45 protein-coding genes and 1 pseudogene (1 of these 46 only partly in view) are annotated in these 57,671 nt (G+C 64.1%); 19 read left to right on the top strand and 27 right to left on the bottom strand.

Translation table 11 applies throughout. The annotated features are described in order from the left end of the window. Positions 1–598: 598 nt before the first annotated feature. The 7 genes from NJ69_RS17705 to NJ69_RS17735 all read left to right on the top strand — a co-directional run bounded on the left by NJ69_RS17705 (position 599) and on the right by NJ69_RS17735 (position 10,109). Positions 599–1,648 (top strand): hypothetical protein, encoded by a 1,050-nt coding sequence (locus tag NJ69_RS17705; RefSeq protein WP_039581695.1) that lies wholly within the window; start codon positions 599–601, stop codon positions 1,646–1,648. A 112-nt stretch (positions 1,649–1,760) separates the two neighbouring features. Then, positions 1,761–3,863 carry an iron-containing redox enzyme family protein gene (locus NJ69_RS17710; RefSeq protein WP_039581697.1) on the top strand — a complete coding sequence of 701 codons (2,103 nt, stop codon included), beginning with the start codon at positions 1,761–1,763 and terminating at the stop codon, positions 3,861–3,863. Then, on the top strand, positions 3,860–5,698 hold the full coding sequence (locus NJ69_RS17715) for a carbamoyltransferase family protein (protein ID WP_039581700.1): 1,839 nt from the start codon (positions 3,860–3,862) through the stop codon (positions 5,696–5,698). The genes NJ69_RS17710 and NJ69_RS17715 overlap by 4 nt, the downstream gene beginning before the upstream one ends. A gap of 142 nt (positions 5,699–5,840) precedes the next feature. Then, the gene (locus NJ69_RS17720) at positions 5,841–6,797 is read left to right on the top strand and encodes a TauD/TfdA family dioxygenase (RefSeq protein WP_039581702.1); all 957 of its coding nucleotides are present in this window, start codon (positions 5,841–5,843) and stop codon (positions 6,795–6,797) included. Positions 6,798–6,831: 34 nt separating this feature from the next. After that, positions 6,832–8,088, top strand: coding sequence for an ATP-grasp domain-containing protein (locus NJ69_RS17725; RefSeq protein ID WP_039581705.1), 1,257 nt, complete (start codon positions 6,832–6,834; stop codon positions 8,086–8,088). Next, positions 8,085–9,284 carry an ATP-grasp domain-containing protein gene (locus NJ69_RS17730; RefSeq protein ID WP_039581708.1) on the top strand — a complete coding sequence of 400 codons (1,200 nt, stop codon included), beginning with the start codon at positions 8,085–8,087 and terminating at the stop codon, positions 9,282–9,284. The genes NJ69_RS17725 and NJ69_RS17730 overlap by 4 nt, the downstream gene beginning before the upstream one ends. A gap of 198 nt (positions 9,285–9,482) precedes the next feature. After that, a complete protein-coding gene (locus NJ69_RS17735; RefSeq protein WP_039581711.1) occupies positions 9,483–10,109 on the top strand; it encodes a LysE family translocator in 627 nt (208 codons plus the stop codon). Positions 10,110–10,343: 234 nt separating this feature from the next. On the opposite strand, the gene NJ69_RS17740 is transcribed toward NJ69_RS17735, so the two are convergent. Further along, positions 10,344–11,084 (bottom strand): zeta toxin family protein, encoded by a 741-nt coding sequence (locus NJ69_RS17740; RefSeq protein WP_039581714.1) that lies wholly within the window; start codon positions 11,082–11,084, stop codon positions 10,344–10,346. Further along, a complete protein-coding gene (locus tag NJ69_RS17745; protein WP_240326927.1) occupies positions 11,071–11,373 on the bottom strand; it encodes a hypothetical protein in 303 nt (100 codons plus the stop codon). The genes NJ69_RS17740 and NJ69_RS17745 overlap by 14 nt, the downstream gene beginning before the upstream one ends. 207 nt (positions 11,374–11,580) lie before the next feature. Between NJ69_RS17745 and NJ69_RS17750 the strand changes: the two genes are divergently transcribed. Continuing rightward, the gene (locus NJ69_RS17750) at positions 11,581–13,068 is read left to right on the top strand and encodes a YifB family Mg chelatase-like AAA ATPase (RefSeq protein ID WP_039581719.1); all 1,488 of its coding nucleotides are present in this window, start codon (positions 11,581–11,583) and stop codon (positions 13,066–13,068) included. A 172-nt stretch (positions 13,069–13,240) separates the two neighbouring features. After that, on the top strand, positions 13,241–15,025 hold the full coding sequence (locus tag NJ69_RS17755) for a monovalent cation:proton antiporter-2 (CPA2) family protein (RefSeq protein WP_039581721.1): 1,785 nt from the start codon (positions 13,241–13,243) through the stop codon (positions 15,023–15,025). A gap of 44 nt (positions 15,026–15,069) precedes the next feature. Here NJ69_RS17755 and NJ69_RS17760 read toward each other — a convergent pair whose 3' ends face one another. The 8 genes from NJ69_RS17760 to NJ69_RS17795 all read right to left on the bottom strand — a co-directional run bounded on the left by NJ69_RS17760 (position 15,070) and on the right by NJ69_RS17795 (position 24,510). Then, entirely contained in the window at positions 15,070–16,059 is a 990-nt protein-coding gene (locus NJ69_RS17760) for a sulfate/molybdate ABC transporter ATP-binding protein (protein ID WP_039581723.1), read from the bottom strand. Between the two features lie 3 nt (positions 16,060–16,062). Beyond that, complete coding sequence (cysW, locus tag NJ69_RS17765) at positions 16,063–16,935, bottom strand: sulfate ABC transporter permease subunit CysW (RefSeq protein ID WP_029612536.1); 873 nt, start codon at positions 16,933–16,935, stop codon at positions 16,063–16,065. 13 nt (positions 16,936–16,948) lie between these two features. Next, positions 16,949–17,767 carry a sulfate ABC transporter permease subunit CysT gene (gene cysT / locus NJ69_RS17770; protein WP_039581727.1) on the bottom strand — a complete coding sequence of 273 codons (819 nt, stop codon included), beginning with the start codon at positions 17,765–17,767 and terminating at the stop codon, positions 16,949–16,951. Between the two features lie 101 nt (positions 17,768–17,868). After that, positions 17,869–18,876 carry a sulfate ABC transporter substrate-binding protein gene (locus NJ69_RS17775; RefSeq protein WP_039581729.1) on the bottom strand — a complete coding sequence of 336 codons (1,008 nt, stop codon included), beginning with the start codon at positions 18,874–18,876 and terminating at the stop codon, positions 17,869–17,871. 46 nt (positions 18,877–18,922) lie between these two features. Further along, positions 18,923–19,105: a sulfur starvation response protein OscA gene (oscA, locus tag NJ69_RS17780; RefSeq protein ID WP_029615266.1), complete on the bottom strand. Its 183-nt coding sequence runs from the start codon at positions 19,103–19,105 to the stop codon at positions 18,923–18,925. Between the two features lie 205 nt (positions 19,106–19,310). Next, positions 19,311–22,361 carry an efflux RND transporter permease subunit gene (locus NJ69_RS17785; protein ID WP_039581732.1) on the bottom strand — a complete coding sequence of 1,017 codons (3,051 nt, stop codon included), beginning with the start codon at positions 22,359–22,361 and terminating at the stop codon, positions 19,311–19,313. Then, positions 22,358–23,425 carry an efflux RND transporter periplasmic adaptor subunit gene (locus tag NJ69_RS17790; RefSeq protein WP_039581735.1) on the bottom strand — a complete coding sequence of 356 codons (1,068 nt, stop codon included), beginning with the start codon at positions 23,423–23,425 and terminating at the stop codon, positions 22,358–22,360. The genes NJ69_RS17785 and NJ69_RS17790 overlap by 4 nt, the downstream gene beginning before the upstream one ends. Next, the gene (locus NJ69_RS17795) at positions 23,422–24,510 is read right to left on the bottom strand and encodes an efflux RND transporter periplasmic adaptor subunit (RefSeq protein WP_039581737.1); all 1,089 of its coding nucleotides are present in this window, start codon (positions 24,508–24,510) and stop codon (positions 23,422–23,424) included. The genes NJ69_RS17790 and NJ69_RS17795 overlap by 4 nt, the downstream gene beginning before the upstream one ends. Positions 24,511–24,653: 143 nt before the next feature. On the opposite strand from NJ69_RS17795, the gene NJ69_RS17800 reads away from it, so the two are divergent. Further along, positions 24,654–25,814 carry an AAA family ATPase gene (locus NJ69_RS17800; protein WP_039581740.1) on the top strand — a complete coding sequence of 387 codons (1,161 nt, stop codon included), beginning with the start codon at positions 24,654–24,656 and terminating at the stop codon, positions 25,812–25,814. A 138-nt stretch (positions 25,815–25,952) separates the two neighbouring features. Here NJ69_RS17800 and NJ69_RS17805 read toward each other — a convergent pair whose 3' ends face one another. From NJ69_RS17805 to NJ69_RS17835, 7 genes are all read right to left on the bottom strand, one after another. Then, entirely contained in the window at positions 25,953–26,846 is an 894-nt protein-coding gene (locus NJ69_RS17805) for an ABC transporter permease subunit (RefSeq protein ID WP_029614921.1), read from the bottom strand. Beyond that, positions 26,843–27,763 (bottom strand): ABC transporter permease subunit, encoded by a 921-nt coding sequence (locus NJ69_RS17810; protein WP_029614920.1) that lies wholly within the window; start codon positions 27,761–27,763, stop codon positions 26,843–26,845. The genes NJ69_RS17805 and NJ69_RS17810 overlap by 4 nt, the downstream gene beginning before the upstream one ends. Further along, a complete protein-coding gene (gene potA / locus NJ69_RS17815; RefSeq protein ID WP_029614919.1) occupies positions 27,760–28,902 on the bottom strand; it encodes a polyamine ABC transporter ATP-binding protein in 1,143 nt (380 codons plus the stop codon). The genes NJ69_RS17810 and potA overlap by 4 nt, the downstream gene beginning before the upstream one ends. A gap of 69 nt (positions 28,903–28,971) precedes the next feature. After that, a complete protein-coding gene (locus NJ69_RS17820; protein WP_029614918.1) occupies positions 28,972–30,066 on the bottom strand; it encodes a polyamine ABC transporter substrate-binding protein in 1,095 nt (364 codons plus the stop codon). 161 nt (positions 30,067–30,227) lie between these two features. Continuing rightward, positions 30,228–31,325, bottom strand: coding sequence for a polyamine ABC transporter substrate-binding protein (locus NJ69_RS17825; protein WP_029614917.1), 1,098 nt, complete (start codon positions 31,323–31,325; stop codon positions 30,228–30,230). A 168-nt stretch (positions 31,326–31,493) separates the two neighbouring features. Next, on the bottom strand, positions 31,494–32,855 hold the full coding sequence (locus tag NJ69_RS17830; RefSeq protein WP_039581744.1) for an aspartate aminotransferase family protein: 1,362 nt from the start codon (positions 32,853–32,855) through the stop codon (positions 31,494–31,496). A 48-nt stretch (positions 32,856–32,903) separates the two neighbouring features. After that, a complete protein-coding gene (locus NJ69_RS17835; protein WP_039581747.1) occupies positions 32,904–34,262 on the bottom strand; it encodes a glutamine synthetase family protein in 1,359 nt (452 codons plus the stop codon). Positions 34,263–34,497: 235 nt separating this feature from the next. On the opposite strand from NJ69_RS17835, the gene NJ69_RS22680 reads away from it, so the two are divergent. Then, positions 34,498–34,713, top strand: coding sequence for a hypothetical protein (locus NJ69_RS22680; protein WP_155290546.1), 216 nt, complete (start codon positions 34,498–34,500; stop codon positions 34,711–34,713). A gap of 193 nt (positions 34,714–34,906) precedes the next feature. Then, complete coding sequence (locus NJ69_RS17840) at positions 34,907–36,283, top strand: glutamine synthetase family protein (protein WP_029614915.1); 1,377 nt, start codon at positions 34,907–34,909, stop codon at positions 36,281–36,283. 239 nt (positions 36,284–36,522) lie between these two features. Here the strand turns inward: NJ69_RS17840 and argA are convergent, their stop codons facing one another. Together argA and argE are read right to left on the bottom strand one after the other, a co-directional pair. Next, positions 36,523–37,821, bottom strand: a complete 1,299-nt coding sequence (argA, locus tag NJ69_RS17845) for an amino-acid N-acetyltransferase (protein ID WP_039581750.1) — start codon at positions 37,819–37,821, stop codon at positions 36,523–36,525. A gap of 124 nt (positions 37,822–37,945) precedes the next feature. Beyond that, entirely contained in the window at positions 37,946–39,088 is a 1,143-nt protein-coding gene (gene argE, locus NJ69_RS17850) for an acetylornithine deacetylase (protein WP_039581751.1), read from the bottom strand. Positions 39,089–39,191: 103 nt separating this feature from the next. On the opposite strand from argE, the gene NJ69_RS17855 reads away from it, so the two are divergent. Continuing rightward, a complete protein-coding gene (locus tag NJ69_RS17855) occupies positions 39,192–40,607 on the top strand; it encodes a CYTH domain-containing protein (RefSeq protein ID WP_039581754.1) in 1,416 nt (471 codons plus the stop codon). A 24-nt stretch (positions 40,608–40,631) separates the two neighbouring features. On the opposite strand, the gene NJ69_RS17860 is transcribed toward NJ69_RS17855, so the two are convergent. Further along, positions 40,632–41,687 (bottom strand): phosphorylcholine phosphatase, encoded by a 1,056-nt coding sequence (locus tag NJ69_RS17860; RefSeq protein ID WP_039581757.1) that lies wholly within the window; start codon positions 41,685–41,687, stop codon positions 40,632–40,634. A 244-nt stretch (positions 41,688–41,931) separates the two neighbouring features. On the opposite strand from NJ69_RS17860, the gene NJ69_RS17865 reads away from it, so the two are divergent. Further along, positions 41,932–43,323 carry an L-cystine transporter gene (locus tag NJ69_RS17865; RefSeq protein ID WP_039581758.1) on the top strand — a complete coding sequence of 464 codons (1,392 nt, stop codon included), beginning with the start codon at positions 41,932–41,934 and terminating at the stop codon, positions 43,321–43,323. 31 nt (positions 43,324–43,354) lie between these two features. Here NJ69_RS17865 and NJ69_RS17870 read toward each other — a convergent pair whose 3' ends face one another. After that, positions 43,355–43,870: a dihydrofolate reductase gene (locus tag NJ69_RS17870; RefSeq protein ID WP_039581760.1), complete on the bottom strand. Its 516-nt coding sequence runs from the start codon at positions 43,868–43,870 to the stop codon at positions 43,355–43,357. 53 nt (positions 43,871–43,923) lie between these two features. On the opposite strand from NJ69_RS17870, the gene NJ69_RS17875 reads away from it, so the two are divergent. Together NJ69_RS17875 and NJ69_RS17880 are read left to right on the top strand one after the other, a co-directional pair. After that, positions 43,924–45,315, top strand: a complete 1,392-nt coding sequence (locus tag NJ69_RS17875) for a DUF2868 domain-containing protein (protein ID WP_209435544.1) — start codon at positions 43,924–43,926, stop codon at positions 45,313–45,315. Continuing rightward, entirely contained in the window at positions 45,308–46,672 is a 1,365-nt protein-coding gene (locus NJ69_RS17880) for a GTPase/DUF3482 domain-containing protein (RefSeq protein WP_039581763.1), read from the top strand. The genes NJ69_RS17875 and NJ69_RS17880 overlap by 8 nt, the downstream gene beginning before the upstream one ends. A 29-nt stretch (positions 46,673–46,701) precedes the next feature. Here the strand turns inward: NJ69_RS17880 and NJ69_RS17885 are convergent, their stop codons facing one another. The 5 genes from NJ69_RS17885 to NJ69_RS17905 all read right to left on the bottom strand — a co-directional run bounded on the left by NJ69_RS17885 (position 46,702) and on the right by NJ69_RS17905 (position 54,060). Further along, entirely contained in the window at positions 46,702–47,727 is a 1,026-nt protein-coding gene (locus NJ69_RS17885) for a putative 2-aminoethylphosphonate ABC transporter substrate-binding protein (protein ID WP_039581768.1), read from the bottom strand. Between the two features lie 29 nt (positions 47,728–47,756). Beyond that, positions 47,757–49,481, bottom strand: a complete 1,725-nt coding sequence (locus tag NJ69_RS17890; protein ID WP_039581771.1) for a putative 2-aminoethylphosphonate ABC transporter permease subunit — start codon at positions 49,479–49,481, stop codon at positions 47,757–47,759. 1 nt (position 49,482) lies between these two features. Continuing rightward, positions 49,483–50,541: a putative 2-aminoethylphosphonate ABC transporter ATP-binding protein gene (locus NJ69_RS17895; RefSeq protein WP_039581775.1), complete on the bottom strand. Its 1,059-nt coding sequence runs from the start codon at positions 50,539–50,541 to the stop codon at positions 49,483–49,485. Between the two features lie 127 nt (positions 50,542–50,668). Then, the gene (locus tag NJ69_RS17900) at positions 50,669–51,538 is read right to left on the bottom strand and encodes a LysR substrate-binding domain-containing protein (RefSeq protein WP_039581777.1); all 870 of its coding nucleotides are present in this window, start codon (positions 51,536–51,538) and stop codon (positions 50,669–50,671) included. A 239-nt stretch (positions 51,539–51,777) separates the two neighbouring features. Then, a complete protein-coding gene (locus NJ69_RS17905) occupies positions 51,778–54,060 on the bottom strand; it encodes a heavy metal translocating P-type ATPase (RefSeq protein WP_039581780.1) in 2,283 nt (760 codons plus the stop codon). 98 nt (positions 54,061–54,158) lie between these two features. On the opposite strand from NJ69_RS17905, the gene cadR reads away from it, so the two are divergent. Beyond that, on the top strand, positions 54,159–54,602 hold the full coding sequence (gene cadR / locus NJ69_RS17910) for a Cd(II)/Pb(II)-responsive transcriptional regulator (protein ID WP_029614759.1): 444 nt from the start codon (positions 54,159–54,161) through the stop codon (positions 54,600–54,602). A 72-nt stretch (positions 54,603–54,674) separates the two neighbouring features. On the opposite strand, the pseudogene NJ69_RS17915 reads toward cadR, so the two are convergent. Beyond that, positions 54,675–54,989 (bottom strand): annotated as a pseudogene (locus NJ69_RS17915) (thymidylate synthase); the annotation flags it as partial. A gap of 304 nt (positions 54,990–55,293) precedes the next feature. Between NJ69_RS17915 and NJ69_RS17920 the strand changes: the two are divergent. Next, positions 55,294–56,352: a hypothetical protein gene (locus NJ69_RS17920; RefSeq protein ID WP_039581784.1), complete on the top strand. Its 1,059-nt coding sequence runs from the start codon at positions 55,294–55,296 to the stop codon at positions 56,350–56,352. Positions 56,353–56,619: 267 nt separating this feature from the next. Then, positions 56,620–57,671, top strand: the 5' portion of a protein-coding gene (locus NJ69_RS17925) for a beta family protein (RefSeq protein WP_039581786.1). 13 nt of this gene lie beyond the right edge of the window; the window shows 1,052 of its 1,065 coding nt (coding positions 1–1,052); its start codon is at positions 56,620–56,622; its stop codon lies off the right edge, out of view.

Consider the following 57,671-nt stretch of genomic DNA (forward strand, 5'->3'; position numbering starts at 1 on the left):
CCGGCACCTCATTGATCCCAGTTCCTTGAGCGTGCTCGGCGGTTTTTGTCTTATCTGGCCTAGACCACCCGTTCGTTCGAATCCTGCACATCGTTCACCGGGTAAGTGCATCATCTGAAAACATGATCATTTGAATAGTTCGACATCCAACTGGACAGCTTCTGATAATGCGGTTCATGAAAAACCACATGACACGCTGAAATTGAACCGTTCATCGTATTGACAGACAACGACCGTCACTTATACTCGACCGCATTGAGCATCACGTCGGCTGGAGCCGACTATAAGAACAAGGATGACAACAATGTTGATGCACGGCTGCGCACGCATGTGCCCAGCGCCTCGCGCGCTCTCTATAAGCCTTCACGGCAATCATAATAAAAGCTTCTACTGTCCTCAGACGTTCACCTCTTAGCTCCCTGCCCTTTATTAACATGCCTGCAACACTGACTTGCCGAGCCGGCTAACGGCGCTCGTCAATCCGTTTTGCTCGTCATGTGCACATGACCGTTGCTCTAAACACGCACGCGGCTTGTATTCGCCTGCACGAAAGTTTCTTAAATAACGGACGTTGTTAGTTCAATGGAGTGAATTTACCGTGTTCAAAAGACGCAAGCCCGTTGCCCTCGACCATCCAGATCTCGAGCGCGTGAAGTTGACACCGCAGATGCTCGATTACGACCGTTTCGCCAATCGTGGTCGCTCACAGTATCTGCCCTACGTCATGAGTTTCAATGCAGCCGACTATCAATCGCCCAGCATCCATACCGACCGACTGGGGTTTCGCATCGCCCATGATCGAAACGGCAGGCCGGTGAGCGCCGGCACGCTCGACGAGTGCCCGGCCGACATCGTCAACCTACTGGTAGGCGCCTCTCCCGCCTTGGGCTACGGGGCTTCCAGCGATGCAGCGAGTGTCGCCAGCCGGCTCGCGCACCACGACCCCGACGGCATTCCCTGGCTCAATTTCGCCGGGCATTGTTTCAATGCGACGCAGGAGCTGATGCTGTTCATGCTGCATCGGCATCGCCTGCCCAAGATCCGCAGAATCGTGGTGCTGGGCGGCTTCAACACCCTGGTCATGGCGCGCTTGCCCGAGTTCATTCGCGGTGAACTTCCACCCTTCTATTTCTGCGGCGATTATTACGAGAAGTTCGACGAGATCGCCGAAGCACATGGGGCATCTCTGCCGCCAGCGAAACTTCCAAAGTGGCCCACCGAAACCACAGCGGTCCCACCTGTCGGGGAAACACTGAGTCGTGCCACGGCAGAAACGGCGCGCTGCCTGGCGACATGGAAAAGTCTGGCCCAGGCACACGGCGCGGAACTGTCTTTTCTCATGCAACCGCTGGCCACTTGGGTGCGTTCTCCGTGCGCTGAAGAAAAGCGATTGTTTGACGAACTTGATCAGATCTCAAAACTCGGCACGTGGTCGCAATTATACGGTGATATATCCGACCCCACAGTCGCCGATCACTATTCCGATTATCTGGCCTCGGCGTGCCACACATTGGACCTGCCATTCACCAACTTGGTGCATGGCCTCAGGTCGCGACCGGCGAATGAATGGTTGTTTGTCGACCGCGCGCACTTCACCGATACCGGAAATGACGTCGTGGCGCAGGCCATTCAGCAACATCTGAACTAACAGGAAAGGAATCGATCATGTTCAAACGGATTCGACAGGCATTCAGCGCGCTCTTCAAGCGCAAGAAGAAGACCAAGAAAAAGAACAATTCCTCCATTTATCCGATGCACTGATGAACAGCGCCAGAACCGTGTTTTGCGCCCTGCTCAGCGCCGAATCGGGCGAGCAGGCTCGGCAAACCTTCTCGCCTGCCGACCTGCGCGCGTTGCTGCGCGACGTCCCGGTTGGCCAGGCAATGACCAACGACTGGCGCTGCCCCCAAGCGCTGGAAACGTTGGCACAGGAGACGGCCGACCGCGTGCAACGCTTGGCCAGGCCGTGGCGCGCTTTGTGCGCACGCCTGGAGACCGACGAACGTGCCGTACTCAGGGCCAAGGCCGTGCGCGAGGCCGCACCCTTGCTGGTTGGCAGCCAACACTTGCTGCACAGCGTCTGTGCCAGTTGGAACAACGAATCGTCCTATGCCATGGCGGTGTTGAGTATTCATGCAGCCGATGTCGGCAAAGGGCTGGCCGGCGCTGGACGCCTGCCACGCTACGCCGAACTGCTGCGTGAACTCGGACCTTCGGAAAACGGCATCGACCCTCTGCGCATCGGCGAGGATGAAAGCCTTTGCCCGGGCGCTTTCAACCTGGCGGCGATGCTGCTGGTGATGGGCCATTTCCCCGAATCGCTGTTGCCACAGATCCTTGGCGTCAACTTGTACCTGCGCCACGCCGGCCTGCTGCCGATGTTCGCGTTCATCGCCCAGCCCTCGCCCGCCACGTCCTTTCTCGACTTGCGCCGGGACCCGAGCGAACCGAACTGTGACTTGGCCGTGCTGGCCGGGACCGCAGTCTGCGACTTCCTGGCCCAGGCCGACGCCAGCGCCGAACAGGCGGTTGCCCAAGGTTATGCCTGGGCGCGCTGGCAGGTCGAAACGGCCCACAGCGCGCTGCTCGAGGTGCTCGAACGCTGGCTCGATCCCCGGGAAGCGGCACGGGATGTGATCAGGCGGCGACGCCCAGAGGCGTGTCAGTACCACGACAGCACCCGCTTGGCGGGCGTTCCGATGAAACCTATGCTGCAGACAGACGACGCGCTGCTACTGCTCGACCATCTGGCCAATAGCGCCTACGTTCGCCCAGGCGACCCCCACCGCAGTCCGCTGCTGAACGCATTGATCTCGCCCCGCGGCAAGATGTTTCGGATCTTCAGCCCCGACGACGTACTGATCCTGCAACGCTGGATCGCCGGACTGCCCTACGCCCAGGCCCCCAGCCCAGAACCTGCGCACCTGCACTGGAAGGACGACGGCCTGCTGCAGCGTGCCTTGTGCGTCGATGAGCGAGGCTCGGTCCTCTGCACTACCGTGCCCCCCCGCCAACGCTATACGCGCTGGCTTCACGTCGAACTCACCCCTGCAGAAGAGCAGCAGACTCGCGACTATGTGAACCGCTGGCTGGTCAGGTCTGCCAGAGCCCTGTCCAAGGGGCGCTGCCCACTGCCTGAGCGCTGGGCGCCCGGCGCACTGCGCCAGTGGCTGCAGCTCCAGCATGTGGCCGCCAATGCCACGCTGGATCCGGACGAGGCAGTGCCCACACGCGAAGAGGTGGTCGCCGACATTCTCGCCCTGGCCCCACTGACCATGATCGACGGTGCCTGGCTAGCAGGCTTCGCCCACCCTTCCTTAGCCAGTTCAGGGTTTGCCAGCCGATTGTTCGAAACCTTCTACGACGAACTCGGCAACGGTGTCCTGACGCAGAACCACCCGGTGATCTATCGCCAGTTATTGCGCGCCGTGCACGGCGAACTGCCGGCGACAGCCAGTGCCGACTACGCCGCCGCCGATTGCTTTACCGATCAGGATTTCGACCTGCCGCTGCTGTGGCTTGCGATCGGCCGCTATCCGCAACGCTACTGCGCGGAAATTCTCGGCCTCAACCTGGCGATGGAACTGTCTGGCGTAGGGGGCGGCTACCGGCGCACGCACAAGGCCTTACGCGCCTATGGCTACCCCACCTTGTTCGTCGACCTGCACAACGCCATCGATAACATCGCGACCGGGCACAGCGCTTGGGCGGTCGCCAGCCTCGACACCTACCTCAGTGCTTTTGGCGCAACCGATCGAGAGGCCTTGTGGACACGCGTCCGCGTTGGCTTCGCCGCACTCAACCCCCCCAGGGAGGACACCATGCTGGACAAGTTCAAGGAACGAATGAGGTCGCTGCTATGACCTGCACGCTCGGCATTTCCGCTTTCTACCACGACAGCGCCGCCACCCTGGTGGTCGATGGCCACATCGTGGCGGCCGCCCAGGAAGAACGCTTCAGCCGTATTCGACACGATCCCGGATTTCCCACCCAGGCCATCGCGTTCGTGCTGGCCGAGGCGGGGCTGTCCCTGGCGCAGGTCGACCATGTGGCGTATTACGAAGACCCTGCGCTGAAATTCCGTCGGGTGCTGTCCACCGCGGCCGTCGCCGGGTTTTCCTCGGCAGCGACCTACGCCCCCGTACTCAGTGATTGGTTCAAGACCAAGCGCCGCATGGACCGCCAGGTACAGCGGCATCTGCAGGAGATGGGCGATCGCCAGGGACGCGTGATCGAGGTTCATGGCCATCATCAATCCCACGCGGCCTCGGCGTTCTTTCCCAGCCCGTTCGAACGGGCGGCAGTGTTGTGCATCGACAGCGTCGGCGAATGGGCCACTACCACGCTGTGGCACGGCACGCCAGAAGGGCTGAAACAGGTTGCCGAGCTCGAATTTCCCCACTCGCTCGGACTGCTCTACTCCGCGTTCACCTACTTCTGCGGATTCAAGGTGGACTCGGGCGAGTACAAGTTGATGGGCCTGGCCCCTTACGGCAAGCCGGTGCACGCCGATCGAATCCTGGCCGAGTTGATCGACGTCAAGCCTGACGGCAGCTTCCGCCTGGACTGGAGCAAGTTCGAGTTCATCGGTGGCGAGGTGATGACGGGGGAGGCGTTCGAACGCCTGTTCGGCGGACCTCGTCGCCTGCCGGAAGCGCCGTTGACCGAACGCGAGTTCGACCTCGCCGCCTCTGTGCAGAAAGTCACCGAATTGGTGGTGTCGCGCCTGGCGCAGACGGCGAGGGATCTGACTGGCGAGCGCAATCTGTGCATGGCTGGCGGGGTGGCACTGAACTGCGTGGCCAATGGCGTGGTGTCTCGGCAACGGACCTTCGATCGCCTGTGGATTCAGCCGGCGGCAGGGGATGCCGGAGGCTCGTTGGGCGCTGCGCTGCTGAGCGATCGCCGTGCCAGAAAGGTTCACGTGCGCGAATTGCCCAAAGGCGTGGACGGCATGAAGGGCGCGCTGCTGGGACCTGAATACAGCGACGCGCAGATCAAGGCCGAGCTCGACCTGTGCGGTGCGGTGTACCAGCAGTTGGATGACGAAGCGTTCGACCATCGGCTGATCCTCAGCATGGAGGAAGGCGGCGTGGTCGGCTGGTTCCAGGGGCGCATGGAGTTCGGTCCGCGCTCGCTGGGCAACCGCTCGATACTCGGCGACCCGCGCCGCGCCGACACCCAATCCACCATGAACCTGCGCATAAAGTTTCGCGAGTCTTTCCGGCCGTTTGCGCCGGTGGTGCTCGCCGAGCAGGCTTCGGAATACTTCGACATCGTCGAAGAAAGCCCTTACATGCTGGTGGTCTCGCCGGTCGCACAAGCCGTGCGCCGCAGCGTACCCGCCGCCCAAGCGGCACTCAGCGGCATCGACCTGCTCAAGGTGGTGCGCAGCAGCCTGCCGGCCATTACCCATGTGGACTTCTCGGCACGCGTGCAGACCGTGGACCGCGAGCGTAATCCGCGTTTCCGCGCGCTGCTGGAGCGCTTCGATCGCCGGACCGGCTGCCCGGTGCTGGTCAACACCTCCTTCAACGTGCGCGGCGAGCCCATCGTCAACACACCCGCGCAGGCCTACCGCTGCTTCATGCGCACCAACATGGACGTGCTGGCGATCGGCAATTTCTACCTGGAGAAAACCCAGCAACCGCACTTCGAAGAAGCCGTCGACTGGCGCGAGACCGTGCCGCTGGATTGAGTCGTTCAACCACTAGGGAAGGTGTATCCATGAGTTACGTCATCGTGTCTCTGTTGTCGCTGTTCGGCCCATTCATCCGTCGCGGCGCGCGTTTTGCACACCGGCCCGACCCACGCGCGGCCTCCTACCTGAAGCGCCTGCCATGAGTCTCATGGCCCTGGATGTGCACCAGGCCTCGGTGATCAACACGCTGAGAGTGCCAGGCTATGACCGGCAAGTGCTGGCGCAGTGTCGGCAACGCCTGGGCACAGCGCCGCACCGTGCCGAGGACGTCGGCAACGTCGGCGCGCAATGGCTGCGTTCGACATTGGCCAGTGATGTGCTGCAGGCCATCGCCGCGTTTCCCGGCAGCGGCTACAAAGCCTTGTTGCTGCGTGGGATCGAGCTCAGTACCGAGGTACGCTCGCCCTGCGACGGGTTCCTGCCCGACGCCGAGTGCGTACTGGACTTCGATCTGCTGCATTTCGGCATGCTCGAACTGCTCGGCGTGCGTTGTCATGCCGTGGAATACGAGAACCACGGCAAGTTGGTACGCAACGTCGTGCCCGTACCACAGGCCGTCGGCACCACCAGCTCATGGGGCGCGGATGTCGACTTTTCCTGGCACACCGACAATCCCAACTGGCCGTTCGGCGACCAAGCGCTGGATGTCGCCCGCAGCGTACCCAACTACCTGGCCTTCACAGCGGTGCGCAACCAGGAGCAGGCGTCGACCGACATCGTCTGCATCGACCATGTACTGGCGCAACTGCCGAGCTTGGCCATCGAGCACCTGAGCGAATCGAGCTACGTCTTCGGTGCACCGGCCTCGAACGAAGGGTTCGACGGCGAACACCGCGTGATGCCGATTCTGGAACGCAGTGCCGAGGGCTATCGACTGCGCTTCGACGACGGCATCGTCAGCGCCCAGAGCCCCCACGCAGAGACCGCGCTGGCGCAGTTGCGCGCGGTGCTCGGCCAGGTTCGCGGCATCGAGCTGGTGCTGCAGCCCGGAGATTTCTTCATCTTCAAGAACACCCGTGTGCTGCATCGGCGCAGGGCTTTCAAACCTCTGCCCGATGGCCAGGCGCGCTGGTTGCGCCGGGTCTACGGCAACTGATCCCACTCCATCCTCACTCGAACAGGAAGTTTGCATGAACAAGCGTATTGCAGTCATTGGTGGTCGTCCTGCCCCGATTCACGGCGCCAAGGCCCTGGGTATCGATGTCGTGCTGGTGCACCAGCCAGGCGATTACGAAGACGACATCCTCAGCCACTGCGAACAGGTGGTGCACGCGCCGCTGGACGACGCGGCAGCGATCATCAAGGTGCTCGAGCCGCTGCACCGCGAGCGCCCCTTCGCGCGCATCATCACCACCACCGAAGTGGCGGGTGAGTCGACCGGCAAGGTCGTCGATCATTTCCAGCTCACCGGCGTGTCGTACAAGACGGCCCACCTGCTCAAGGACAAGGTGGCCATGCGCAAGCTGCTGGCCGAGCATGACCTCAGCCCGGTCGCCTACCGTCATGTGACCTGCGCGCAGGACGCCATCGACTTCGTGGCCGAGCACGGCCGGTCGGTGCTCAAGCCTGCCGAAGGCGTCGCCAGCCTGCACATCCACCCCTGCTTCGACGCCGACACTGCTACCCAGGCCTGGCAAGCGCTCAAGCACGCCGAGGTGCGACACATCATCATCGAGGAGTACCTCGATGGCCCAGTGGTCAGCGTCGACTCGTTCTCCTTCGCCGGGCGTCACCTGCCCATCGGCTACTCGCAGTACCGCATGAATGACAAATACGTGGAGTGGGAAGTCAGCACCCCCAGCACCGACGCCGCGAAATGGCTGCCGGAGCTCATGGACATGACCTGCCGTCTGCTCGATGCCGTGGAACTGGTGGAAGGTCCGTCGCACAGCGAGTTCGTGCTCACCGACAAAGGCCCACGGGTGCTGGAGTCGCACGCACGTCTGGCCGGTTCCGGGGCCCCGGAACTGGTGCGCCGCGCATTCGGCCTGGACCTGAACCGGATGTTCCTGACCGTGCCGCTGGGCATCGACGAACTGCCACTGCAATCGCCCCAGCCCAAAGCCGGCGCTGCGATCCAGTTCTTCGTGCCGACTCCGGGCACGGTGCGCAAGGTCGAGCTCGACCTCAAACCCGATGTCGATGTCCGTCACACCCGCCCCGGCGAGACCCCACGCGTGTTCCTGCCCTTCCTGTTCGAGCTGGGCGAGGCGCAACAGGCGGTGGTCATTCAGAAACACGAAGGCGACACGATACCGGCCCTGGATACGGTCGCCGACTGCGTGTCGGGCTATGTGCTGGCCACCGGCAGCTCACGCGAGGATGCCGTGCGCATCGGCGATGAATTGGTGCAGGCGGTGCACTTCATCATGGAGCCCAAGGCATGAGCTACGTGCTCTGCCTGCACCGGTGGGTGGGGCGCCAGGCACTCTACGAGCGTTATGGCCTTGAGCCGGGCATGCAGATCCGCGCGATCTGCACGGCCGAATCCGCGCAGTCGCTGCCCGAGGATCGGCTGGCCTCGATCTCGACGCTGGAATCGCTGGACGATGCCACTGCGGTGATTGCCGAGGCGCAGCGGCTGATCGAGCTGCACGGTGTCCCGCATCGGGTGGTTGCGCTCAACGAAGGCGACCTGCTCAACGCTGCGGCGATCCGCGAACGATGGGGCGTGCCAGGCGACCCCTGCGCCTGGATCGAGCGCTTTCGCGACAAGCTGACCATGCTCGAGGTCGCCGCCCGACAGGCGGCGATCGCGATCCTGCCCGCGGTGAGCGCCGAAGACCCGCAGGCGGTACAGCGGTTGCTGGCCGAGCACGGCTATCCATTGGTGCTCAAGCCACGATGCGGTACCGCCAGCCGCGGTGTGCGGATCCTGCGCCAAGCGCAAGACCTGAGGCTGCTGCAAGCGCCGCACGCCGAGCCGATGATGGTTCAGGCGTTCTGCGCAGCGCCGATCCTGCACGTGGATGGTTGGTGGGACGGCGAGCGGATCGTCGTCCTGACCGCCTCGCGATACGTCAACAGCTGTGCCGACTTCGGGCCGGACAGCGCGCTAGGCAGCATCGAACTGGACGCGGACGAACACGAGCGCGCTATCGCCGAGCAGGTGGCGGCGCTGCTCGCGGTCTTCGCAGGCCAACGCGAGATCGTCTTCCACCTCGAATTGTTCGACGATGGTCAGACCTTGCGTTTCCTGGAGATCGGCGCACGCGTCGGCGGCGCGGAGATTCCATTTCTGTGGCGCGAGGTGCGTGACATCGACTTGGTCGGCATTGCCTGGGAGCTGCAGACCGAGGCCTGTAGCCGTCAGCGCGATCATGCCCGCACCCGCAGCCGCGACGGGCGACCGCTGCACGGCGAGCGCGGTGCCTGGGTGATCGGCCGCCGGGAAAGCCCCTTGCGCACCGAGCTGAGTACGCTGTACTGGGCGCAGGAGGCGCTGCCCGCCGGTGTGCCCAGCGGGGTCTACGAGGGCGCCCGCACTCGTCTGCGGCTGCGCAGCTTCGACCGTCCGGCGCTGGTGCGGGATGTGGAGCGCATCTTCGAGCATCTGGCACAGACCTGGAGTGCCTCGGCATGACCGCTCGCGGCATGCCGCACACCGGCACTGTCAGCGTGCAGATGAGCGCCACTGTCGCTGGCGACTCGGCGCATGTCACTATCGACGTCTCAAAGGCGCCCGTCCTCGGTCGGGCGCTGGCAGGGACAGCCCGTGGACGCTGGTGGCCGGCGCAAGACCGGCCCTAGCGCACGCTTAACTTTTGCAGGAGCAATTCCGATGCCAGTGGAAAACTTGATAGGCGTGGCGATCATCGCCTTGGGCATGGTCCTGACGCCTGGCCCTAACATGGTCTACCTCACCTCCAGAGCGATCTCCCAAGGACGCCTGGCCGGCATGATCTCGCTCGCCGGCGTAGCGCTCGGCTTCATCTGCTACCTGGTCGCCTCCGGGCTTGGCCTGTCCGCGTTGTTCAAGGCCGTGCCGATGGCCTACGACGTGGTACGCATCGCCGGGGCCTTCTACCTGGGCTACCTGGCGTGGAACATGATCCGCGGCTCCTCGCCCTTCGAGGCGCGCGAACTGCCCCCTCATTCACCGCGCAAGCTGTTCACCATGGGCCTGGTGACCAACCTGCTCAATCCCAAGATCGCCTTGATGTACTCGGCCCTGATCCCTCAGTTCATCAATCCCGCTGCTGGGTCGACCCTGCAGCAGTACATGCAGTTGGGGCTGGTACAGATCAGCATCGCCGTGACCGTCAATGGCCTGATCGTGCTGGCGGCGGCGCGGGTCAGCCGCTTCCTGACCGCGCGGCCGAAAGCCATGCGTGCCCAGCGCTGGGTATCCGGTGGGGTGCTCGGTGCTTTCGCCATCGACATCCTGATGCGCAAGCCACTGGACTGAACCGGTTGCCCGCCGGCAGGCGCTGGCGGGTACTGGCCACCTTCAGCGGCCCCCGGCCACCGGCACGATGGTCCCTGTGACATAGCTGGCGGGCGATCGCCGCACCGATCCCGCGGCTGCCGCCCGTCACCACTGCCAAGCCATTCATGTCGACATCCTAATCCGGAGGAGAAAATCGAGGATGCTGTCACTGTAGGTCAAGAACGCTGGCGGTGGCGCAACATCCAGCTACCATTAGCTCGCGTCGCTCGTGACCTCATCTACGTAGGCCTGCATGAACCAATCAGGCTGGTCCTCAACCTTGTATTCAAGGCTGGTGCCGTCGGTGATCTCGGCCAACCAGACAGAGTGCTCACCCGAGTTATCGAAGATGTAAGCACGGTTGGACGCTGCTACTGCCTCCGGCAGTAGCTTGAGTGAACGGTGGAAACGCTGAACGATCTTGTCAGCCGGGACGTTGTGTCCACCATCGTCTACACGGTTAGCCACGCGGTTTATGTTGATGCTTGGGTCGTCAGTGGCCACGAAGTAGAGGTAGGTGCGATAACCCAGTTCCTGCGCACGGCGCATGAAGGCGACCTTGTCTTGCGACGACATCACCGTCTCGAACGTGAAGCTCACACGTTCCTCCACGAGTTTCTGCCGGATGAAATCAGCAATTACCGAGGCGTGATACGAATTGAAGTCGAGGCGGCGAACGTCGATGCGCGGGCCGTCCATGTCGAACAATGCAGCCTGACCTTCAAGACGCTCTTTCAAGATCAAGTCGTGGGTGGCAAAGAAGGCTCGAACGTGATCGGCGGTCGCCTTAACTTTGAATGGACTGAGATCGACAAAGCCGTCTGCCTTCGCGGCCTTTTCGATCTCGTCTGCGTTCACGTAGGTATCGATCAGATTGGCCGGAACTTGCTCTTTGATGGTGCTCTTGCCCGAACCATTCGGCCCCGCAAAGACGCGTAGCCTAGGCGTTAGCACTTGAACCTACTCGGTGGACCTGGATGGCCTGACCGACACTCACTTTGCGGCGAGGCCTGGAATTACCGACGACCGTCTCGGATCCATCGGCCTTGGACTCAACGAGATAGCTGCCCTGCACCGTCATGACGGTATGTCCGGCCGCAAGCGCTCGCAAGAAGGCCATACGCGTTGCACCTGCTGCGACTGCAGGAATCTCACCTTCGAGATGTTGAATCTCCTTTTCGGTAAGGCGCTTTGTACTCGACATACCTTTCTCCTGAGGGGAAATGGACAGAGACTCGCTCATTCTAGCCACCTCGCGCTTCTTTCTAAAGCATCAAACCGGTCGATCGCGAAAGCTTTCGGCAATCATGCAGGTACCCCGGCGCAAGCATGGCTCATGGCTCGCTTGTCGCAAAACCCCGTCTCACTCTTTCCCTGGCCACACCCAATCCCACCACTATCCTTGCCCCCAGCCGCAGGACGCGGCGTCCCCAGCGATCAAGGAGTGTCCATGTCCCTCGCCCTTGTCCACAGCCGCGCCCAGGTCGGGGTGCTGGCGCCGGCGGTCAGCGTCGAAACCCATCTGGCCAACGGCCTGCCCAACCTCACCCTGGTGGGCTTGCCCGAGGCCACGGTCAAGGAAAGCAAGGACCGGGTGCGCAGCGCCATCGTCAACTCCGGGCTGGAGTATCCCGCGCGGCGCATCACCCAGAGTCTTGCCCCGGCCGATCTGCCCAAGGACGGCGGGCGCTACGACCTGGCCATCGCCCTGGGCATTCTCGCCGCCAACGGGCAGGTGCCGGTAGCCACCCTGGCCGACTTCGAATGCCTGGGCGAGTTGGCGCTTTCAGGGGCGCTGCGGCCGGTCCAGGGCGTGTTGCCGGCGGCGCTGGCCGCGCGCGAAGCCGGGCGGGCGCTGGTGGTGCCGCGTGAGAACGCCGAGGAAGCGAGCCTGGCGGGCGGTCTGGTGGTGTATGCCGTCGCGCATCTGCAGGAACTGGTCGCGCACCTCAACGGCCAGGTGCCGCTGCCGACCTATGCGGCCAACGGGCTGACCCTGCGCACGCGGCCCTACCCAGACCTCAGCGAAGTGCAGGGGCAGGTCGCTGCCAAGCGCGCCCTGCTGGTGGCCGCCGCCGGAGCGCACAACCTGCTGTTCACCGGCCCGCCCGGCACCGGCAAGACGCTTCTGGCCAGTCGCCTGCCCGGTTTGCTGCCGCCCCTGGACGAGCACGAGGCGCTCGAGGTGGCGGCGATCCAGTCGGTCAGCGGCAAGACGCCGCTGGACTGCTGGCCGCAAAGACCCTTTCGCCATCCGCACCACTCGGCGTCCGGCCCGGCGCTAGTGGGCGGAGGCAGCAGGCCACAGCCCGGCGAAATCACCCTGGCCCACCATGGGGTGCTGTTTCTCGACGAGTTGCCGGAATTCGAGCGGCGGGTGCTGGAAGTGCTGCGCGAGCCGTTGGAGTCTGGAGAGATCGTGGTATCGCGGGCCAGAGACCGGGTGCGCTTTCCAGCACGCTTTCAACTGGTGGCAGCGATGAATCCCTGCCCCTGTGGCTATCTGGGCGACCCGGCAGCGCGCTGTCGTTGCAGCCCGGAACAGATCCAGCGCTACCGCAACAAACTCTCTGGTCCCCTGCTCGACCGTATCGACCTGCACCTGACCGTGGCGCGCGAGAGCACCACCCTCAGCCACCAGGCCAGCGGCGAAGGCAGCGCCAGCGTCGCCGCCGTGGTCGCCGAATGCCGCGAACGCCAGCAGCGGCGCCAGGGCTGCGCCAATGCGTTTCTCACCTTGCCGGGCCTGCGTCAGCACTGTGCATTGAACAGCGCCGACATGACCTGGCTGGAGAACGCTTGCGAACGGCTCAACCTGTCGCTACGCGCGGCCCACCGGCTGCTCAAGGTGGCGCGAACCCTGGCCGACCTCGAACAGGCCGAGCGTATCGAACGCGCGCACCTGGCCGAGGCTCTGCAGTATCGGCCGGGTAGTTAGCGGTAGGCCATTGGTCAAGCCGACGCTCCAGGCACTGATAGCGCCCGCCAGCGTGGGCACCTTGACCTGAGCGCGCAAGGGAGCGCTTCACGCAGGAAATTAGCGCGTGGGTGACAAGCGTGCCCTTTCGTCTAATGGCATCATGAACCGCCTCTTTTTCCGGAGTTTCCCCATGCCCCCAGAAGGCAGCCTGCTGCAGACCGCCGTCATCTTCCTGCTCGCCGCCGTGGTCGCCGTGCCCTTGGCCAAACGCCTGCAACTGGGCGCGGTAATCGGTTACCTGCTGGCGGGGGTCGCCATCGGCCCGCAGGCACTGGGCCTGATTCGCGACACCGAAAGCGTGGCGCACATCTCCGAGCTGGGCGTGGTCCTGCTGCTGTTCATCATCGGCCTCGAACTCTCGCCGCGGCGCCTGTGGCTGATGCGCAAGGCGGTATTCGGCGCAGGCCTGGCGCAGGTGCTGCTGACCGGCTGCCTGATCGGCGCCATCGCCTGGTTCGGCTTCGGCCAGACGCTGTCTGCTGCGGTGGTGCTGGGCCTCGGCCTGGCGCTGTCGTCCACCGCGCTGGGCCTGCAGAGCCTGGCCGAAAGCCGGCAATTGAACGCCCCGCATGGCCGTCTGGCCTTCGCCATCCTGCTGTTCCAGGACATCGCAGCCATTCCGTTGATCGCCTTGGTGCCGTTGCTGGCCAGCGGACCGGACAACAGCCACGGCGACAACCTCGAACATGGCCTGCGCATCGTCGGCAGCATCGCCATCGTCATCGTCGGCGGGCGCTACCTGCTGCGCCCGCTGTTTCGTATCGTCGCTCGCACCGGGCTGCCGGAAGTGTCCACCGCCACAGCGCTGCTGGTGGTGATCGGCACCGCCTGGTTGATGGAAGAGGCTGGCATTTCCATGGCCTTGGGCGCCTTCCTCGCCGGCCTGCTGCTGGCGGACTCGGAGTACCGGCACGAACTGGAGTCGCAGATCGAACCCTTCAAGGGGCTGCTGCTGGGGCTGTTCTTCATCAGCGTGGGCATGGGCGCCAACCTCGGTCTGCTGCTCGACGCACCTGTCCTGCTGCTGGGCCTGACGCTGTTGCTGGTAGCGGTGAAACTGCCGCTGCTGATGCTGGTGGGGCGCGCGGTCGGCGGGCTGAGCCGAGTCAGCGCGCTACGCCTGGGACTGGTGCTGGCCGCCGGCGGCGAATTCGCCTTCGTGGTGTTCAAGCTGGGCAAGGACGAGGGCCTGTTCGACGCCTACACCTACGACCTGCTGCTGATGACCATCACCCTGTCGATGGCCCTCACGCCGCTGTTGCTGCTGGCCAGCGCGCGGCTGATCAAACGCCCGGCGCCGGCCCGCGAGGTGCCCGAGCATTACCGCAGCATCCAGGCCGATACGCCACGGGTGGTGATCATCGGCATGGGCCGCATGGGCCAGATCGTGGCGCGGATCCTGCGCGCGCAGAAGGTGCCATTCATCGCGCTGGACACCTCGGTGGATGCGATCGAAATGACCCGCTCCTTCGAGCAGGCGCCGGTGTTCTATGGCGACCCGTTGCGCCCGGAGGTGCTGCATGCGGCCAAGGTCGGCCAGGCGGAGTATTTCGTGATCACCATCGACGATGCCGAGGCCGCCGTGCGCATCGCCGAACGGGTGAAACAGGAATACCCGCACCTGAAAGTCATCGCTCGGGCGCGTAACCGCCAGCATGTGCACAAGCTGGTGGACGTGGGTGCCGAGCCGATTCGCGAGACGTATTACTCGAGCCTGGAGATGACCCGCCTGACCCTGATCGGCCTGGGCCTGAGCGAGGCCCAGGCGGCCGATCGCATCCAGCGCTTCACCGAGCACGACCAGCAGGTGCTGGAGGCCCAGGGGCGTGTGCGTGACGACCGCGCCAAGGTGATGCAGACCGCGCAGGAAGCCCGGGTCGAGCTGCAGCGCTTGTTCGAGTCCGACAACGACTGAACCTCAGAGGGCTGCTCGGCAGCCCTCATGAGCGGCCAGCGAACTCAAACGTCCGTCACCTTCTGCCAGACCTTGGGCCGGAAGAACAACGTCTCGCCGCGCGCCAGACCGGTGAGGCTGTCATGGTCCTTGACCACTTCGGCCTCGATCAGCTCGCTCTGCCCTTCGACCTTCAAGGTCACCCGCGTGGTCGCGCCCAGCGGGCGGATGTCGCGCACCTCGGCGGCGTGATGGCCTTCGGTCTCGTGGCGCGACAGCGACACCTCATGCGGACGGAACAGCACGTGGTTGCCTTCGCTCAGGGCCAGGCGATTGGAGTCGCCCAGGAAGTGATAGACGAAGTCATTGGCCGGCTGCTCGTACACCTCGCCCGGCGAACCGATCTGCTCGATCACGCCTTTGTTCATCACCACGATGCGGTCGGCCACTTCCATGGCCTCCTCCTGGTCGTGGGTGACGAACACCGAGGTCAGGTTGATGTCCTCGTGCAAACGCGCCAGCCAGCGGCGCAGCTCCTTGCGCACCTTGGCATCCAGGGCGCCGAACGGCTCGTCGAGCAGCAGCACCTTGGGCTCCACCGCCAGGGCGCGGGCCAGGGCGATGCGCTGACGCTGCCCCCCGGACAATTGCTCGGGGTAGCGGTCGGCGAGCCAGTCGAGCTGCACCATGTTCAGCAGCTCATGGACCTTCTCGGCGATGCGGCTTTCGCTCGGCCGCTCGCCCTTGGGCTTCATGCGCAGACCGAAGGCGACGTTGTCGAACACGCTCATGTGACGGAACAGGGCGTAGTGCTGGAACACGAAGCCGACGTTGCGATCGCGCACGTCGTGGCCGGATACATCCTCGCCATGGAACACGATGCTGCCATCGTCCGGGGTTTCCAGACCGGCGATGATGCGCAGCAGGGTGGTCTTGCCGCAGCCGGACGGGCCGAGCAACGCCACCAGCTCACCGCTGTGGATATCCAGGTTGATGGCGTTCAGGGCCTGGAAACTGTTGAAGCGCTTGCTGACGTTACGAACTTCGATCGACATGACTCATTCCTCCGCGGCGCTGTGGCGCAGGCGGTTAATTCGGTTCTCGCTCCACTGCTTGAGCAGCAGGATGAAGAGCGCCAGGATCAGCAGCAGGCTGGCCACGCTGAAGGCCGCCACGTGGTTGTACTCGTTGTAGAGGATCTCCACGTGCAGCGGCAAGGTGTTGGTGACGCCGCGAATGTGCCCGGACACCACCGACACCGCGCCGAATTCGCCCATGGCCCGGGCGGTGCACAGCACCACGCCGTAGATCAGGCCCCACTTGATGTTCGGCAAGGTGACGTGCCAGAACATCTGCCAGCCGTTGGCGCCCAGCAGGCGCGCGGCCTCCTCCTCCTGGGTGCCCTGCTCCTGCATCAGCGGGATCAGTTCGCGAGCGACGAAGGGCACGGTGACGAAGATGGTCGCCAGGACGATGCCCGGCAGGGCGAAGACGATCTGGATATCGTGGTCCTGCAACCACGGCCCGAACAGGCCCTGGGCGCCGAACATCAGCACGTAGACCAGGCCGGCGATCACCGGCGAGACCGAGAACGGCAGGTCGATCAGGGTGACCAGCACGCTCTTGCCACGGAAGCTGTACTTGCTCACGCACCACGCAGCGCTGACACCGAACACCAGGTTCAAGGGCACCGAGATCACCACGGCGAGCAACGTGAGTTCGAGCGCCGCCAGCGCGTCGGCCTCGAAGATCGCCTCGAAGAAGGTACCGAAGCCGTTTTTCAGCGCCTGCGACACCACGATCACCAGCGGCAGCAGCAGGAACAGCGCGAACACCAGCCAACCGAGGCCGATCAGCACGCGCCGTGAGGTGGCGCTGCCACGGCGGGCGGCATTGGCGGCAGCGCTTGCGTTCAGAGTGGATGAAGACATGACCGGGCCTCCTTCAAGGGGTTTCGATGCGCCGCTGAAGCAGGTTGATCAGCAGCAGCAGGATGAAGGAAACCACCAGCATCAGCACGCCGATGGCGGTGGCGCCGGTGTAGTCGTATTGGTCGAGCTTGACCATGATCAGCAGCGGCAGGATCTCGGTCTTCATCGGCATGTTGCCGGCGATGAAGATCACCGAACCGTACTCGCCCACGCCTCGGGCGAAGGCCAGGGCGAAACCGGTGAGCCAGGCCGGCAGCAGCGCCGGCGCCAGCACATGACGGAACACTTGCAGCGGTTTGGCGCCCAGGCACGCGGCGGCTTCCTCGACTTCACGCGGGATGTCGGCGAGCACCGGCTGTACCGTGCGCACCACGAACGGCAGGGTGACGAAGGTCAGCGCCAGGGTGATGCCCAGCGGCGTGTAGGCGATCTTCAGGCCCAGGTCGGTGGCGAACTGACCGACCCAGCCGGACGGCGCATACAGCGCGGTCAGGGCGATGCCGGCCACGGCGGTGGGCAGAGCGAACGGCAGGTCGATCATCGCGTCGATGATCTTGCGGCCGGGAAAGGTGTAGCGCACCAGCACCCAGGCCAACAGGGTGCCGATCACCCCATTGATGAGCGCGGCGCACAGGGCGGTGCCGAAACTCAGCTTCAGCGCAGCGAGCACACGCGGTGCGCTGACGATGGTCCAGAACTGCTCCCAGGTGAGCTGGGCGGCATGAATGAACATGGCGGCCAGCGGTATCAGCACGATCAGGCTGAGGTACACCAGTGTGTAGCCCAGCGTCAGCCCGAAGCCGGGTATGACGGGGGAAATGCGACGTGACATAGGAATCCCTGGTTGAACGCACGCAGCCCGGGAGCGCTCCCGGGCCGCTGCAGGCTACTGAAGGGTGTTGCATTCGGGGGCCGCAACGCAGCCCCGGTGATTCATTGCGCCTGGTAGATCTGGTCGAACACACCGCCATCGTTGAAGAACTTCGGCTGTGCAGTTTTCCAGCCGCCGAAGTCCTTGTCGATGGTCACCAGGTCCAGTTTCGGGAACTGCTTGCCAAACTCGGCAGCCACTTTCTCGTCACGCGGACGGTAGAAGTTCTCGGCAGCGATCTTCTGCCCGGCCGGGCTGTACAGGTACTTGAGGTATTCGGTGGCGATCGCGGTATTGCCTTTCTTCTCGGCGTTCTTGTCCACCACCGCCACCGGCGGCTCGGCCAGGATCGACAGCGACGGCACGACGATCTCGAACTTGTCGCTGCCACCGTCTTCCTTGAGCGCCAGGAAGGCTTCGTTTTCCCAGGCCAGCAGCACGTCACCCTGACCGTTGTTGACGAAGGTGATGGTCGAGCCGCGCGCACCGGTATCGAGCACCGGCACATGCTTGAACAGCTCCTGCACGTAGGCCTTGGCCTTGTCCTCGCTACCGCCGCTCTTCAGGCCGTAGGCCCAGGCGGCCAGGAAGTTCCAGCGGGCACCGCCGGAGGTCTTCGGGTTCGGGGTAATGACCGAAACGTCCTTCTTGATCAGGTCGCCCCAATCCTTGATGCCCTTGGGGTTGCCCTTGCGCACCAGGAACACGATGGTCGAGGTGTAGGGGGTGCTGGCGTCCGGCAGGCGGGTCTGCCAGTTCTCGGGCAAGGTCTTGCCGAGCTTGGCGATTTCGTCGATGTCGCCCGCCAGCGCCAAGGTCACCACGTCGGCGCGCAGGCCGTCGATCACTGCCCGGCCCTGCTTGCCCGAACCGCCATGGGACTGCTGGATCTTCACCTTGTCGTCCGGATGCGCCTGTTGCCAGTGCTTGATGAACTCGGCGTTGTACTGCTGGTACAGCTCGCGGGTCGGGTCGTAGGACACGTTGAGCAGTTCGTAGTCCTTGGCGATCGCGGAACCGGCAAACACAGCGCTGGCCAGGGCGGCGAGCGCGTAACGGCGGATGGACATGCTGAAGCTCCTGAAAAGGGTGTTTTCTAATTAGAGGTGTTGGCGATCAGCCGGACTTCTGCCCTGGCTGCTGCAGGCGAAACTTCTCCTTGCGCTCGATCTGCACCACCTGGGCGTTGTGCACGGTGATCTCCACCGCGCCATAGCGCAGGTCGCGCAGGGCGCTCTGGATCTCACGCAGAATGGTGGCTTCGTCCTGTCCGTCGATGCTGCGCAGCGATGCACTCATGCTCGTTCTCCGTTGAGTCGGGGTGCCGGGCAGAGGGGAGGAATTGCGCCTGGCTTGAGGGCAATAGTAGTGAGGGCGGGATATTCTTAAAAATAATGTTTAAGAATGTTTATATAACTTTTAGCAAGGTCACATTCACCGCCCACTCCTGCGATCCCTGTAGGCGCGGCGCCAGTGCGCCTACAGGAGCGTGTAGCCAGCGGCCTCAGTGTTTTTCCTGCGGCTCGCGGATCTTGTACCAGGCCACGTACAGCGCCGGCAGGAACAGCAGGGTCAACAGCGTTGCGCTGATGATGCCGCCGATCATGGCGTAGGCCATCGGCCCCCAGAACACCTCGCGGGCAATGGGGATCATGCCCAGGCTGGCCGCCGCGGCGGTGAGCAGGATCGGTCGGCGGCGGTGATTGGTAGCCTCCACCACGGCATCCCACGGCGCGTAGCCATCGGCCTCGAAGGCATCGATCTGGGTCACCAGGATCACCGAGTTGCGGATGATGATGCCGATCAGCGCGAGTATCCCCAGAATCGCCACGAAGCCCATCGGCGTACCGGTCGGTACCAGTGCCAGGACCACGCCGATCAACCCCAGCGGCGCCACGCTGGCCACCAGGAACAGCTTCTGCACACTGTGCAACTGGATCATCAGGAAGGTCGCCATGAGGAACAGCATCAGCGGCAGCACTTTGGCGATCGGCCCCTGGGCCTTGCCGCTTTCCTCCACCGTGCCGCCGGTGGCCACTTCGTAGCCGACCGGCAGGGAACCGGCGAACTCGTCGATCTTCGGCTTGAGCTGGGCCACCAGGTCGGTGGGCTGGATGTCGCCATTGACCGAGGCCTTGATGGTGATGGTCGGTTTGCGATCGCGACGCCACACCAGCGGCTGCTCCAGCTCGTAGCGCACCGTGGCGAACGACAGCAGCGGAATCGACACGCCGCTGGGGCTGACGATCTGTAGGTCCTGCAGGGTGTCCGGCGAGCCGCGCTCGCTGTCCTTGGCCCGCGCCACCACGTCGATCAAGTAGATCTCGTCGTTGACCTGGGTGACGGGCGCGCCGCTGACGATGCTGTTCATCACATTGGCCACGTCCTCGGACGACAGCCCCAACTGCCGCGCCTTGTCCTGGGCGATCTCCACACGCAGCACTTTGCCCGGCTCGTTCCAGTCGTACATCATCTCGCCGATGTTGGGATTCTTGTCGAGCAGGGTGGCCAGGTCGATGGCGTGCTTGCGCACCTCGTCGATGTCCTTGCCACTTACGCGGTACTGGATCGGCCGGCCCACCGGTGGCCCCATTTCCAGAGATTGCACGTTGGTGCCGATGCCGACGAAGTCCTTGCGCAGACGCTCCTGCAACTTGGCGATCAGCGCGTTGCGCTGCTCCAGGCCCGTGCTGACGATCACCAACTGGGCGTAATACGGGTTCTGCAATTGCTGGTCGAGCGGCAGGTAGAAGCGCACCGCGCCCTGGCCGATATAGGTGCTCCAGTGGTCGATGTCCGGATCGTCCTTGAGCGTGGCTTCGAGGCGATCGACCACGCGGCGGGTTTCCTGGATCGAGGCATTCTGCGGCAGGTTCAGGTCGAGCAGGATTTCCGGCCGGTCCGAGGACGGGAAGAACTGGTTCTGCACGAAGCGCATGCTCAACAGCGCCAGGGCGAACAGCAGCACGGTGCCGATGATGGTCAGCCAGCGATGGCGCATGCACCACAGCAGGCTGCCCTCGAAGGCGCGGCCAATGCGCCCCGGTTCTTCGTCATGGGGTTTGACCTTGCTGCTGAGGATGTGAACCCCGAGCACCGGGGCGAAAAACACCGCCACGACCCAGGACACCAGCAGCGCCACCGCGATCACCGCGAACAAGGTGAAGGTGTACTCGCCCGCCGAGCTGGCGTTGAGGCCGATGGGCACGAAGCCGGCCACCGTGACCAAGGTGCCGGTGAGCATCGGGAAGGCGGTCGAGGTATAGGCGTACGTGGCCGCCTCCTGCTTGCTCTCGCCCATTTCCAGGCGCGTGACCATCATCTCCACGGTGATCATCGCATCGTCCACCAGCAGGCCCAGGGCGATGATCAGCGCGCCCAGGGAAATGCGCTGCATGGTGATGCCGCTGTACTCCATGAACACGAAGACCATCGCCAGCACCAGCGGGATCGAGCAGGCCACCACCAGCCCGGCACGGATGCCCAGGCTGATGAAGCTGACCACCAGCACGATGATCACCGCCTCGAACAACGCGCTGGTGAAGCCGCCGACGGCGTCCTCGACCACCCGCGCCTGGTTCGACACGGTATGCACGCCCACCCCGACCGGCAGTTCGGCGGTGATGGCGTCCATCTTCTCGCGCAGGACCTTGCCGAATTCCTGAATGTTGCCGCCCTTCTTCATGCCGATCGCCAGGCCGATGGCGGTCTGGCCGTTGTAGCGGAACATCGGCGCCGGCGGATCCTGGAAGCCGCGCTCGATGTCGGCGATGTCGGCCAGGCGGAAGAAGCGATCGTTGATGCGCAGGTTGACCACTTGCAGGTCTTTCTCCGAGGCGAACTGACCCGTGGTGCGCACCGAGATGCGCTCGGGACCGGCCTCGATCACCCCAGCGGGGGTCACCGCGTTCTGCGCTTGCAGGGCCTGCATGACCTGGCGTTGATCGATGCCCAGCGCCGCCAGCTTGCGGGTGGAGAAGTTCAGGTAGAGCACCTCGTTCTGCACACCGATGGTCTCGACCTTGCCGATGTTCGGCACTTCGCGCACCTCGGCGCGCACCTGCTCGACATAGTCGCGCAACTGGCGCAGGTCCAGGCCGTCTGTGGTGAAGGCGTAGATCGACCCGAACACGTCGCCGAACTCGTCGTTGAAGGCCGGGCCCTGCAAGCCTTGCGGAAACTCGCCACGGATGTCCTGGATCTTCTTGCGCACCTGGTACCAGATCTGCGGAATGTCCTCGGCCTGGGTGGTGTCGCGCAGGTACACGAACACGGTCGACTCGCCGGGGCGGGTGTAGCTCTTGACGTAGTCGAGTGAATCCAGCTCTTCGAGCTTTTTCTCGATGCGATCGGTGACCTGGTACAGGGTTTCGTCCTGGGTCGCGCCCGGCCAGCGGGTCTGGATGACCATGGTCTTGATGGTGAAGGACGGATCTTCTTCGCGTCCCAGGTTCATGTAGGAGAACACGCCCATCAGCAAGGCGACGAACATCAGGTACCACACGAAGGACTGGTGCTTGAGCGCCCAGTCCGACAGGTTGAAGCGTCCTTTCATCGTGCGTCCTCGTCGACTTTGACCGGCTGGCCCGGTTTGAGGCTGTTGACGCCCGCAGTGACCACGCGCTCGCCCGGCTGCAAGCCGCTGGCGACCACGATGCGCTTGGCGTCGCGGTCGATGAGCGTGACCTCGCGGGTCGCTACGCTGTGCTGTTGCGGATCGACCACCCACACCAGGGTCTTGCCCTCGCGCTCGATCAGCGCGGTGGCCGGCAGCTCGCTGCGTGGGCTAATGGCCGAGCTGAGGGTGACACTCACCGCAGTGCCCAGGTGGAAGGCCGGCGGCGTGCTGGCCAGGGTCAGCCGCGCGCGGCGGGTACGGGTGGCGGCATCGGCCTGGGGCTCGAGCTCGCGCAGGGTGGCGGTGGTGGCGATGCTCGGGTCCAGTTGCGAGGCGACGGTGAACACCAGCGATGGACTGAGCTGCTCGGCAACCGGGATCGGCAGGTCGATCACCGCCTCCTTGACGTCGGGGCGCGCCAGCGTGACCACTTCCTGGCCGGCACTCACCGTTTGCCCAGCCTCGGCGCGCCAAGCGGTGACCACAGCGGCATGATCGGCCTTGAGCGTGCTGTAGCCCAACTGGTCACGGGCCTGGCTGACCGACGCGCGCGCCTGCTCCAGCGAGGCGCTGCTGGTCTTCAGGTCGGTCTGGGCGATGTCCAGTTGAGCCTGGGCGCCGACGCCACGGTCATACAGTTGCTGCTGGCGGCGGGCGTTGGCCTGGGCATTGATCCACTGTGCCTGGACCCTGGCCAGGTCGCCCTCGGCAGCGCGCAGTTGGTTCTGTTGATCGGTTGGGTCGAGGGTGGCGAGGGTCTGGCCTGCCTCGACCTGCGCGCCGACATCCACCCAGCGCCGGGCGATGCGACCGGACACGCGAAAGCCCAGCGTGCTTTCATAACGCGCCTCGATGTTACCGGCGAAGCGGCCCAACTGCGCCTGGGACAAAGGCTGCACCACGGTGGACAGCACCGGCCGCACCGGCTCGGGCTTGTCGTCGTCGCCCTTGCAGCCGCCCAACAGCACCAGGGCGCCCAGCAGCATCAGCAGCACCTTCATGGCTGTACCTCCGGGGCCTTGGCATCGACGGTCTCGACCTGCATGCCGGGATGCAGCAGTTGCCCGCCGCTGACCACCACGGCTTCGCCGCCTTTCAGGCCTTCGCCGATCACCACGCGCCCGGTGAGATAACGCGCCACCTGAACCTTGCGCAACTCGACCTTGTCGTCGTCACCGACCACCCACACCGCTGGCGCGTGCAGGGCCTTGGTCAGGCTCGACCAGGGCAGCTCGACGCTGGGCCGGGCCTGGGCACGGGCAGTGGCGGTGACCGGCGAGCCGAGCTGCATGGCCGGCGGCACCTCGCGCAGGGCGACCTTGACCTGCACCGTGCCGCTCTGGGCGGACACCGTGGGCGTGACTTCGCGGATGCGCCCCTGGGCTTCGATTTTGGGGTTGTCCAGCAAGCGCACCGTCATGCTTTCGTCGCTGGACGGCGCCACCAGCAGTGATTCATAGACGTTGAACACGGCATCGCGGTCGCCATCGGCGGCCAGGGAGAAGATCGGCATGGTGGCCTGCACCACCTGCCCGACCTCGGCCTGGCGCGCAGTGATCACCCCGTCCGCCTCGGACACGAGCCCGGTGTAGCCCAACTGCTCACGGGCCGTGGCCAGTTGCGCCTGGGCAGCCTTGAGCGCGCTCTGGCTGCTGCGCAGGGCGGCCTCGGCCGAGTCGTACTCGCTCTGGCTGGTGTAGCCCTTGGGCAGCAGTTTCTGCTGGCGCACGAACGCGGCGCGGGTCTGGGTGACCCGCGCCTGCTCGGCGAATACGGCAGCCTTGGCCGAGTCCACATTGTTCTGCAGATCCTTGGGGTCCAGGCGCGCAAGCACTTGCCCGGCCTTGACGTGATCGCCCACATCGACGCTGCGGGCAATGATCTTGCCGCCCACGCGGAACGACAGGTCGGTCTGCACCCGTGCCTGGATATCGCCGGTGAGGGTGACGTTGGCGGCGAAGTCGCGCGATTCCACGCGCGTCACACCGACACGCGGCAGCTCCGCGGCGGGCGGTTTTTCCTCGCAGCCTGAAAGCACGCTCATCGCCCCCAGAAAGACGATCGACAGCGCACGCTTAAACGACATGCCGGCTCCTTGCTTGCGCGCAAATGATTCGTGGGATGCGACTGCTCAGGGTAGTTCAGGGTTCCACAAACAGTAACGACGTACAGCCGCCAAGCTTGCCCATGGACCATACTGCGCCCTCGCACCCGCGTCGAGGACCGCACATGCTCACCACATTGGCCATCGCCAACTACCGCTCGATCAACGAACTGGTCATGCCCTTGGGACCACTGAATGTGATCACAGGTGCCAACGGCAGTGGTAAATCCAATTTGTACAAGGCCCTGCGCCTGCTGGCCGAAACCGGTCGCGGCGGGGTGATCAATGCCCTGGCCGCCGAGGGCGGTCTGGACTCCACGTTCTGGGCCGGGCCGGAACACATCACCCGGCGCATGCTGTCGGGCGAGGTCGCGGTCGAGGGTGGCCCGCGCCAGGAGGTCAAGCGCCTGAAAATGGGCTTCGCCGGGGACGACTTCGGCTATGCCATCAGCCTGGGTTTGCCGCCACCGACCCGCTCGAAGTTCGCCCTCGATCCGCAGATCAAGCAGGAGGCGTTGTGGGCCGGACCGGTGTGCCGACCCGCCAGCCTGCTGGTGCAGCGCAAGGCCGCGATGGTCAAGGCGCGCGACGGGCGTCAGTGGCAGGTCCTGCACCAGCACCTGAGCGAGTTCGACAGCCTGTTCGACCAGGTGGGCAGCCTGCACGGTTCGCCCGAGGTGCTGCACCTGCGTGAGCGCATCCGCAGTTGGCGCTTCTACGACCACTTCCGCACCGACCCCGACGCCCCGGCACGCCAGTCGCGCCTGGGCACCCGCACCCCGGTGCTGCATCACGACGGCCGCGACCTGGCAGCGGCGTTGCAGACCATCGACGAGATCGGCGACCTGCAGGCGCTGAACGCGGCGGTCAGCGACGCCTTTCCCGGCGCCCAGGTCAAGGTCGACGCCGAGGCCGGTGGGCTGTTCAGCCTGCGCTTCTACCAGCCCGGCCTGCTGCGCCCGCTCAGCGCTGCAGAGCTGTCGGACGGCACGCTGCGCTACCTGTTGCTGGTGGCGGCGCTGCTCACGCCCAGGCCGCCGAGCATGATGGTGCTCAACGAGCCGGAAACCAGCCTGCACCCGGACCTGCTGCCGGCGCTGGCGCGGCTGATCGTGCGGGCCTCGCGCGACTGCCAGGTATGGGTGGTGTCCCACGCGCCGCGTCTGGTGGCGGCGCTGGAACAGGATGAACGGTGCAATTCGATCCAACTGGACAAGGCCCTGGGCCAGACCGTGCTGGTGGGCCAAGGCATGCTGGATCGACCGATGTGGAACTGGCCCGATTAGCCGACGGTACACGATCGGGTGATCGTGCGGGGTGGAGCGCATCGGTCGGCGTTGGCAGGGAGATGCGGTCTGGCGTGGAGGCGCGGGCGTGCCGGTCGCGGGTAGATCGCAGCAGCGACTTACCCGCGACAGGCCCGGTCAGGTCGACGCAGCCGTCTGCACCGGACGCCGGACCTGGGGCTGGCCGACGTTCGCCGCAGCCCCTTCCTCGATGGCCTGCTGGATGGCCTTGCGGCGGCGCTCTTCGGCGCGACGGCTGAAGTACCACACCAGGAAGGTCACCAACGACACCGACAGCAGGATCAGGCTCGCCACGGCGTTGATCTCAGGCTTCACGCCCAGACGCACCGCCGAGAACACTTCCATCGGCAAGGTGGTCGAGCCGGGGCCGGACACGAAGCTGGCCAGCACCAGGTCATCCAGCGACAGGGCGAAGGACATCATGCCACCGGCCGCCAGCGACGGCGCGATCATCGGGATGGTGATCAGGATGAACACCTTCCACGGCTTGGCACCCAGGTCCATCGCCGCTTCCTCGATCGACAGGTCCAGCTCGCGCAAGCGTGCCGACACCACCACCGCCACATAGGCCGCACAGAACGTGGTGTGGGCGATCCAGATGGTGACGATGCCGCGCTCCTGCGGCCAGCCGATCATCTGCGCCATGGCCACGAACAGCAGCAACAGCGACAGACCGGTGATTACCTCGGGCATCACCAACGGTGCGGTGACCAGGCCACCGAACAGGGTGCGGCCCTTGAAGCGGGTGACCCGGGTCAGCACGAAGGCGGCCAAGGTGCCCAGCGCCACCGCGGCCACCGCCGTGTAGCAGGCGATTTCCAGCGAGCGCATGACCGAACCCATCAACTGGGTGTTGTCGAGCAGGCCGACGTACCACTTCACCGACCAGCCGCCCCACACCGTCACCAGCTTCGAGGCGTTGAACGAGTAGATCACCAGGATCAGCATCGGCAAGTAGATGAACAGCAAGCCGAGCACCAGCATCAGCTTGGAGAAACCGAAGCGCTTCATGCCCTGCCCTCCATTTCCTTCGCCTGGCTGCGGTTGAACAGCAGGATCGGCACGATCAGGATCGCCAGCATCACCACGGCCAATGCCGAGGCCACCGGCCAGTCGCGGTTGTTGAAGAATTCCTGCCAGAGCACTTTACCGATCATCAGGGTTTCCGGGCCGCCGAGCAGTTCAGGGATGACGAACTCGCCCACCACCGGGATGAACACCAGCATGCAGCCGGCGATGATGCCGTTCTTCGACAGCGGCACGGTGATCTTCCAGAAGCTGTTGAAGGTGCTCGAGCCCAGGTCGCTGGCCGCTTCCAGCAGGCTCTGGTCATGCTTCACCAGGTTCGCGTACAGCGGCAGGATCATGAACGGCAGGTACGAATAGACCACGCCGATGTACACCGCCAGGTTGGTGTTGAGGATCTGCAGCGGCTGGTCGATCAGCCCGGTCCACAGCAGGAAGCTGTTGAGCAGCCCGTTGTTGCTGAGGATGCCCATCCAGGCATAGACGCGGATCAGGATCGCAGTCCAGGTCGGCATCATGATCAGCAGCAGCAGCACCGTCTGGTACTCCTTCTGCGCCTTGGAGATGGCGTAGGCCATGGGGTAGCCGATCAGCAGGCACAGCAGGGTGCTGAAGAAGGCGACCTTGAGCGAACCCAGGTAGGCCGAGATGTACAGGTCGTCTTCGGTGAGCAGGCCGTAGTTGGCCAGGTTCAGCACCAGTTGGATCTTATCCTCGACGTAGGTGTAGATCTCGGTGTACGGCGGAATGGCCACGTCGGCTTCGGCAAAGCTGATCTTCAGCACGATGAAGAACGGCAGCATGAAGAACAGGAACAGCCAGATGAACGGCACGCCGATCACCAGGTGGCGTCCCTCCGGGACGATGCGCTTGAGGGCTCGTTTGAGCTTTCGTGGTTTCATGAGCGCAGTACCACGCCGCTGTCGTCTTCCCACCAGACGAACACTTCGTCGTCCCAGGTCGGCCGTGCGCCTTGACGCTCGGCGTTGGCGACGAAGGACTGGACGATCTTGCCGCTGGGCAGTTGCACGTAGAACACCGAGTGACCGCCCAGGTAGGCGATGTCATGGACTTTGCCACGCGACCAGTTGTGCTCGAAATCGGGCTGGGTGGTGGTGACCAGCAGCTTCTCGGGACGCAGTGCGTAGGTGATGTGCTTGTCCTCGACCGAGGTGCTGACGCCGTGACCGACGTAGATCTTGCGCTCCAGCTCCGGCGAGGCGATCAGCGCGTGGCCTTCGGCGTCGTCGATCACTTCACCTTCGAACAGGTTGACGTTGCCGATGAACTCGCAGACCAGGCGGCTGGTGGGGGTCTCGTAGATATCCACAGGCGAGCCGATCTGGGCGATCCAGCCCAGGTGCATGATGGCGATGCGCTGGGCCATGGTCATGGCCTCTTCCTGGTCGTGGGTGACCATCACGCAGGTCACGCCGACCCGCTCGATGATCTCCACCAGTTCCAGTTGCATCTGCGAGCGCAGCTTCTTGTCCAGCGCGCCCATCGGTTCGTCGAGCAGCAGCAGTTTGGGGCGCTTGGCCAGTGAACGGGCCAGGGCCACGCGCTGACGCTGGCCGCCGGAGAGCTGGTGCGGCTTGCGCTTGGCGTACTGGGTCATGTGCACCAGCTTGAGCATCTCGGTCACGCGGGCTTCGATATCGGCCTTGGGCATCTTGTCCTGCTGCAGGCCGAAGGCGATGTTCTGCGCCACGGTCATGTGCGGGAACAACGCGTAGGACTGGAACATCATGTTGATCGGCCGCTCGTAGGGCGGCATGTCGGTGATGTCCACGCCATCGAGGAAGATCCGCCCTTCGGTGGGACGTTCGAAGCCGGCGAGCATGCGCAGCAAGGTGGACTTGCCCGATCCAGAACCGCCGAGCAGGGCGAAAATCTCGCCCTTGCGGATCTCCAGGGACACATCGTCCACGGCGACGGTTTCGTCGAACTTCTTCGTGACCCGGTCGATCTTGACCAGCACCTGCTTGGGTTGCTGGCCACCCTCGAGGGCTTTCTTATAGGCACCGGAGGCAACTGCCATGAGTGAAACTCCCAACAAGATTTTGATGCCCGGACGGCCTGTGTGCAGGGCCGCGCCGGGTCTGGATGGTTACTTGCCCGACTTGACCTTGGTCCAGCTGCGGGTCATCAGACGTTGCACCTTGGGGGGCAACTCCGCGTTGACGAACATCTTGTCCAGCACTTCCTGCGGTGGGTAGACCGCGGCGTCAGTTCTCACAGCCTGATCCATCAGGTCGCCAGCCTTGAGGTTGGGGTTGGCATAACCGACGTAGTCACTGACCTGGGCGATAACCTCAGGTTTCAGCAAATAGTTGATGAAGGCGTGGGCCTGCTCGACGTTCTTGGCGTCCTTGGGGATGGCCAGCACGTCGAACCAGAGATTGCCGCCTTCCTTGGGAATGGCGTAGGCCAGGTTCACGCCCTTCTTGGCCTCGGCGGCGCGCGCCTTGGCCTGGAATACATCGCCGGAGAAACCGGCAGCCACGCAGATGTCGCCGTTGGCCAGGTCGGTGATGTATTTGGAGGAGTGGAAATAGGTCACGTAGGGACGCACGGCCAGCAGTTTCTGCTCGGCCTTCTGGTAGTCCTTGGGGTTGCTGCTGTTGGGGTCCAGCCCCAAGTAGTTGAGCACCGCTGGCAGCATTTCGTCCGCCGAGTCGAGGAACGCGACGCCGCATTTGGAGAGCTTCTTCATGTTCTCCGGTTCGAACAGCACCGCCCAGGAGTCGATGCGTTCCACACCCAGCGCGGCCTTGACCTTGTCGACGTTGTAGCCGATGCCGTTGGTGCCCCACAGGTAAGGCACCGCGTACTGGTTGCCCGGATCGTTCTTGGTCAGACGCTTCATCAGCGCCGGATCGAGATTGGAATAGTTGGGCAGCAACTGCTTGTCGAGCGGCTGGAAAGCGCCCGCCTTGATCTGCTTGCCGAGGAAATGGTTGGACGGCACCACCACGTCATAGCCGGTGTTGCCGGCCAGCAGTTTGCCTTCCAGGGTTTCGTTGGAATCGAACACGTCCAGCACCGGCTTGATGCCGGTTTCTTTCTCGAAATCGGCCAGCGTGTTGGGGCCGATATAGTCCGACCAGTTGTAGATATGCACCGTGGGCGCCGCTTGAACGCTGAGGGCCAGCGTCAGACCTGCTCCAGCCATCATGGCCTTGCGCACTACAGAGATAGACAAGGGGTGGGTCCTCACAATCAGAGCCTTCGGTGGCGTCGGGGTGTGGCCGTACACGCGAAACGGCCGCGCAACTTACCTGCGTGGCGTCGATGCCGCAATCGACAATCGCGTTCAAAGCGCTCTGGACCGCGCTTCGGCGGCCCAGAGGTGACGCATCGGCGTTACTTGCCCGATTTGATCTTGGTCCAGATACGGGTGATCACGCGCTGGGCCGCAGCCTCGGGCGCAGCGATCGCGTACAACTGTTTCTTCACCTCGGCCGGCGGATAAATGCTTGGGTCGCTAGTGATGTCCTTGCTCACGTACTGAGTAGCGGCCTTGTTGCCGTTGGGGAAGCGCACGGCGTTGGTGATCTCGGCCATGATTTCCGGCTGCAGCAGGAAGTTCATGAACTGATAGGCCGCGTCTTTGTGATCCGCGTCCTTGGGCATGGCCACCATGTCGTAGAAGGTACCGGCGCCTTCTTTCGGAATGATGTAGTCCAGTTTCACCTTGTCGCCCGCCTCATGGGCACGGGCCTTGGACTGCTCCAGGTCACCGGAGTAGCCAACGGCCAGGCAGATGTTGCCGTTGGCCAGGTCACCGATGTACTTGGAGGAGTGGAAGTAGGTGATCGACGGACGAATCTTGAGGAACAGGTCCTCGGCCGCCGCCAGGTCTTCCTTCTTGGTGCTGTTGGTGGGCAGGCCCAGGTAGTGCAGTGCGGCCGGCAGCATCTCGGTCGGCGCATCCAGGAAGCTCACGCCGCAGCTCTTGAGCTTGGCGATGTTCTCGGGCTTGAACACCACGTCCCACGAATCGATCTTGTCGATGCCCAACGCCGCCTTGACCTTCTCAGGGTTGTAGCCGATGCCGATGGAGCCCCACATGTAGGGGAAGGCGTATTTGTTGCCCGGATCGCTGGCATCGCCGACGGCCTTGAGCAGGTCTTCGTCGAGGTTTTTCCAGTTCGGCAGCTTGGAGCGGTCCAGCTCCTGGTAGACGCCCGCCTTGATCTGCTTGGCCAGGAAGTTGTTCGACGGCACCACGATGTCGTAGCCCGACTTGCCGGCCAGCAGCTTGGCCTCGAGGGTTTCGTTGCTGTCGAAGACGTCGTACTTGACCTTGATGCCGGTCTGCTTCTCGAACTTGGCGATGGTGTCCGGTGCGATGTAATCCGACCAGTTGTAGACGTTCAGCACCTTGTCTTCAGCCTGAACAGCGGTGGCCATGGCGCCCATCAGAGCGGCAGCCAGCAGCGTCTTGCCCATTTTCTTCATGCGTTGTGCTCCAGAATGTTCTTAGTAGCCATCTGTTCAGCGGCCAGGTCCCCGTGGTGCAAGACGGGCGACTGAAACAGCCGCTAGTCTGGCAAGTTACCAGGCGCCGTTTCAACAACGGCAAGGCCTGGCGAGCACTTAATGTCACATCGCTAGCCTAGCAAAGGGCTAGCGGATGGCTTCCAGCGTCAGGTCCAGGCACTTGCGCGCCTTTTCCACCAGTTCGTCCACTTCGGCGTGGCTGATCACCAGCGGCGGAGCGATGATCATGGTGTCGCCTACCGCGCGCATGATCAGGCCGTTGTCGAAACAGAAGTTACGGCAGATCATGCCCACACCCTGCCCCTCGTAACGGCTGCGATTCGCCTTGTCCTTGACCAGCTCGATCGCGCCGAGCAGACCCAGGCCGCGCACCTCGCCCACCAGGGGATGGTCCTGCAGCTCACGCAGTCGTTTTTGCAAGTACGGTGCCACCTCGTCGCGAGCACGCTCGACGATGCCTTCTTCGCGCAGGATGCGCAGGTTTTCCAGCCCCACCGCCGCTGCCACCGGGTGACCGGAATAGGTGAAGCCGTGGTTGAAGTCGCCGCCTTCGCTGAGCACCTGGGCCACCTTGTCGCGCACGATCACGCCGCCCATGGGGATGTAGCCGGAGGTCAGGCCCTTGGCGATGGTCATCAGGTCCGGCGCCAGGTCGTAGTAGTCGCTGCCGAACCACTGGCCGGTGCGGCCGAAGCCGCAGATCACTTCGTCGGCGACGAACAGGATGTCGTAGCGGGCGAGGATCTCCTTGATCTTCGGCCAGTAGGTGTCAGGCGGGATGATCACCCCGCCAGCGCCCTGGATCGGCTCGGCGATGAAGGCCGCGACGTTGTCTTCGCCGACCTCGAGAATCTTCTTTTCCAACTGCTCGGCCGCCCACACACCGAAGGCGTCGGGCGTCATGTCACCGCCTTCGCCGAACCAGTAAGGCTGCGGGATGTGGACGATGCCCGGGATCGGCAAGCCGCCTTGTTCATGCATGCCGCTCATGCCGCCCAGGCTGGCGCCGGCCACGGTGGAGCCGTGATAGCCGTTGACCCGGCCGATGAGGGTCTGCTTGTGCGGCTTGCCCTTGAGCGCCCAGTAATGACGCACCATGCGCAGCACGGTGTCGTTGCCCTCGGAGCCGGAGCCGGTGAAGAACACATGGCTCATGCCCGCCGGCGCCACGTCGGTGATCGCCTTGGCCAGTTCCAGCGCCGGTGGATGGGCAGTCTGGAAGAACAGGTTGTAGTAGGGCAGCTCGCGCATCTGCCGCTCGGCCGCCTGGACCAGTTCCTCACGGCCGTAGCCAACCGCCACGCACCACAGGCCGGCCATGCCGTCGAGGATCTGATGGCCTTCGCTGTCCCATAGATGCACGCCCTTGGCCTTGGTGATGATGCGCGGGCCCTTTTCCTTCAACTGCTTGTAGTCGCTGAACGGGGCCAGGTGGTGCTCGCCGCTCAACTGCTGCCATTCACGGGTTTGCGGATTGTTGACGCTCATCGGTTTCTCCAGGGTCCGAGGGCCGCGCGCTGGCGGCCGCAGGGTTGATCACACGGCAAACAGCAGGAACTCACGTTCCCAGGAGCTGATCACGCGCTTGAAGTTTTCATGCTCGGCACGCTTGGTGGCGACATAGCCGGTGATGAACTTCTTGCCCAGGTACGGCTCCAGCGCCTGGCTGTTTTCCATGCGCTCCAGGGCGTCCTCGATGGTCAGCGGCAGGCGCAGGTTGCGGCGCTCGTAGCCTCGGCCTTGCACCGGCGCACTGGCCTCGATGCCTTCGACCATGCCGATGTACCCGCACAGCAGGCTGGCGGCGATGGCCAGGTAGGGGTTGGCATCGGCGCCCGGCAGGCGGTTCTCCACGCGGCGGTTCTGCGGGCCGGCATCCGGCACGCGCAGGCCGACGGTGCGGTTCTCTTCGCCCCACTCCACGTTCACCGGCGCCGAGGTGTCCGGCAGGAAGCGGCGGAACGAGTTGACGTTCGGTGCGAACAGCGGCAGCGCTTCGGGGATGAGCTTTTGCAGGCCACCGATGTGGTGCAGGAACAGCGTGCTCATGCTGCCGTCTTCATGGGAGAAGATATTCTTGCCGGTGGCGATGTCGATCACGCTCTGGTGCAGGTGCATGGCACTGCCCGGTTCGCCGGTCATAGGCTTGGCCATGAAGGTGGCGGCCACGTTGTGCTTGAGGGCGGCCTCGCGCATGGTGCGCTTGAACACCAGGATCTGGTCGGCCAGGTGCAGCGCGTCGCCGTGACGGAAGTTGATCTCCATCTGCGCAGTGCCGTCTTCGTGAATCAAGGTGTCGAGGTCGAGTTGCTGCAGTTCGCACCAGTCGTAGACGTCCTCGAACAATGGGTCGAATTCGTTGGCCGCCTCGATGGAGAACGACTGGCGACCGGTCTCCGGACGGCCCGAACGGCCTACCGGCGGCTGCAACGGGAAGTCCGGGTCTTCGCTGCGCTTGGTCAGGTAGAACTCCATCTCCGGCGCGACGATCGGCTGCCAGCCCTTGTCGGCGTAGAGTTTGAGCACTTTCTTCAGGACGTTGCGCGGCGACAGCTCGACCGGATTGCCCTTCTTGTCGTAGGTGTCGTGGATGACCTGGGCGGTGGGCTCGATGGCCCAGGGCACCAGATAGACCGCGTCCTGGTCGGGGCGGCAGATCATGTCGATGTCGGCCGGGTCGAGCAGGTCGTAATAGATGTCGTCGTCGACGTAGTCGCCAGTCACAGTTTGCAACAAAACGCTTTCGGGCAGGCGCATGCCCTTTTCAGCGATGAATTTGTTGGTGGGCGAGATCTTGCCGCGAGTAATGCCGGTCAGGTCGCTGATCAGGCATTCGACTTCGGTGATCTTGTGTTCTTTCAACCAATCGGTGAGCTGGTCGAGGTTGTTGCTCATAAATACCTCAGGAGGTCGTTTGACCCAGGCCCAACGGGCCGGGCGCTACTGGCGCCTGGCGCGGCCCGAAGGCGGCACGCACGGCGCGGCCGAGCCCGAACGGGCCCGTGCATTGATTCTGGATGCAGTACGTTACCAAAGCAAAACCCTGGCGCAGGCAGCCAGGCGGTGTAAACGGTAACGGGCAGGAAGCGGGAAAGGCGTGCAGTAAACTGCTACGGAGCGAGGGCCGAGCATGCCGGTCGTCAATTATTGCGGCCAGTGCGCGGCGGGTGCGGCACTGGCGGGCAGGGACCGGGCGGCAAGCGTCGAAAAGACCTGGCTGCACCGTGCAGACAGCGCTTTCAGGTCGCGGCTGGCGGACCATGTGACCCTCGTATTATTACTGTTATGGGTTGCGATCGAGCTTAGCCTCGTTCATTTTTTTTCACAACACCCCCGTAAAAAATAAAATACGGCGACATCGCCGTAGCCCTTTCATACGGACTTGACGGATAATGGCACGCCCTCCAATGCAGCAAAAATGCCGTTGACGTGCCATTTCAGGGCATCTGGAGCGCCGCTTGACATCAGTTTGGCTTTTCGATTGACTGGGTCTGCAAGCTCTCCTTGATTGATATTTTTAACAACAAAGGTGTTGCATCATGTCGGTACCCCCGCGTGCCGTTCAGCTTAACGAAGCGAACGCGTTCCTTAAGGAACATCCTGAGGTTCTCTACGTTGACCTTCTGATTGCAGATATGAATGGTGTGGTTCGTGGCAAGCGGATCGAACGCACGAGCCTTCACAAGGTTTACGAGAAAGGCATCAACCTGCCTGCCTCCCTCTTCGCCCTGGACATCAACGGTTCGACCGTCGAAAGCACAGGCCTGGGCCTGGACATCGGCGATGCCGACCGCATCTGCTATCCGATTCCGGACACCCTCTCCAACGAACCTTGGCAGAAGCGCCCCACTGCGCAACTGCTGATGACCATGCACGAACTCGAAGGCGAGCCGTTCTTCGCCGATCCACGGGAAGTGTTGCGCCAGGTGGTGAGCAAGTTCACCGACATGGGCCTGACCATCTGCGCGGCGTTCGAGCTGGAGTTCTACCTGATCGACCAGGAGAACGTGAATGGCCGTCCGCAGCCACCGCGCTCACCCATTTCCGGCAAGCGTCCGCAGTCGACCCAGGTCTACCTGATCGATGACTTGGACGAATACGCCGACTGCCTGCAGGACATCCTCGAAGGCGCGAAAGAGCAGGGCATCCCAGCCGACGCGATCGTCAAGGAAAGCGCCCCGGCGCAGTTCGAGGTCAACCTGCACCATGTGCCCGATCCGCTGAAGGCCTGCGACTATGCCGTGCTGCTCAAGCGCCTGATCAAGAACATCGCCTACGACCATGAAATGGACACCACCTTCATGGCCAAGCCCTATCCGGGCCAGGCGGGCAATGGCCTGCATGTGCACATTTCCGTGCTGGACAAGGATGGCAACAACATCTTCACCAGCGAGGATCCCGAGCAGAACGCCGCGCTTCGTCACGCGGTCGGCGGTGTGCTCGAGACCCTGCCCGCCTCCATGGCGTTCCTGTGCCCCAACGTCAACTCCTACCGCCGCTTCGGCGCACAGTTCTACGTGCCGAACGCGCCGAGCTGGGGCCTGGACAACCGCACCGTGGCCCTGCGCGTGCCGACCGGCTCGCCGGATGCGGTGCGCATCGAGCACCGCGTGGCCGGTGCCGACGCCAACCCGTACCTGATGATGGCTGCGGTCCTGGCCGGTGTGCACCACGGCCTGACCCACCAGATCGAACCGGGCCAACCGATCGAAGGCAACTCCTACGAGCAGTTGGAGCAAAGCCTGCCGAACAACCTGCGCGATGCCCTGCGCGAGCTGGACGACAGCGAGATCCTGAACAAGTACATCGATCCGAAGTACATCGACATCTTCGTCGCGTGCAAGGAGAGCGAGCTGGAGGAGTTCGAACACTCGATCTCCGACCTCGAGTACAACTGGTATCTGCACACCGTGTAACTGAAAACGCCGCCCTCCGGGGCGTAACGCGGTTCACTTAAGATCTGTATTGCTGGAATTGGGGCTGCTGCGCAGCCCATCGCGGCGCAAGGCCGCTCCCACAGGAGCCGTATAAACCCATGTTTCTGGGTTCACGCGGACGTTGTGGGAGCGGCCTTGTGCCGCGAAAGGGCCGCGAAGCGGCCCCAGCACTTTTTAAGTGAACAGCATTAGCCCTCTGGGGCGGCGTTTTTTTTGGCTTACAACGCCTTCTCGAAAATCTTCGAATTGCGCTGGAAGTTGTACAGCGAAGCTCGCGCTGCCGGCAGCCGCTCCACCCCACTGGGCTGGAAGCCGCGTTCGCGGAACCAGTGCGCCGTGCGCGTCGTCAGCACGAACAAGGTTTTCAGACCTGCCTGCCGCGCCCGCGTCTCGATGCGTTCGAGCAGGTCGTCGCCGCGCCCGCCGTGGCGGTATTCGGGATTCACCGCCAGACACGCCAGCTCACCCGCGTCGGACTCGGCGATCGGGTACAGCGCCGCGCAGGCGATGATCATGCCGTCGCGCTCGACCACGCTGAACTGCTCGATCTCACGCTCCAGCACCTCGCGCGAGCGCCGCACCAGAATGCCCTGCTCCTCCAGTGGGCTGATCAGTTCCAGCAAACCGCCGACGTCCTCGATGCTCGCCTCGCGGACGATCTCGAACTGCTCCTTGGCCACCAGCGTGCCGCCGCCGTCGCGGGTGAACAGCTCGGTGAGCAGCGCGCCGTTCTCGGCATAGCTGACGATATGGCTGCGCGCCACACCACCCTTGCAGGCTTCGGCTGCGGCGTCGAGCAGCTCGCCCTGGTAGTCGCTGCCCAGCCGTTGCAGGTGCGCCGGCACCTGTTGCGGGCGCAGTTCGCGCACCAGCTTGCCGTGCTCGTCGAGCAGGCCCGGCTCGGCACCGAACAGCAGCAGCTTGTCGGCGCCCAGCTCGATGGCCGCGCGGGTGGCGACGTCTTCACAGGCCAGGTTGAAGATTTCCCCGGTCGGCGAATAGCCCAGCGGCGACAGCAGCACGATGGAGCGCTCGTCCAGCAGGCGGCTGATGCCCTTGCGGTCGATGCGTCGCACCTCGCCGGTGTGGTGGTAGTCCACGCCCTCGAGCACACCGATGGGCCGTGCGGTGACCAGGTTGCCGCTGGCCACGCGCAGGCGCGAGCCCTGCATGGGCGAGGCGGAGATGTCCATCGACAAGCGTGCCTCGATGGCCAGGCGCAGCGCGCCGACGGCATCGATCACACAGTCCAGGGTCGGTGCATCGGTGATGCGCAGGCCGCGGTGGTAATGCGGGGCCAGACCACGCTCGGCCAGGCGGCTTTCGATTTGCGGGCGCGAGCCGTGGACCAGCACCAGGCGCACGCCGAGGCTGTGCAGCAGCACCAGGTCGTGGACGATGTTGCCGAAGTTGGGGTGTTCGACGCCATCGCCCGGCAGCATGACCACGAAGGTGCAGTCGCGGTGGGCATTGATGTACGGGGAGGCATGACGCAGCCAGGTGACGTATTCGGGCATGACAGGGCCTGTGGCTAAGTGAACGAGACGGGTGAAGGCGCACAACGGTGGAAAGTCATCGTCGGAACAGGCTTGCGGTCACGCGCGGTCTCCTCTGGGCAGGACGAATCTGGGCGTTGAATATTCAGCTCAGGCAATAGTGCCGGATCAGGTCGCGCAATACACGCACGGTAGGCTCGATACGTGACATTTCAAGGTACTCGCCGGGCTGGTGGGCGCAGGCGATGTCGCCAGGGCCGAGCACGATGGTCTGGCAACCGAGCTGCTGAAGATACGGCGCTTCGGTGCCGAAGGCCACGGCCTCGGCACGGTGGCCGGTGAGGCGTTCGGCCAGTTGCACCAGTTCGGTGTCAGCGGCCTGCTCGAACGGCGGCACCTCGGGGAACAGCGGCGCGTAATCGATGCGCACCTCATGCCGCTCGGCCAGCGGCACCAGCTTTTCGCGAATGGCCGCGCGCAGTTGCTCGACGTCCATGCCCGGCAGCGGGCGCAGGTCGAACTCCAGGGCGCACTGGCCGCAGATGCGGTTGGGGTTGTCGCCGCCATGGATGCAGCCCAGGTTCAAGGTCGGGGTGGGCACGCTGAACTGAGGGTTGCGGAAGGTCTGCTGCCACTGCTGACGCAGGCCCATCAGTTCGCCCATCACCGCGTGCATGGCCTCCAGCGCGCTATGACCCAGGCTGGGATCCGACGAATGGCCGCTGCGCCCGAGAATGTCGATGCGGTCCATGAGGATGCCCTTGTGCATGCGGATCGGTTTGAGCCCGGTGGGCTCGCCGATCACCGCCGCCCGCCCGAGCGGCTGCCCGGCGTCGGCCAGGGCGCGAGCGCCGGACATGGAGCTTTCCTCGTCGCAGGTGGCGAGGATCAGCAGCGGCTGCTTGAAGTCGTGCTCCAGCAACGGCAGCACCGCTTCGATGACCAGGGCGAAGAAGCCTTTCATGTCGCAACTGCCCAGCCCTACCCAACGCCCGTCCACTTCCGTGAGCGTGAGCGGATCGGTTTTCCACAGTTGCTCGTCGAACGGCACGGTATCGCTGTGCCCCGCCAGCACCAGGCCGCCCGGCCCGCTGCCGCGGCTGGCCAGCAGGTTGAACTTGCCCGGGGTGACCTGCTGGATCTCGCAGCGAAAGCCCAGGTCGCCCAGCCAACCGGCCAGCAGGTCGATGACCGGGCGGTTGGACTGATCCAGCGCCTCCTGGGTGCAACTCACCGATGGCGCGGCGATCAGCGCGGCGAACTGGTCTTTGAGCGATGGCAACGGCATGCGCGGAATCCTCGGAAGCATGGCGGCCATCATAGCAATGCCGTCCCTTGACAGGGCAACTCCTGTAGACTCTGCGCCAACCACGCCTTCCTTCGAGCCAGCGATGCACACAGAAACCGAACTCAAGCTCCGCGCCAGCCGCGAGACCCTTGCCGCCCTGCGCGAGCACCCCTTGCTGAAGAAGCGCAACAAGTCCGGCTGGCAGACCCGCGAGCTGCTCAACCAGTACTTCGACACCCCCGAGCGCGACCTGGCGGCCGCGCGCGTGGCCCTGCGCCTGCGCCGCGACGGCGAGGTCATCATCCAGACCCTCAAGTGCCGCGGCCAGAGCGTCGCGGGGTTATCGGAGCGCAACGAGTACGAGTGGCACCTGGACAAGGTCAAGCTGGACCTGAAGAAGCTCGACGCCACCTGCTGGCCCGAGCAGTTGGCCGAGCTGGACAAGAAGACCATCAAGCCGCTGTTCACCACCGACTTCACCCGTGAATACGCAGAAATCTCCTGGGGTCGCGGCAAGGCCAAGGTGGTGATCGAAGCCGCCCTGGACCAAGGCTTCGTGATCGCCGGCAAGCGCAAGGAAGCCATCTGTGAGCTGGAGCTGGAGCTGCGCGAAGGCGCCCCCGAAGCCCTGCTAGAACTGGCGGCCGAGCTATCCGCCAGCCTGCCGCTGATGCCTTGCGACATCAGCAAGGCCGAGCGCGGCTATCGCCTGATGGAGCCGGACAGCTACGAGCTCGGCCTGCCGCAGGTGGAACTGGATGCCGAGATGAGCGTGGACGACGCCTACGCCGCGTTGGCCTGGCAACTGCTGGGCAGCAGCCAGCGTCTGGCCGAGCAATACCGTCACAACGGCCACTGGCGCCTGCTGCAGGACTGGGTGCAGTGCCTGGCCGAACTGCGGGCGCTGACCAGCAGCCTGGGTCAGGCCGCACCCCGCGCCAGCACCCGCGACCTGCGCAGCCGTCTGGACGCGCTGCTGGAAGACTGGCGGCCGCTGGTGCAGGCCGGCAATCACGACGAAGACATTCGTCGCGCCGCGCCCGAGCAGTTCGCCGAAGAGCTCGAAGACACCCGCTGGGGCCAGTTCTCCCTGGAAACCTCGCGCTGGCTGCTGGCCCGTGCCTGGACCAGCGAGCGCAAGGGCCGCGGCGAGCGTCAGGGTTTGGCGCAGTTGGCCAGCTGGCTGCAGCATGAGCTGGGCGAGGAAGGCCGCGCGCTGAAGCTGCCGCTGTACATCCAGCGCCCTGAAGACCTTGGCGAGCAGTTGCCGCGCCTGGAACAACTGCTGGCCTGGCTGCGCCATGCGCGGCAGGTGCTCGAAGCCCCGCAACTGGATCGCCTGTACGGCGACCTGAAGAAGCTGCACGAGCTGGCCGAACAGCCGCTGGGCGAAACGGCGCCCGAGGCGCAGGATCAAGGGGCCGAAGACGCGCCTGTCCTGACCCTGCTCGAAGCGCGCATCGAACAGGCCCGCGCCATCGAGCAGAGCCGCGCCTGGAAGCATCTGCTCAAGGCCTGAGCCCCCGCCTTCGGGGCAGATCCTTTACTGGATCTGCTCCGGCGTGACGATCACCCAGTTCTTGTCCGCCGTCACCGGCAACCCCTCCTTGGCCTGCGCCGCCGCGTTCTTGGCAATCATGCCGTTCAATTGATCCATGTACTTGGCCTTGCGGTTGATCCACAAGTGGATGCCGCCCTTGTCCACGTCAACGCCATGAAACTGCATGTAGCCATCGCTGGTCGGGGTATCGCCGCCCACCAGCACCGGGCGCTTCCATTCGTCGATGTAGGTGAGGATCGCCGCCTGTTTACCGGCCATCCAGGTCGCCGGGGTCCACAGGTACGGGGTCAACTCCAGTCCTTCGTTGGCCTTGGCGTCGTAGTGACCGGCGCTGATCTGCTTGCGCGCCGTGGTCAGCGCGCCGCTGGCGCGGTCCTTGAGTAGCAGGCTGACGCCGATGACATTCTGCGGTTTGACGTTGTAGCCGTACTGGGGATCGGAGGCGACCATGCGCACCAGCTCTTCGGACGCCGCCGAAATCACGTAGACCTCGATGCCGTTCTCCATCAGCTTGTTGTACAGCTCAGCCTGACCCGCGAACACCTTGGGCGGCTGCACCTCGGTGGTCTTGCGCTGATCGCCTTCGAAATAGGTGGCCGGGATCGGCGTCTTCGACGCCATCAGCTCGTCCACCTGGACCTTCAGCTCTTTGAGCGTGAAGCCAGAGAACACCTGCGCCACCCAGGGGTAGCAGACCATGTCGTCGATTTCGCACAGGCGGTAGTAGTAACTGAACAGGCTCTCCTTGTGCTCGGCGGTGTCCTTGAACGGAATCAGCTTCAAGGAGGGGTCGAGCGTGTCGCGGGTCAGCAGGCCCTTGTTCTCCATGAACGGCAGCAGCGCTTCTTCCAGATCGTAGCGGTAGCTGGTGTTGTCCATGTCGAACACCGCGTAGTTGCCCTGGTTGGCGTTGGCGGCGATCATCGCGTCGAGCTGTTTGGCGGCCTCGGCAGGCCAATGCTTGAGCTCGGTGGCGGCCCAGGTGCTGGCGCTGAGCAGCAGGGCGAGGCTACCGGTAAGCAGTCGGGATACGGTCATGAGCTACGTTCTCCTGAGACGGGACCGCCGAAGCCTAGTGCGGATTGATGACAGACAGGCGTCTGACACCGACCTTTGAAAGGCTGCAAACGCCGCGTTGATTGTCCATGAGCGACACCGCGTTATTCCATACGCGACTATGCACATTACCTTTAGGTATAAATTCGTTTGTTTTCAGACTGTTAGCATTTCCGTTCGCAATCGCTCACAGAGGCGATCCCTACTTGTGCTTCACGGAGCTTCGATGAACCTGCCACTTTCTCTCAACCTGCTGGCATTCCTGGCCTTGCTGCTGGGTCTGGCGCAAACCCGCCGTACCGACTGGAGCCTGGCCAAGAAGGTCCTCCTCGGCCTGGTGCTGGGCGTGCTGTTCGGCCTGGTGCTGCATACGCTGTACGGCGCCGGGCACCCGGTGCTCAAGGCCACCCTCGGCTGGCTGGACCTGGTCGGCAACGGCTACGTCGGCCTGCTGCAGATGATCGTCATGCCGCTGATCTTCGCGTCGATCCTCAGCGCCGTGGCGCGCTTGCACAACGCCTCGGCGCTGGGGCGGATCAGCGTCCTGAGCATCGGCACGCTGCTGCTGACCACCGCCATCGCCGCGCTGATCGGCATCGCCCTGACCAACCTGTTCGGCCTGAGCGCCGAGGGCCTGGTGGCCGGCGTGCAGGAAACCGCGCGCTTGCAGACCATCAACAGCGACTATGCCGGCAAGGTCGCCGACCTCGACATCCCGCGCCTGCTGCTGTCGTTCATTCCCAGCAATCCGGTGGGCGACCTGGCGCGGGCCAAGCCCACCTCGATCATCAGCGTGGTGATCTTCGCCGTGTTCCTCGGCCTGGCAGCGTTGCAGCTGATCAAGGATGACCAGGACAAGGGCCAGCGCGCGCTGTCGGCCATCGACGTGCTGCAGGCCTGGGTCATGCGCCTGGTGCGCCTGGTGATGAAGCTCACGCCCTACGGCGTGCTGGCATTGATGACCAAGGTGGTGGCCAGCTCCAACCTGGAGGACATCCTCAAGCTGGGCAGCTTCGTGGTGGTGTCCTACCTGGGCCTGGGACTGATGTTCGTGGTGCACGGGGTGATCCTGGCGCTGACCGGCGTCAGCCCGCTGCGTTTCCTGCGCAAGGTCTGGCCGGTGCTCACCTTCGCCTTCACCAGCCGCTCCAGCGCCGCCAGCATTCCGCTGAACATCGAGGCGCAGACCCAGCGCCTGGGCGTGCCGCCGTCGATCGCCAGCTTCAGCGCCTCGTTCGGCGCCACCATCGGCCAGAACGGCTGCGCCGGGCTGTATCCGGCGATGCTGGCGGTGATGGTCGCGCCGGCGGTGGGCATCGACACCTTAGATCCGCTGTGGATCGCCACCCTGGTGGCCATCGTTACCCTGAGTTCGGCCGGTGTCGCCGGGGTCGGCGGCGGCGCCACCTTCGCCGCGCTGATCGTGTTGCCGGCAATGGGCCTGCCCGTCGAGCTGGTGGCGCTGCTGATTTCGGTCGAGCCGTTGATCGACATGGGCCGCACGGCATTGAACGTGAACGGTTCGATGACCGCCGGTGTGGTCACCAGTCAGTTGCTCAAGCAGACCGACAAAGCCGTGCTGGCGGACGATGAACACGCCGAACTGAGCCATTCCTGAGCGTGAGCCTAGGGACGGCCATGCGCCGTTCCTAGCGCTTGTCCCACACCTCGAAGTGGTACACCGGCTTGCCTTCCTCGACCTGCCGCGCGGTCGAGGCGAGCGTCCACTGCGCCGGCTCGAACGCCGGGAACCAGGCATCGCCTGGCGGCGCCAGCTCCACTCGGGTCAGGTACATGCGACTCACCAAACCCTGTTCCAGCGCCTGCCCGTACAACTGCGCCCCGCCGATCAGCATCAGCTCTGCGACGCCCTGCTCGCGCGCCCACTGCTCGGCCCGTTGCACGGCCGCTTCCAGCGAGGCGAACACCTCGGCGCCCGGCAAGGTCAGCCCCGGCTGACGACTGACCACCAGGTTCAGCCGGCCCGGCAGTGGTCGGCCCAGCGAGTCCCAGGTCTTGCGGCCCATGATGATCGGCTTGCCCAGCGTGGTGGCCTTGAAATACTTGAAATCCCCCGGCAGGTGCCAGGGCATGGAGTTGTCGATACCGATCACGCGGTTCTCGGCGAGCGCCGCGATCAGGCTGAGAGGGAGTGATGTCTTCATGCCGGCGAGGATAGCACCCGGCGCCTGGGTTATGCTTGAGCTCGACCTGTGTACTGGAAGACCCCGTGACCGCACCCACCGAACTGGACCGCCGCTGGCTCACCGAAGCCGTGCGCCTGCGCGAAGAACAGGCCGGCCCCCTGGAAGACCAGGAGGCCAACCGCCGCGCCCGCCAACAAGGCGGTGACCTGGCCACGCGCATCGAGACCCGTGCCCTGTGGCTGGCCGAGCGCGACGGCATCAGCCAGGCCCTGCGCCACTGGAAACAAGGCGCGCGCCTGGCCCTGCTGGCGCTCATGCTCATCGCCGTGCTCAGCGGTGCCGGCCTTGGCCTGGCCGCTTTGGGCGATGGCCAACGACCGGTGAACGTGTTCTGGGCGTTGGGCAGCCTGCTGGGGCTGAACTTGGCACTGCTGCTTGGCTGGGCCTTGGGCTTGTTCTTCGCCGGCGAGCAGGGCGCCGCGCTCGGGCGGCTATGGCTGTGGCTCAGCGAACGCTTCGCCCGCGATGCCAAGGCTGCACACCTGGCGCCCGCCCTGCTGGTGCTATTGCAGCGCCAACGCCTGAGCCGCTGGCTGCTGGGCCTGCTGGTGCATGGCCTGTGGCTGCTGGCCATGAGCGCGGCCCTGGGCATGCTGCTGGCGCTGCTGACGGCGCGGCGCTACGGCTTCGTCTGGGAAACCACCCTGCTCGCCCCCGAGCCTTTCATCGCCCTCACCCAAACCCTTGGCGCCCTGCCCTCGCTGCTGGGCTTCAGCGTGCCAGACGAGGCCATGATCCGCGCCAGCGGCGCGACGTCGCCGAGTCTGGACCTCGCCCGGCAGGCCTGGGCCAGTTGGCTGCTCGGCGTGGTGCTGGTGTATGGCTTGCTGCCGCGTCTGCTGCTGGCCAGCCTGTGTCTGTGGCGCTGGCGTCAGGGGCGCCATCGGCTGACGCTGGACCTCGACCTGCCCGGCCATGCGCACTTGCGCGACGCGCTGATGCCGCACAGCGAGCGGCTTGGCGTACAGGACGCAGCGCCCGAACAGTTGCCGCAGTTCGCCGCCGGCCAACTGGAAGCCGGCAGCAGTGGCGCCCTGCTGGTGGGCCTGGAGCTGGACGAACAACGCACCTGGCCACCGACGCTGCCGGCAGCGATCACCGATGCCGGCGTGCTCGACTCCCGAGCCTCGCGCCACAAGCTCCTGGAGCAACTGGGCCGCTTCCCGCCCGCGCGCCTGCTGATCGCCTGCGACCCGCAACGCTCGCCTGACCGCGGCAGCCTGGCGCTGCTCGCTGAACTGGCCCGCAACGCCGGCAGCACACGTATCTGGCTGCTGCCAGCGCTTGCCGGACAAACCCTGGACGCCGCGCGCCTGGCCAACTGGCACGAGGCCCTGGATCGTCTCGGCCTGCCCCATACCGACACCTCCCCTCTTACCTGGCTGGAGCATGGCCATGACTGAGCCGCTGAAACTGGCCGTGGTCGGCCATACCAACGTCGGCAAGACCTCGCTGCTGCGCACGCTCACCCGCGATGTCGGCTTCGGCGAGGTGAGCCATCGGCCCAGTACCACACGCCATGTGGAAGGTGCGCGGCTGTCGGTGGAGGGCGAGCCGCTGCTGGAGCTCTACGACACCCCGGGCCTGGAAGATGCCATCGCCCTGCTCGATTACCTGGAGCGCCTCGAACGTCCGGGCGAACGCCTCGACGGCCCGGCGCGGCTGGAGCGTTTTCTGCAAGGCGCCGAGGCGCGCCAGCGCTTCGAGCAGGAGGCCAAGGTGCTGCGCCAGTTGCAAGCGAGCACGGCCGGGCTGTATGTGATCGACGCCCGCGAACCGGTCCTGGCCAAGTACCGCGACGAACTGGAAGTGCTCGCCGGCTGCGGCAAACCGCTGCTGCCGGTACTCAATTTCGTCGCCAGCGAGACGCACCGCGAGCCACAGTGGCGTGAAGCCCTGGCCCGCCTGGGGCTGCACGCGCTGGTGCGGTTCGACAGCGTGGCTCCGCCGGAGGACGGCGAGCGACGTCTGTACGAAAGCCTGGCCTTGATGCTGGAGGATGCACGTCCGGCCTTGCAGCGCCTGATCGACGACCAGCAGGCCCAGCGTGTGGCCCGCCAGCACAGCGGCAAGCGCTTGATTGCTGAACTCCTGCTCGACTGCGCCGCCTGCCGACGCAGCGTCGAAGCCGAGCCGGCCGCCGAAGCCAGGGCCATGGAAACCCTGCGCCAGGATGTGCGCCAGCGCGAACAGCGCTGCGTCGAGGCGCTGCTCAAGCTGTATGCCTTCCGCCGCGATGATGCCCACGCCAGCGACCTGCCGCTGCTCGACGGGCGCTGGGGCGACGACCTGTTCAACCCGGAAACCCTCAAGCTGCTGGGGGTGCGCCTGGGCAGCGGGGTAGCCGCTGGCGCCGCCGCCGGTGCCGGCGTCGATCTGCTGGTCGGCGGTCTGACCCTGGGCGCAGCCGCCCTGGCCGGCGCGATTGCGGGCGGCGCCTTGCAAACAGCGCGTAGCTACGGCTCGCGCCTGATGGGCAAGTTCAAGGGCCGCCGCGAACTGACGGTCGACGACAGCGTGCTGCGCCTGCTGGCCCTGCGTCAGCAGCAACTGATGCAGGCGCTGGACAGCCGCGGCCATGCGGCCCAAGAGCGGGTGCACCTGGCCGAACTGGACGAGAAGGCCTGGCGTGAAGGCAAGCTGCCAGAGGCCCTGCGCCGAGCGCGGGCGCATCCGCAGTGGTCGACGCTCAACCCCGGGGCGCGGGTCAATCAGGCGGAGCGCCAGGAGCAGGTGGAGTCGCTGGTGACTCAGTTGTGACCCGTGTGGATGAACGCCGCTGAAGGCGTCTAGGGCTGAGCCACCGTCTCCGACTTGCCGTCATAACGCTTGCGCCATTCGGCCAGGATCTGGTCGCGGTGCGTCGACGCCCAGACGAAGTCGTTCTTGATCAGACGCTGCTCATAGTCCGCTGGCAATTCGGTCTGTGGCTTGGCGATACCCGGCGCGGCGAGTACAGCGAAGTTTTCCTTGTACAGCGCCATGGCCACCGGGCTCGCCGAGAAGTCCGCCAGGCGCCGCGCCGCGTCGGCCTGGGGCGTGCCCTTGATCAGCGCGGTGGCTTCGATCTCCCAGCCCAGGCCTTCCTTGGGCAGCACGATATCCAGCGGCGCGCCCTGGCGCTTGAGCTGCACGGCCGGGTACTCGAACGAGATGCCGATGGGGAATTCTCCTGCTGCCGCCAGCTTGCATGGCTTTGAGCCGGAATGAACGTACTGCCCGATGTTCTGGTGCAGCGCGTCCATGTACGCCCAGCCCTGCGCCTGGCCGAAGGTCTGCAGCCAGGCGCTGACATCGAGAAAGCCGGTTCCTGACGAGGCCGGGTTAGGCATGACGATCTTGCCCTTGTACTCAGGCTTGGTCAGATCCTGCCAACTCACCGGTTTGCTCAGGCCCTGCTTTTCGGCCTCAACGGTGTTGAAGCATACAGTTGCAGCCCAGACGTCCATGCCCACCCAGGCCGGAGGGTTGGCGGCATCGCGGTAGTTCGGCGCAATCTTGCCCAGGTCCTTGGGCGCATAGGGTTCGAGCATGCCGTGCTGGTCGAGAATGGCCAGGCTGGACGCCGCCAGGCCCCACACCGCGTCGGCCTGGGGGCGATCCTTTTCGGCCAGCAGCTTGGCGGTGATGATCCCGGTGGAGTCCCGCACCCATTTGATCTGGATATCCGGGTTGGCCTGTTCGAAGGCTTGCTTGTAGCGCTTGAGCTGCTCGGCCTCCAGCGCGGTGTAGACGGTCAGTTGAGTGGTCGCCGCCTGGGCCTGCAGGCTGAACACGGCGCAGACGACAGCGACAAGAGCGAGTGGCTTGAACATGAGTCGGTTCCTTGAAGTGGGCAGTCGGATCAGGGCATGGGGGTGCGCTGACGCCAGGCCTGGGAGCGGCGCAGCAACCCCCGTGAGGCGGCGGCCAGCAGCAGCGAGGCGCTGGCGCTGGTCAGCAGGATCAAAGTGGACATGGCGGCGGCGCCACCGACATTGCCGGCATCGTCCATGTTCAGCACGGCGACGGCAGCCAGAATGGTGTCCGGGCTGTAGAGGAAGATCGCCGCCGACACCGTGGTCATCGCCGAGACGAACAGGTAGCGCACGATGTCCAGCAACGCCGGCAGGCAGATCGGCACGCTGACCCGCAGGAAGTGCCGGTACAGCGGCGCCTTGAGCGACAGCGCGGCGGCCTCGAACTCACCGTCGAGCTGACGCAGGGCGGTGCTGGCGGTCATCTGCGCGGTGGTCAGGTAGTGAGCGATGGTGCACAACACCAGCAGCGACAAGCTGCCGTAGAACACATGCAGTGGATTGCCCGGCAGATTGAAGAAGAAAACGTAGCCCAGCCCCAGCACCAGCCCCGGCACCGCCATGGGGATGAAGCTGACCAGACGCAGGCTCTGGGTGAGCAGGCGCTGGCCATGGGTCTTCTCCATGAGGTAGGCGCCGGTGAAGATCACCAGGCTGCCGATCAGCGCGCTGCACAGCGCCAGTGTCACGCTGTTGCGGTAGGCCAGCCAGCCACCGCCAGCGGTGTCCTCGAACAGGTAGTGCTTGAACGACAGGGTCAGGTTGTAGGGCCAGAAGGTGACCAGCGAGGCGTACACGGCCATGCCGATCACCGCCAACAGCGCCGCGCAGACCACCAGTACCAGCACCAGGGAGACGGCATCGCGCGCCCGCGACGGTGACGGCACGAAGGCCTCGGCCCTCCCGCTCATGGCCTGGCTCTGCCGCCGACGCAGCCAGGCATCGACGGCAAAACTGAGTAGCGCGGGCACCAGCAGGACCATGCCGATCAGCGCGCCGCGGCCGAACTGCTGTTGGCCGACCACCGCCTTGTAGGCCTCCAGGGCCAGCACCTGATAGTCGCCACCGACCACCACGGGCACGCCAAAATCAGTGATGGTCAGGGTGAAGACCAGGCAGAATGCGGCGAACACCGCTTGCCGCGTCGCGGGCCAGGTAATGCTGCGAAACGTCCGCCAGGGCCCTGCGCCCATGCTCGAAGCGGCATCGAACAGCCGCGCGTCGGCCAGCGACAAGGCCGACAGCAGAATCATCAGCGCATGCGGGAAGGTGTAGATGGCTTCGCCCAGCACGATGCCCCAGAAGCCGTAGATGTTGTCGTTCAGCAGCCCGCGCAGCAGGCCTTGGTTGCCGAACAGATAGACCAGCGCGATGGCCGGCAGCATCGAAGGGGCCAACAGCGGTAACAGGGAGATGCCCCGCCACAGGCCCTTGGCCGGAATGAGCGTGCGTTGCAAGGCGTAGGCGAACAGGTAGGCCAGTGGCACCACGATCAGCGCCACACTCAGGCCTACCGTCAGGCTGTTGCCGATCAGCCAGCGGAAGTGGGCGCTGGCAAATAATTCACCCGCCGCCTGCAGGCCACCGCCCTGGCCCGCGTCGCCACTGAAGCCGCGCCAGAAGATCGCCAGCAGCGGCAGCAGCACCGCCAGCAGCAGAAGCACCAGCAGCAGAGCCTTGCCACCGACCACGAAGACCCGGTCACCGAGCGCGACACCCGCGCGCGCTCCAGCCTTGGCAGACGGCGAGGACACGGACATTGACAGGCCCATCTCAGGCGAACACCTGCAGGCTCTGAGGCGGCAATGCCACCCAGATGTCCTGCGAGCGCAGCCGAGGCATGACCTCAGGTGCCAGCTCGGCGAGCAAGGCATGGCCCGGTAGCGCCTGCAACTCGAAGCTCAGGCGGCAGCGATTACCGAGAAAGGTGATTTCGCGGACCTTGGCCGGGAACAGGTTTTCTTCATGCACGACGGGGTTGACCGTGATCGTCTCCGGACGGCAGAACAGCCTGCCGCTACGAGCCTTGCCCGCGCCCGGCGCCAGGCGCAGGTTCAGGCCTGCGACCCGGGCGTGCTGGTCGTCGTGGCGTTGGAACGGCAGCCAGTTGCCCTGGCCGACGAACTCGGCGACGAAGGGTGTGGCGGGTCGGTCGTAGATGGCCTGCGCAGTGGCGTACTGCTCGACCTGGCCATTGTTCATCACCGCAATACGGTCGGCCATCAGCATGGCTTCATCCTGGTTGTGGGTGACCATCAGCGTGGTGATGCCGAGCTGACGTTGCAGTTGGCGCAGCTCACCGCACAGGTGCTCACGCACCCGAGCGTCGAGCGCCGACATCGGCTCGTCGAGCAGCAACATTGAGGGGGCCGGCGCCAGGGCGCGGGCCAGCGCCACCCGCTGCTGCTGGCCGCCGGACAACTGGCTGGGGTACTTCTTCTCGCTACCGGTCAAGCCGACCAGCGCGAGCATCTCCCCCACCCGGTGGCGTGACGCGCCCCGACCGCAACCGTTCAGGCCATAGGCGATGTTGGCCTCGACGGTGAGATTGGGAAACAGCGCATAGGACTGAAACAGGATGCCGTAGTCGCGCGCCTGGGGCGGCAGTTCGGAGATGTCCCGCTCGCCAATGGACAAGGTGCCCTGGTCCTGTTGCTCCAACCCGGCGATGCAGCGCAGTAGCGTGGTCTTGCCGCAGCCGGAGGGGCCGAGCAGGCACACCAGTTCGCCGGCGGCGACGTCCAGGCTCACGTCGTTCAGCGCGGTGAATGCGCCGAAGCGCTTGTGAATACCGCGCACGTGCAGGTGCGTGCCGGGAGTTGCGAGGTTCATGGCAAGGCCTCATCGAAGAGATGGGGCCATGCTAGGAATGCCGTGCGAAGGTTGCGTGGCGGTTGGGGCAAAGTGAGCGATGGTGGTATTGGCAGATTTGGGTTGGCGCGGGCTTTTCACACCGCGTCTAGAACCCGACTCCCGCCACTTCCTGGGCAACGCCCAGAAACGCGGCCGGCAAGCGCGCCTGTCGACGCTCCTTCAGGCAGTACAGGTACTCGTGCATCACCGGCGCATGCTCCAGGGTGAGCACGCGCAGTTCCGGGGTCAGGGGCACTTCATGGCGGGCGATGACACTGACGCCGATATTGCGCAGCACCCCTTCACGGATCGACTCGCGACTGCCGATCTCCAGCAATGCGCCCGCCTTGACGCCAGCCTCGTCGAGCAGCCGTTCGGTAAGCTGGCGCGTGGTCGAGCCGCGTTCGCGCATCAGCAGGCAGTGCCCGGCGAGCGCCTCGATGGTCACGTGCTGGCGCTGCGCCAACGGATGGCTACGGTGCACCGCCACCACCAGCGGATCGCTGCCCAACAGCCGCCGCACCAAGCGCGCATCCTCGACACACTGCGACGAGGCAGCGACATCCACGCGGTAGTCTTCGAGCATCTCCAGCACCTGCTGCGAGTTACCGATCTCGACGGTCACCTCGACCTGCGGCAGCCGCTCACGAAAGACCTTCACCAGCTCGAGCATGTAGTACGGCGCCGTAGCCGCCAGACGCAGGCTGCCCTGTCCCTGGGCGCCATTGCGCAGCTCGAACTCGATCTCCGCTTCCTGCTGCAGCAGCGCCTTGACTCGTGGCAGCAAGCGCACGCCTTCGTCGCTGAGCACCAGCCGCCGCCCGCCCCTGTAGAACAGCTCGATGCCGTACTGGCTTTCCAGGTTGCGCACCTGCGTAGTCACCGTCGGCTGACTCAGCCCAAGCTTCTTCGCCGCCTGAGTGATGCTGCCCAGGCGCGCCACCATATAGAACGCCCTTAGCTCGGCGCTCAGCATAGGGGGCCGCCCCGGAGGGGCGGCCAGCCGCAAGCTTCGAGCGGCAAGCGGCAAGTCACAGCGGTCAGGCGTCGTCTCATCAATCGCACATTCCCCTCGATCAGCTTGAAGCTTGAAGCTTGAAGCTTGAGCCGCAAGTTTCGAGCTACAAGCGGCAAGTCACAGCGGTGCGGCGTCGTCTCATCAATCGCACATTCCCCTCGATCAGCTTGAAACTTGCCGCTCAAAACTTGCCGCTGCTACTGACGTAGAAGTCGCAAGCCGTTGAAGACCACCAGCAGGCTCACGCCCATGTCGGCGAACACTGCCATCCATAGGGTGGCCAGGCCGGCGAAGGTCACGGCCAGGAAGATTGCCTTGACCCCCAGGGCCAGCACGATGTTCTGGATCAGAATGGCCGCGCTCTGGCGTGACAGCCTGACGAACGCCGGAATTTTGCGCAAGTCGTCGTCCATCAGCGCCACATCGGCGGTCTCGATGGCGGTGTCGGTGCCGGCGGCGGCCATGGCGAAACCGATCTCGGCGCGGGCCAGGGCCGGGGCGTCATTGATGCCGTCGCCGACCATGCCGACCCGATGCCCTTGGGCGTACAGGTCTTCGATGCTCTTGAGCTTATCGGCCGGCAGCAGATTGCCTTCGGCGCGGTCGATGCCGACCTGGGCGGCGATGGCCTGGGCCGTGTGCGGGTTATCGCCGGTCAGCATCAGCGTCTTGATACCCAGTTCATGCAACTCGGCAATGGCCTGGCGGCTGCTGTCCTTGACCGTGTCGGCCACGGCGAACAGCGCCAGCGGGCCGGAGCGGTCGAGCAGCAGCACCACGGTCTTGCCCTGACGCTCCAGCCGGTCCAATTGTGCTTCCAGCGCAGGAGAGCACAGGCCCAGTTCCTCCACCAGGCGATGGTTGCCCAAGTGATAGACCTCACCGTCGATCTCGCCGCGCACGCCGCGCCCGGCCAGCGCCGCGAACTCGCTGACCGGGCTCAGGGCAATGTTCTGTTCGCGGCCATACTGGGCGATGGCGCGCGACACCGGATGGTCGGAGCGCTCACCGAGGCTGGCGGCGAGCGCCTGGGCACGGCTGTCGAAACGCGAGTCGAGCAGGGTGAAGTCGGTCTGCACCGGCTTGCCATGGGTGATGGTGCCGGTCTTGTCCAACGCCAGGTAATCGAGCTTGCGACCGCCTTCAAGGTAGATGCCGCCCTTGATCAGAATGCCCTTGCGCGCCGCCGCCGCCAGGCCGCTGACGATGGTCACCGGCGTGGAAATCACCAAGGCACAGGGGCACGCCACTACCAGCAGCACCAACGCGCGATAGACCCAGTCGAACCAGGCGCCGGCCATGAACAGCGGCGGAATCAACGCCACCGCCAGGGCGATGGCAAACACGGCGGGCGTGTAGACCCGCGAGAACTGGTCGACGAAGCGCTGGGTCGGTGCCCGCGCGCCCTGTGCCTGTTCCACGGCCTTGATGATGCGCGCCAGGGTCGATTGCCCAGCGCCAGCCGTGACACGGTACTCCAGTGCCCCGGCCTGGTTGATGGTGCCTGCGAACAGCTTGTCGCCCAGGCCCTTCTCCACGGGCAAACTTTCGCCGGTGATCGGCGCCTGATCGACGCTGGACTGACCCTCGACCACCTCGCCGTCCAGCCCGATGCGCTCACCGGGACGCACCCGCACCCGCGCACCGATCGCCACCTCGCGCACCTCCACTTCACGCCACTGGCCATCGGCCTGCTGCACGGTGGCCATGTCCGGGGCGAGTTGCATGAGGCCGCTGATGGCGTTGCGCGCACGATCCAACGAGCGCGCCTCGATCACCTCGGCGAGGGTAAACAGCACCATGACCATGGCCGCTTCCGGCCACTGACCGATCAGCACCGCACCGGTGACGGCAATGCTCATCAGCGCGTTGATGTTGAGGTTGCGGTTCTTCAGGGCGATCCAGCCTTTCTTGTAGGTGCCCAGGCCACAGCCGAGGATAGCGGCCAGCGCCAGCGCGGCCACCAGCCACTCCGGCGCCAGGCCGGAAAAGTGCACGACTTCTGCAGCGATGGCGGCCAATCCGGAGAGCACCAGCGGCCGCCAGCGGGTCTTGTGCGCGCCCGGCGCGCTGGCGCTGCCGTCGTCTGCGTCGGCCAGGGGTTCGGCCTTCATGCCCAGGCTGTCGATGGCACGCACGATGGACGCGGTGTCGTCGAGGGTATGGCGCACGCCGAGGATACGGTTGATCAGGTTGAATTCCAGTTGCTCGATGCCGGCGAGCTTGCCCAGTTTGTCCTGGATCAGCGTCTGCTCGGTGGGGCAGTCCATGGCGTCGATGCGGAAGCGGCTCAGGCGCGCGCCGTCACTGGCTTTGTCGGTCAGTTGCACGAAGGCAGGCGCAGCCGCGCGGGTGCTGCAGCAACTGCCGCCGGGGCTGGCATGGGAGTGGTCATGGCCGCCATGATCGTGTCCCTGGTGATCGTGTCCATGATCGTGATCGTGCTCATGCGTAGGGTGGTGACTGACCGGCTGGTTCATAGGTTCGCCCTGATCGAGAGTGCCCACTGACGGGGTGTTGTTGCCAAGTGAACACCCTGTAGCCACTATAGGGTCAAGCACTCAAGGGGGAACGCGCGATGAAGATCGGAGAATTGGCCAAGGTGACCGACTGCGCCGTGGAGACCATTCGCTACTACGAGCGTGAGGCATTGCTCCCCGAACCGGCCCGTAGCGAAGGCAATTACCGGCTGTATACCCAGGCGCACGTGGAGCGCCTGACGTTCATCCGCAACTGCCGCACCCTAGACATGACCCTCGACGAAATCCGCAGTCTGTTGCGCCTGCGCGACAGTCCCGAGGGGGCCTGCGGCAGCGTCAATGCGCTGATCGACGAGCATATCGAGCACGTACAGGCGAGGATCGACGGGCTGGTGGCGCTGCAACAGCAACTGGTGGAGTTGCGCCGGCAGTGCAATGTGCAGGGGGAGGAATGCGCGATTTTGCAGCAGTTGGAGGTCAATGGCGCGGTGACGGCGCCGGAGGTCGAGCATTCGCACGTGGGGCGTAGCCACGGGCATTGATCGGACTGGAGTCGGGATGTAGGAAGTCGCAGCGTTGCCGGGGTTCGATGCGCCCCGGCAACGCGGTATGAATCAGACCGCCATGGGCGCGGTCATCGGTGCATGGTGCTCATAGCCTTCGAGCCAGAAGTCGCTCGGCTCGATCTTCTCCAGCCATTCGGGTTCGTACTTGCCCGTCTTGGCGAACTCCGGTACGCGCTCGCTGATCATCAGCTTCGGCGCTGCCAGCGGCTCACGCTTCATCTGCTCGTTGAGCATGTCCAGGTGGTTTTCGTACACATGGGCGTCGCCGATGAAGTAGGTGAACCAGCGTGGGGTATAGCCGGTGAGACGCCCGAACAGCGACAGCAGCGCCGCGCCCTCGGTGAGGTTGAACGGGGTGCCCAGCAATTTCACCCCCCACCTTTACTGCACATTACGTTGACTTGTAATGCCTTCCAAGCAACTTGGTATATGTGCATTATAGATTTTGCACATTACCTGCGCAACCCTTAATACTGGATAAACCACCAGTTTTTTAAAGTCCTTTCAAAGCTCATCTTCTCCTGCCCCCCCCCGAGATACGAGGCCTTCAGCCAAGAAATTGCCTCATCCTGGCAATGTGCTATCCATGGTGTCGGGGAAATCAATCTCCCTAGGATCAACTCCAGCGCTTCCGCAGCCGCTAAGACACAACCAGCAAGGAGAATCGATGCGCCTAGATCAGATGCCATACCACTCAATGCCCACCTTGGCCGTCCTTCCGTTCCGGCAGTTCCGCATCGGATGGACGTGGCAGCTGAGGGCGCTCAAGCTCTTCCCCGACTCCCAGCTGTCCTGGAAGCGTTACTTCTACGATAACGGCAGTGGCCATGCGAGGGTGGCTGTTTTCGCCTCCTACGAGGAGGCCATGGAAGCGGCAGACGAGTTCAACAGCCGCACCAGTGAACTGGTCGTCCAGGCGGTACCAGATCCTGTGCTGCAGAGCTCGACCACCCTGAAGGTCGAGAAAGCACTGACAGCGGCGCGCCGTATCCAGGGAGAAGAGGAGCTCATGGAGCGCGAGGCGATCAAGCGGAACGCCCATCTGCCCCGGCTCTCGGTGCAAGAGCTGAAACTGCACAATACGATGGAGAGCTTGCGCCAACCCCTTTACGAGGAGCTCGAACGAGCCCCCTATGTGGATGTGGTGGCCCTACCGCATTTCAACACATGCCTTCGCCGTGTCGATGACCAGACATGGGAGCAGATTGGAGCCCTGTCTCCCAAACGCTCGCAGATCTGTCTACGCGAAGTGACAGCCAAAGGGTTTGGTCTTTCGGGAGCTGACCACTGGGGAAGAACCAAAGCGCAGATACGCGCACTCTTACTCCCCCGAGCCAATCAGCTGTTGCAGTTAGCAAGCGTCAAGCAAATGCTCGCCGAGGCAAGGATGCGCGGCCAAAGGGTACTGGTCTGCGGTGGCTTCGTGTTTTGGTATGAGGACGACGGGGTGCCACGGTGGGTGGTGAAAAACACGGGTGGCGAGTCCAACAGCGATGAAGGAAACACCCTTTGGCACGAGGGAACGATCCTATCTAAGAACCATGGTCGTATAGTCGTGCTCCCCTATATCAAGGAGAACGGGGAAAAGGTTCAAGGGCACACGAAGAATGCACCACACGATGGAAAGGCGTTGCCCCGGCATTCTGAGCAGTACGTCACCCTCCCTTTCGAGATCTTGGATGGTGACCTCATGATCGGACTGTTTGGTGAACTCCACTATGAGTAACCCACTGACTAATCGGACATAAGTGCACCCCGTATCCCAAAAACAACGCATCCCAGGAAACAACGCATTAAAGCTTTTATTGACTGGCTAAGTGCTATCGTACCAATCTCCATCTGCCGTCTCGCTGGGAGCATGAGGTCGGCCAGTGGCAGTGAGCAAAACCGACATGTGCCATATGTCGACGCTCGCTGATCGCCGGGGCCTGTGAGTCGCCATGCCTTCAGCATTACGGCGAAACCGTTTTTCACAGCATGCAAGGAGCGCAAGATGCAGTACGTGGCTTGTTTACGAGTTGGTCAGAATGACGTTAAGGCGCTGATAAATCTGGAAGACCACAGGCGGGAAGTCATGGCTCCGCTGTTGGACATGCGAGGTGACGACGACAGACATCTTCAAACATTCCTAGCAAGTTGGACTGAGCATCCTTTTTTCCTAGACGTTTCAAGAATAACGAAGGACGTTGGTGAAGAATTCATTACTACCAATGACCTGCACAATCCTCATGGCGCGTTTGAGAACAAACGTCGATTCTTCTCCGATGTGGCAGGCATCAACCAGAACGTTATACCTGTGGTTTCCTGGGTTGATGACGATCCCCAACGAGCAGTCATCCAAAGTGCACTGGCTCTCCAGGGCGATTTCCCCCATATAGCCATCAGGGTTACCTGTCCGGAAAACCCCACCCCGACTTCGTGGAACAGATTGCTATCAATTCTGGATGCTCTTGAAAGCCCAGACACCGCGACGGTGATTTTGGACTTCGGTGCAACAGCTCCGGCCAATACTGCCTCAGGGTCGGATTTCAATGTATCCCTGCGTCAACTCAACAGCTACCAGATACGGAATCTGGTTCTGATGAGCACCTCCTTTCCTATCGACAAGCCGGCCTCAAATACCTCCCGTTCCTCCGCCTGCTATGACGTTGCATGGCAAGCAAGGGTCGACACCACTGGCATAGAGTCAGATATCGTCTATGGGGATTATGCAGCCACCAACCCAACCGCCTCAATGGAATACATACGAGGCATGCCTGTCCTTCCTTTCGCTTGCTACTACACCCCAACGGAATGGTGGCAGCGACGCAAAGGCTCGGATAAGGAATTTGTGCGATACATAGAGATCGCTCAAGAGATCAGAGGCTTGCCGGGGTATCACGGCGACGACTTCTGCTGGGCCACTCGTGAGTACAGCAGAATTGTCGCCACATCTACCGGCTACGGGAACAACGGAACATGGAATGGATACAGGATCAATCAGCATATCTGCGCCATGATCCAATCCATCGTAGATACTGACGGCTTCGATGACCTCGACGCCGA

The sequence above is a fragment of the Pseudomonas parafulva genome (assembly GCF_000800255.1).
GTDB classification, from domain to species: domain Bacteria; phylum Pseudomonadota; class Gammaproteobacteria; order Pseudomonadales; family Pseudomonadaceae; genus Aquipseudomonas; species Aquipseudomonas boreofloridensis.

Coding starts and splice junctions, on each gene's coding strand:
- NJ69_RS17710 (WP_039581697.1), top strand. CDS start 1,761: ATGAACAGCGCCAGAACCGTGTTTTGCGCCCTGCTCAGCGCCGAATCG.
- NJ69_RS17715 (WP_039581700.1), top strand. CDS start 3,860: ATGACCTGCACGCTCGGCATTTCCGCTTTCTACCACGACAGCGCCGCC.
- NJ69_RS17720 (WP_039581702.1), top strand. CDS start 5,841: ATGAGTCTCATGGCCCTGGATGTGCACCAGGCCTCGGTGATCAACACG.
- NJ69_RS17725 (WP_039581705.1), top strand. CDS start 6,832: ATGAACAAGCGTATTGCAGTCATTGGTGGTCGTCCTGCCCCGATTCAC.
- NJ69_RS17730 (WP_039581708.1), top strand. CDS start 8,085: ATGAGCTACGTGCTCTGCCTGCACCGGTGGGTGGGGCGCCAGGCACTC.
- NJ69_RS17735 (WP_039581711.1), top strand. CDS start 9,483: ATGCCAGTGGAAAACTTGATAGGCGTGGCGATCATCGCCTTGGGCATG.
- NJ69_RS17745 (WP_240326927.1), bottom strand. CDS start 11,373: ATGAGCGAGTCTCTGTCCATTTCCCCTCAGGAGAAAGGTATGTCGAGT.
- NJ69_RS17750 (WP_039581719.1), top strand. CDS start 11,581: ATGTCCCTCGCCCTTGTCCACAGCCGCGCCCAGGTCGGGGTGCTGGCG.
- NJ69_RS17755 (WP_039581721.1), top strand. CDS start 13,241: ATGCCCCCAGAAGGCAGCCTGCTGCAGACCGCCGTCATCTTCCTGCTC.
- NJ69_RS17760 (WP_039581723.1), bottom strand. CDS start 16,059: ATGTCGATCGAAGTTCGTAACGTCAGCAAGCGCTTCAACAGTTTCCAG.
- cysW (WP_029612536.1), bottom strand. CDS start 16,935: ATGTCTTCATCCACTCTGAACGCAAGCGCTGCCGCCAATGCCGCCCGC.
- cysT (WP_039581727.1), bottom strand. CDS start 17,767: ATGTCACGTCGCATTTCCCCCGTCATACCCGGCTTCGGGCTGACGCTG.
- NJ69_RS17775 (WP_039581729.1), bottom strand. CDS start 18,876: ATGTCCATCCGCCGTTACGCGCTCGCCGCCCTGGCCAGCGCTGTGTTT.
- oscA (WP_029615266.1), bottom strand. CDS start 19,105: ATGAGTGCATCGCTGCGCAGCATCGACGGACAGGACGAAGCCACCATT.
- NJ69_RS17785 (WP_039581732.1), bottom strand. CDS start 22,361: ATGAAAGGACGCTTCAACCTGTCGGACTGGGCGCTCAAGCACCAGTCC.
- NJ69_RS17790 (WP_039581735.1), bottom strand. CDS start 23,425: ATGAAGGTGCTGCTGATGCTGCTGGGCGCCCTGGTGCTGTTGGGCGGC.
- NJ69_RS17795 (WP_039581737.1), bottom strand. CDS start 24,510: ATGTCGTTTAAGCGTGCGCTGTCGATCGTCTTTCTGGGGGCGATGAGC.
- NJ69_RS17800 (WP_039581740.1), top strand. CDS start 24,654: ATGCTCACCACATTGGCCATCGCCAACTACCGCTCGATCAACGAACTG.
- NJ69_RS17805 (WP_029614921.1), bottom strand. CDS start 26,846: ATGAAGCGCTTCGGTTTCTCCAAGCTGATGCTGGTGCTCGGCTTGCTG.
- NJ69_RS17810 (WP_029614920.1), bottom strand. CDS start 27,763: ATGAAACCACGAAAGCTCAAACGAGCCCTCAAGCGCATCGTCCCGGAG.
- potA (WP_029614919.1), bottom strand. CDS start 28,902: ATGGCAGTTGCCTCCGGTGCCTATAAGAAAGCCCTCGAGGGTGGCCAG.
- NJ69_RS17825 (WP_029614917.1), bottom strand. CDS start 31,325: ATGAAGAAAATGGGCAAGACGCTGCTGGCTGCCGCTCTGATGGGCGCC.
- NJ69_RS17830 (WP_039581744.1), bottom strand. CDS start 32,855: ATGAGCGTCAACAATCCGCAAACCCGTGAATGGCAGCAGTTGAGCGGC.
- NJ69_RS17835 (WP_039581747.1), bottom strand. CDS start 34,262: ATGAGCAACAACCTCGACCAGCTCACCGATTGGTTGAAAGAACACAAG.
- NJ69_RS22680 (WP_155290546.1), top strand. CDS start 34,498: ATGCCGGTCGTCAATTATTGCGGCCAGTGCGCGGCGGGTGCGGCACTG.
- NJ69_RS17840 (WP_029614915.1), top strand. CDS start 34,907: ATGTCGGTACCCCCGCGTGCCGTTCAGCTTAACGAAGCGAACGCGTTC.
- argA (WP_039581750.1), bottom strand. CDS start 37,821: ATGCCCGAATACGTCACCTGGCTGCGTCATGCCTCCCCGTACATCAAT.
- argE (WP_039581751.1), bottom strand. CDS start 39,088: ATGCCGTTGCCATCGCTCAAAGACCAGTTCGCCGCGCTGATCGCCGCG.
- NJ69_RS17855 (WP_039581754.1), top strand. CDS start 39,192: ATGCACACAGAAACCGAACTCAAGCTCCGCGCCAGCCGCGAGACCCTT.
- NJ69_RS17860 (WP_039581757.1), bottom strand. CDS start 41,687: ATGACCGTATCCCGACTGCTTACCGGTAGCCTCGCCCTGCTGCTCAGC.
- NJ69_RS17865 (WP_039581758.1), top strand. CDS start 41,932: ATGAACCTGCCACTTTCTCTCAACCTGCTGGCATTCCTGGCCTTGCTG.
- NJ69_RS17870 (WP_039581760.1), bottom strand. CDS start 43,870: ATGAAGACATCACTCCCTCTCAGCCTGATCGCGGCGCTCGCCGAGAAC.
- NJ69_RS17880 (WP_039581763.1), top strand. CDS start 45,308: ATGACTGAGCCGCTGAAACTGGCCGTGGTCGGCCATACCAACGTCGGC.
- NJ69_RS17885 (WP_039581768.1), bottom strand. CDS start 47,727: ATGTTCAAGCCACTCGCTCTTGTCGCTGTCGTCTGCGCCGTGTTCAGC.
- NJ69_RS17890 (WP_039581771.1), bottom strand. CDS start 49,481: ATGGGCCTGTCAATGTCCGTGTCCTCGCCGTCTGCCAAGGCTGGAGCG.
- NJ69_RS17895 (WP_039581775.1), bottom strand. CDS start 50,541: ATGAACCTCGCAACTCCCGGCACGCACCTGCACGTGCGCGGTATTCAC.
- NJ69_RS17900 (WP_039581777.1), bottom strand. CDS start 51,538: ATGCTGAGCGCCGAGCTAAGGGCGTTCTATATGGTGGCGCGCCTGGGC.
- NJ69_RS17905 (WP_039581780.1), bottom strand. CDS start 54,060: ATGAACCAGCCGGTCAGTCACCACCCTACGCATGAGCACGATCACGAT.
- cadR (WP_029614759.1), top strand. CDS start 54,159: ATGAAGATCGGAGAATTGGCCAAGGTGACCGACTGCGCCGTGGAGACC.
- NJ69_RS17920 (WP_039581784.1), top strand. CDS start 55,294: ATGCGCCTAGATCAGATGCCATACCACTCAATGCCCACCTTGGCCGTC.